Source organism: Methylosoma difficile (assembly GCF_054657615.1).
Genome location: NZ_BAAHYJ010000001.1, coordinates 798,102 through 854,224, shown reverse-complemented (window position 1 = coordinate 854,224; position 56,123 = coordinate 798,102). Strand labels below are relative to the sequence as shown.

Genomic DNA, 56,123 nt, shown 5'->3' with positions numbered 1-56,123 from the left:
AACAACTTCTGGCGAATAAATTTCAAACAAAAAGCGGGTAAAGGGCGACAACAGTTTGATAACGTCGTGCGGATTTTCAAACGGCAGGTACACGACAATTTTGTTGTGAATGACGTTTTCCGGCATTTGCGGCGTTTCGATAATGGGCGGCAAAATAGCTTGCCCGAAGTGATGCCAGTGCAAGCCGACACTCACATCGGCAGGGGCAAAATTGCGCATGATGAGCGCGGCAATAGGGTCGGCACCGGATTTGGGAATATCGTGGTTGAAGGCGTATTGGTGGCCTATGCCAAGTACCTTTTTGCCTTTTAGTTTGGCCGCCCAAGCGGTGACGGGTTCGAAGTCGGAAATGACCAAATCATAACTGGAAAAATCCAAGGTTTTGATGTCATTGATGAAAGCAATGGGCTTGGACTGGAGCGCGGTCTTAAAATAACTGACTTGTCCGTTTTTGGAGCTGAAGGTAAGGCCCGTGCGGACTTGGTAATCGCCAAAAACCTCCATGTCAAAATACTTTTCGGCAGGACGACCGGTAAATTGATAAGTGACATCAATGCCAGCGGCCTTAAGCTCTTTTGCCATGACCCTGGCTCGAGTAATATGTCCATTACCTGTCCCCTGCACTCCATAAAAAATTCTCATTAAATAATTTGCCCCAAACTAAACAGTGCAGTGCCGACACCCAAAACGACCCCAACCAACGTATCGGTTGGAAAATGAACCCCCAGCACAACGCGCGAAAATCCTACCAGCGCCGCCCAACAATAGGCAGGGATCATAACCATCGGGAAAAAATAACCCACTAAAGTCGCCATCATAAAGGCGGCGGAAGTATGGCCTGATGGGAAACTGAATTTATCAGACGGCGTAATCAGGCTGCGGAAATCTTTTAATGCCGCTTGCGGACGGTTACGCTTAAAGCCATTTTTGACGACAAAATAGATGGGTCTTTCCAACAAAAAGCCTAGGGCTATCGCCCTTAACAACAAGCTGTTGACACCTTCTGTGGCGACCAACCACAGGGAAAGGATAGCATAAAGTTCACCGTCACCGGTTTTGGACAAGTATTTGGCAATTTTTGCTAACGGATCGTGGAGCTTGGCATTGAACAGCCAAGTAAACATAAAGACATCGTATTTGTGGATAGAAAGCAGCAGTTTCATATTTCCCCTCATCAATAAAGCATTAGTCGCTCTGCACGAAAGCCTATCACTTCATTGACTTTTGGCAGAACCTTAAAACCGTCACGACCGGTTTCTTATTATTATTTGCTAGGCAAGGTTAAAACCCTTCTGTGACAAAGAAGTTAATTTTTGTTGACGATTCAATGACAAAAATAGCGCAATGTCAATTTATTGACACGTTAAAACACGCTTAGTATGAGCCGTTTGATTTATTTTGCCTGCTTATCATCTTGCCTTTGACCTTTTTTCGTCGCGCCAACTTCGTATCGCGTACCGTGCCTGATGATTTTTCTATACCCGCTCGCCAGCATAATCACTATGAAGAAAGTTGGATATGTCCGCATCTGTGCCAAAATTGCTATAGGCCAAAAGCAATTTTGCATAAGCCGCTTCAATCGACATATTCCAAATCATTTCCGCCCCTTCAGCCATTAAGGCTTTGGCCGTTTGGTAAAGGGCATCGGAATATAAGGAAGGGGCCAAATAAACCTTTATATTAAGCACCTTGCAACGCCGTAAAAAAGCCACTAGAGAATGCGTTTCACCCCATTGTTCGGAAACGCAAGCCGTTCCTGAATGATATAAGTCATGCAGCACAACAGTAACATTTTCCAAATTAAAATGCCCATAATCAAGACCCGGATACGGCCTTACCATCAGCAAGGTCTGGCAAAGTGCCATATTAATAGCCTCTGGTTTCGGCAAGGCAATTGGCGCGTTACTGAAGCCACTCGCCTTTTCCCCAATCACGCCGTCGGGCAAAAACTGCCCGTCGCTGAATTGGCAATAGGAATTGTTTTGTACGCTATAAAACTCGCCGCCCAATTGTAATGATGAGGTCAGCCTGCTGCCGTGATGAAGCTGGCAAACTTGCCCAGGATTACGGTACGGCACAAAAACACCGCCCCTGCCCTTTTGTAAAATATATTCCACCGCACAAATGAAATTATCCACGCCATTGGCGCGCGGGTCATGCAGGGGAAAATCACTGGAAACCAACAAGATCGGTACTGGGCAATCACGGAAACAAAAGCTTAATGCCGCTGCGCTATACGCTAAAGTATCCGTACCATGCGTGACGATAACGCCATCAAACAGCTCAGGATTGGCATTTTGAATTGCAGCAACCAGAATATCCCAAGCGGCAGGCGCCAGATTTTCGCTGAGGATTTGTAAAGGCTGGATCGTTTGGAAGTTAACCCTGTCATTATTGGGATATTTTTGCTTAAACCGTTCCAATAACTGATATTTTGCTGTTTCAGACGGACTAATCGTGCCTTCATTGGCTACCGAGCCTATCGTACCACCGGTAAAAACTAACAAGATGTTTGTCATAATGAACTACGTACCCGTGTAATAAAATAACCTATCTTACCCAGCCATTTAATAGAATGAAAATTTCCCTTATTGTCGCCATGGCAAACAACCGCGCGATTGGCCTTAACAACCAAATGCCTTGGCATTTGTCTGCCGATTTGAAAAACTTCAAGAAAGTCACGATGGGCCTGCCCATCATTATGGGACGCAAAACGTTCGAATCGATTGGCAGGCCGCTGCCGGGGCGGCTTAACATTGTCATTAGCCGAAACCCCGACTATCTGGCCCAAGGTTGCCAAGTGTTTACCAGCTTGGACGACGGCCTTGCCTATGCTAGCCAACATGCACAAGAAGCCTTTGTCATTGGTGGGGCAGCCCTTTACCAAGCAGCATTTCCCCTTGCAAGCCAGTTATATTTAACCGCAATAGGGCAAGATTTTCCCGGTGACACCTTTTTCCCTGAATTCAGCGGCAATGAATGGCAAGAAGCTGCCCGGGAAGACATCAACGATGACCCAAGCGTCCCTTTCAGCTACAGTTTTATCCAATTAAAACGACGCATACTGCCAGTGTAAATGCAGTAAAAACTAACCAAAAAGCCTTGAAACCAGTTAAAATGACGGGCTAACGGCAATCATCTCAAAAGCAACAGCTTGGTAGCATTATGGAAACGAAATATAGAACTGACGACTTAAGGATTTCTGAAATCAAGGAAGTCATTGCGCCTATTCAAGTTCATGAGGAAATTCCGCTCAGCGACGAGGCAGCAAACACCACACAACAGGCTAGGCATGAAGTCCATAAGATTTTAACGGGTGAAGACGACCGGTTATTGGTGGTGATCGGCCCTTGCTCCATTCACGATACCCAAGCCGCCAAAGAATATGCCGGATTGCTTAAAACCGCCAAAGAAGAACTAAAAGACGACTTGCTGATTATCATGCGCGTCTATTTTGAAAAACCCCGCACAACCGTTGGCTGGAAAGGTTTAATCAACGACCCTGACATCGACTCCAGCTTCAACATCAACAAAGGTTTGCGGATTGCCAGACAGCTGTTGCTCGACTTGAACAACATGGGCATGCCATCGGCAACGGAATATTTGGATTTGATTACGCCGCAATACGTCTCCGATTTAATATCTTGGGGCGCAATTGGCGCACGCACCACCGAAAGCCAAGGCCACCGCGAACTGGCTTCTGGCGTTTCCTGCCCTATCGGCTTCAAAAACTCCACTGATGGCACAATTAAAATCGCCATTGATGCCATTGGCGCCGCCATGAGTCCGCACCATTTCTTGTCGCTGACAAAAGCAGGCCAATCTGCGATTTTCTCCACGACCGGCAACGAAGATGTCCATATCATTTTGCGCGGCGGCAATGATCGGCCCAACTATGATGCCGTCAGTGTTGAACAAGTCGCCAACGGCTTGGAAAAAGCAGATCTGCGCCCCAACATCATGATTGACTTCAGCCACGCCAATAGCCTGAAACAATGCCATCGCCAACTTATTGTCGGCGATGATGTTGCAGGCCAAATCGCCAATGGCGACTACCGCATCATGGGGGCGATGATTGAAAGCCACCTTAAAGCCGGCAACCAAAAAGTAATTGAAGGACAGCCGCTGGTTTACGGACAAAGCATTACCGATGCCTGCTTGGCTTGGGAAGACACTTTGCCCCTGCTACAACAGCTTGCCCAAGCAGTAAAAAAACGCAGGGCCAACAAAAACGCAACAGGAGCTTGAAAAATGATGGTGTATGTCAACGGCGAAGCCCATGAATTAGCTGACAACAGCAAAGTGGCTGATCTCATCGCCGCGTTGAATTTGACAGGCAAACGCATTGCCGTCGAATTGAACAAAGAAATCTTGCCTTATGGCGACTATGCAAGCCAAAGTTTGCAAGCAGATGACCGCTTGGAAATTGTACATGCCATCGGCGGCGGGCAGAACCAAAGCGACGCTTTTGTTATTGCAGGCGTGTCTTACCATTCACGCCTTCTGGTCGGCACCGGCAAATATAAGGACCTGACAGAAACCCGCTTGGCAATAGAAGCCAGCGGCGCAGAAATCGTAACCGTTGCAATACGCCGCACCAATATTGGCCAAAACCCTGGCGAACCCAACCTGTTAGATGTTATCTCGCCCGACAAATACACCATTTTGCCGAACACCGCCGGCTGCTACAGCGCCGAAGAAGCGGTTAGAACCTGCCGCTTAGGCCGCGAGCTGCTCGGCGGGCACAAACTGGTGAAACTGGAAGTTTTAGCAGACCAACAAACGCTATTCCCTAACGTTGCCGAAACGTACATTGCTGCCGAATTATTGGTCAAAGAAGGTTTTGACGTCATGGTTTACACCAACGACGACCCGATTGCCGCCAAGCGTCTGGAAGAAATTGGCTGTATCGCAGTAATGCCGCTGGCGGCGCCGATCGGATCAGGCTTAGGCATCCGCAATCCGTACAATATTTTGACCATTGTCGAAAATGCCAAAGTACCGATTTTGGTTGATGCCGGTGTAGGCACCGCCTCTGATGCCGCCATCGCCATGGAATTGGGTTGTGATGGCGTGTTGATGAACACCGCAATCGCTGCAGCCAATAACCCTATACTGATGGCATCCGCCATGCGCAAAGGTATCGAAGCGGGTCGGGAAGCTTTCTTGGCTGGTCGAATGCCCAGAAAACGTTTTGCCTCAGCATCATCGCCTATCGACGGCTTGTTTTTTTAGACTCGCCAATCCACCCGCCTCTTTTTAAACTGCTTTTATTTTAGGGGTAACCCAAAAGTTATCCCTAAACAGAACCCTTTATGTCTCCCCTCGAAACTGAAATTCCACGCAAAATCCGTAGTTTTATCCGCCGCCAAGGCAGGCTGACCCAAGCACAACAATATGCATTAGATAACCATTGGCAAACCTACTGCCTTGATCCTACGCTTAACTATAATTTTGCCGATGTATTTGGGCGAACAGCTCCGCTGTGTGTGGAAATTGGTTTTGGCAACGGCGAAAGCCTGGCAAAAATGGCAGCCGCCAATCCAGAAACCGATTACATCGGCATAGAAGTGCATCGCCCAGGCGTTGGTCATTTAATGATGCTGCTAGACCAGCAAGAACTAAGCAATGTCAGAATTTATTGCCACGATGCCATAGAAATCTTGGAGCAAAAAATTGCCGATAACAGCCTAAGCGGCCTACATTTATTTTTCCCAGACCCCTGGCCAAAGAAAAAACATCACAAACGCAGGATTGTCCAAGCCAGTTTCTGCCTGCTATTGGTCAAAAAGCTAATCCCAGGCGGGTATTTCCATGCAGCCACGGATTGGCAGAATTACGCAGAGTGGATGTTAGCAGCATTGTCGGAAGAAGCGGGTTTGCTAAATAGCAGTAGCGATGCAAGCTATTGTGAACGCCCCGAATACCGCCCGCTCACAAAATTTGAGCAGCGCGGTATCCGTTTAGGCCATGGGGTATGGGATTTGATTTTTAGGAAACGATAAAGCCGCTTATTTATTGGATAAATAAGCTTCAAACTCCATCGCCTTAATGATCTGAGAAAGCTCTTCCTGCTGTTTTTGTAACGGCACTAATTCCGCTTCAACAGAAGCAATGTTCTCTGCCACCGTACCACTGGAATTGTTGATCTTTCTTAACATCACCAAGCGGCCTTCAATTTGCTTTTTATGGTCTTTGATTTGGTGCATTAGTGGCAACAACGCCCCATTACTCCAAGCCACAGCATCGTTATGGGCTCGCTTCAATATATCTTTGGCCTTTGAAATCAAGGTATTGTTAAGCTTGTTAATAACAATATGCTGTTCCGTCATAGTAATTTTTGCACTATTACGGAAGGCTTCACCCTCGTCAAAAACCTGCTCCAATTCCATTTGATATTGTTTAATGGAAAATAAATGCGGTTCAATTTCTTTAAAGCCGTATTCATCATTAAACTTTTTATGGATCGCTTTTACCAACCTTCTGGTTTCATTGGTAATGTCGATGGCATCTTGCAACAAATCGCGCATGTCATCAAACATCTTCCGCATACTTTGCTTCATGCCGTATGTAGTCAAGCTTTTTGCCATTTCTTGTCTGCCAATATAAACCACCATATCGACTTTTTCAGCAGAAAAGCATTCAATAAGCATTTTTGCCTGGACAATAAACACTCGGCGGCTAGATTGGAAGTTTTCGATGTTGCCCATGTAGGCATTTTGCCGATCGCGAGTTTCCGCCATCAGCTTGTTGGTCATATCTTGGTTATGGAAATCAACCTTTTTAAACTCTTCAAGCTGGGCTATTGCATTCGACAATGAAGAGCTGGCAATGCTGTGCGACTCGTTAACCAAAAAACCAATTTCACGCACAACGGTTTCCATCAAAATACCGCGCTTTTGGCTTAAAATATTCACCGCAAGATGGTTTTCTAACGTGGAAATGCGGCTTTTTTCAAGCAACTCCTTGTCGCCTTTAACTTTAGCAAGCAAACCTTGCTTAGCTGAAACAGGGAAAATGGCATTTTCGTCAATTTTTAAAATCTCAGCAGAAACCCTAATTTGCGATTTGATCGATGCATCGTATTCGTTGATACCACCTAAATCATCCCACATGGTATCAATCTTGTTCATGACCACGGCAAGGCCTTGCTTTTTGCCGGTGCGGGCACGACTGATATGGGTTAACCAAATTTCCATATCACTTTTAGTAACGCCCGTATCCGCAGCCAAGACAAAGATAATGGCTTGCACGCTTGGGATCATACTTAGCGTCAGTTCAGGCTCCGTACCCAGCGCATTCAAGCCAGGAGTATCGATGATAGATAAACCTTGCTCTAAAAGAGGATGCGAGAAACTGATTAAGGCGTGGCGCCAACAAGGAATGTCAACGGTTTCAGGATTGACGACACCCTGAGAAGCAGCCTCTTGCTCATTCCATAAACCAAGCTTGTCGGCAAGATCGCGTGGAACGGCTTTGGAAGCAACCAACTGCTTAAACGCTTCTTGCATTTGCGCAGGCGATTCTCTATCCAGTTTTATATGCTTCCAACGCTCTGGCTGTTGCTTTAGCTCTGCCAATGACGTTTCTTCCAAACGGGTTTCGATTGGCAATAAACGGATATAGCTGCCGCCTTCTTCATCATAGAAAAGCTCGGTAGGCGACATGGTTGTGCGCCCAGGAGACGAGGGCAACAAACGCAATCCGGTTTCGGCAAAAAACAGGGCATTAATCAGCTCTGTTTTACCACGCGAAAATTCCGCCACAAAAGCCAAGTTCACACGGTCATTTTGTAATCCGTTAAGGATGTTTAAAATGGTGTTGGTGCTGTGGGAATCGTTCATGCCATATCGATTTCGCCATTGCAGGTAACTTTCTATGGCTTCCATAAGACTTACACGCCATTGCGTGTATTCTTGCATTTGCTCTTTAAATTCCTGATTCCTCATAGCAAGCCTTTTAAAATTCGATTTAACTAAGTCGAGTATCGCGATTACATTTCAGTGTAATCAATTGTAGTCGATAAATTGATTACTGTTAGGTCAAAAATTGCTTTATTTTTACAATTTAAAAGATTTAACTTTAAACACCGTAGCGGTTCCGGTAGACCTGGACGGCATCTAATTGACTGCCTGCATGCGCCGCCAAATAATCAATAATATTTGCCAAGGTAATGATGGAAATTACCGGCATTGCCAAAGCTTGCTGCACTTCTTGGACCGCCGAAATCCCATTTGGCCCCTGCTCTTGACGGTCTAAGGCAATTAACACGCCGGCAGGCCGAGCATTAGCCATTTGGATGATGCCGACCGACTCCCTAACCGATGTCCCCGCTGTAATAACATCATCAACAATCAATACGTCACCCGCCAAAGCCGTACCGACGATAAGGCCGCCTTCGCCATGGTCTTTGGCTTCTTTGCGGTTAAAGGCATAAGGTATATCATTTTTTTGCTTGGCATAGGCGATGGCCACTGTACTCACCAGAGGTATGCCTTTATATGCAGGGCCGTAAAGCATATCGACTTTTAAACCTGACTGACACAGGGCTTGTGCGTAAAACTCGCCCAATTTGCCTAGGCGGGTACCGGTGTTAAATAAGCCTGTATTAAAAAAGTAAGGGCTGATGCGTCCTGATTTTAGCTCAAACTCACCGAACTTGAGCACCCCGCAATCAAGCGCGAAATGAATGAAGTCTTTTTGATAATCCAGCATGGCCTTGCCCTATGATTTTTTGGGAATCTATTGTAAGTCATTCGCCATTAAAAAAATGTTATTTTTCTGATGCCGTATGCGATTACGGCATAAATTTTTCTAAAATACTATCCAAAAACAGCCAGCCTTTTGCGCTGCAAGCATAACGCCCATTCTCCAACACCAACAGACCCTCGATTAAGCAGGCAGACAGGCCTGGCTCTAAAGCCGAGACCGGCAATCCCGTGCTGGCCTGAAAAGTCTCCGGCAAAAAACCTTCCCGCAAACGCAAATGGTTCATCAGAAACTCCAGTGGCAAATCTTCCGTCATAATCGCTTGGGTACTGATGATCGGTGGGCGCAAACTTAAGTATTGTTCAGGATTTTTGGCTTTGACGGTACGGGTAATTTGTCCTGAAGCTCCAGAAACCTTTCCATGCGCTCCCGCACCAATACCCAAATAGTCACCGAATTGCCAATAGTTCAAATTGTGCCGACATCGGAAGCCCGCTTGGCTGTACGCGGAAATTTCATATTGCCGGTAGCCCGCTTCGGCAAGCAATTGCTGGCAATGCTGCTGTACCGCGAAAATACTTTCATCGTCCGGCAATTTGGGGGGGAAACGGTGAAAATAAGTATTGGGCTCCAAAGTTAACTGGTAGAAGGAAATGTGCGCAGGCTTTAGGGCAATCGCCGTTTGCACATCTTTTGCACTGAGATCAAACGCAGCCTCTGGCAAGCCGAACATCAAATCCAAATTGAAATTATCAAACCCCACTTGATGGGCAATTTCGGCAGCACGTACCGCTTCTTTAGCGGAATGCACACGCCCCAGCTTGGCGAGCATTGCCTCATCAAAACTTTGGATACCAATTGATAAACGGTTGATTCCCAAAGCCCTAAATTCGGCAAACTTTTGGCTTTCAAACGTGCCGGGATTGGCTTCCAGCGTTATCTCCACGCTATCAACCCAAGCAATTTGTTGCCGGATACCCTCCAACAAACGGTCAAAGGCTTCAGACGAAAACAAACTGGGGGTCCCTCCGCCAATAAAAATACTATGGATTGGTCGCTCAATGGCATAAGTGCGAATATCCTCAGCCAAATCCGCCAACAAAGCGTCAACGTAACGCATTTCAGGCAGGCCGTCTTTGATGGCATGGGAGTTGAAATCACAATAAGGACACTTCTTAATGCACCACGGGATATGGATATATAAGCTTAAAGGCGGCAAAACAATTTCACAATTGGGGGTTGAAATAAATTCCAGTTTAACACTAAAGCCGAGCCAATAGCCCCGCCTAACCAACATCCAAACCATTACCGCTTACGGCATGGCTATTGAGTGTTAGAATAGCAGCATTATCTGCGCGCTTTTAACCGGATAAGGCTTGTGCATTGTTTACCACACAACTAACTATAAAGAGGACACTATGCGGAACCTGAAGTTTTTACCCGCGTTGATTGGAGCGACGGTTGTCATCGCCAGTATTCTATATGTGGCATTTTATTTCGTTTTCCTTGATCTGTTTGTCGACTTATGGTGGTTCCAATCACTCAAGCTTGAAGCGTATTTTTGGCTGAAACTGCTGTATAAGTTCTTCTTGTCCGGCGGCGTCACCTTAGCGTTCTTTACCATCTTCTTTTTCCACTTTTGGATTGCCTCAAGCTATTTGGGTCTGAACCCGCCCGAAGAAGTGCGCGAAAACCCAAATAAACTCAAACGCTTCCACCGGCTTGCCAACGTTTTTATAGAGGGCTCGGCAAAAATCTACACCCCAGTTTCCTTATTGCTGGCCATTTTTGTCGCACTACCCTTTTATAACCAATGGGAAACGTCACTGCTGTTTTTCTTCGGCGACAATTCAGGCGTTGCCGATTCGATATTCGGCAATGATGTCAGCTTTTACATGCTGTCTTACCCCACTTATTTGCTGATCCAAAAAGAGCTGCTCGGTACAGCCGCACTCATTTTCTGTATGGTGGCGTTTTTGTATTGGGTGGAACATACGGTGGTGCCGCATCAACGTAAAAACTTTCCGATCGGCGCAAAAATTCACCTGACGGTATTGATCGCCTTCGTATTTGGCTTTGTGGTTTGGGGCTTTATGTTACAGCGCTATACCTTGCTCTATACCAATAGCCACGAACCCATTTTTTACGGACCAGGTTTTGTCGAAATCCGCTATCAAGTCTTGTTGATTTGGCTGGCAATCGCGACATTTTTGGTGGCGTCAATCAGTGCCGTGTGCTTTGTCTTCTCGGAAATGCGCCATGCCAAAACACCCTTCTTGTTATCCGCAATGGCCTTTTTTGCCGTGCTGGGCTTAGAAGAAATCAACGCCATCCCTGAGTTGCTGCAACGCTACGTGGTTAACCCCAACCCGGTCAAAACCGAAAAACCATTTATCCAACACAACATCGAAGCCACACTGAACGCTTACAAGCTTAACAATGTGAAAACGGTGGACATGACGATTCGCTTAGATGCCGCGAAAGACATTGAGACCTGGGGTACGCAAAAACGTTTTGAAAACATTCCGGTTTGGGATCGTGAGTTTATTATCGACAGCTACCGGCAACTGCAAGAAATCCGCCCTTATTACAAATTCTTGACGGTAGATGAAGACCGCTATTTCGCGCTCAACCATCTGCGCCAAGTCAATATTTCCGCGCGCGAAGTGAATATCGCCAAAATGCCGCCGGAAGCGCAGAACTGGGAAAACAAACACTTACGCTACACGCATGGCTACGGCGCAGTGGTCACACCCGCCGCGCAAGATGCCGACAAACCACAAGCGTGGTATTTGCGCGATTTAAATATGTCTTCCGAAGCGGGTTTTAGCATCAATCATCCTGACATTTACTACGGACAGGAAGATTTGGATTACGCGATTGTACCCAACAAACTGGATATTGTCGGCATTGCCGGTTCTGACCCAAGCTTTAATGAAGCCTACCACGGCGAAGGCGGCATCCCCATTCCTTCTTATTTCCGTAAGGCTTTGCTGGCCATTTACTTAAATGACGAAAAAATCTTTTTCTCCAGCAACATTTCTACCGAAAGCAAGGTAAAAATCCGCCGCAACATTACCGACCGCATCACCCATGTAGTCCCGTTCCTGCATTTGGACAAAGACCCGTATTTGGTAATGACCAAAGATCGTTTTTATTGGCTGCAAGACGCTTACACCTTGTCCGACAAATACCCTGCAGCAAAGCCTTCGGAAGATAAATTCTTGGATGGCGAACACCGTTTCAACTACATCCGCAATTCGGTCAAAATTGTCGTAGACGCCTTTGACGGTGATGTCGATTTTTATGTCGCCGACAACTCGGACGTGCTAATTAACGCTTATAGTAAAGCTTATCCTAGCTTGTTTAAAAAAATCGACGACATGCCAACTGATATAAAAGAACATTTGCGTTATCCACGCGACTTGTACTATCAGCAGATGAAAATGTATGCAAAATACCATCAACAAAGCCCCGAATTGTTCTACGAACAAGCAGAAACTTGGCAATTTGCCAATGTTCGCGAACAGACCGTGATGCCTTATTACCAAACCATGGATTTTGGCAACTGTAATGACCAAGAAGAGTTTGTGCTTATCGACCCGATGACACCTATCAACCGTACCAACTTAAGCATGATCGGCGTTGCAGGCACATTAGATGGCAACCAATGTGGTGGAAGTTACCACCCGAATATCACCGTATATAAGTTTGGTAAAGACGTACAAGTCAATGGCCCAGCACAAATTGAAGCACTAACCCAGCAAGTACCAGAAATTTCTGCACAGTTTACATTATGGGGACAGCAAGGCTCAGTAGTGGAAATGGGCAGGATGATTATCTTGCCAATGGGCAGTGCGGTGCTTTATGTACAACCAATTTATCTCGCCGCTACCAAAAATAAAATGCCCGAGCTGACTCGCGTGATCGTTTCCATTGGCAACGAGACCGTGATGGACAAAACCCTAGCTTCAGCGTTTGACCGATTGAAAGAGAAGTTTATTAAGAATGAGTCTGCTAGCTTGTCAAATCAAGGTAAGACGGCTAACTAATAGGATAATCAGCTGCGAAGGGATCCGCATGGGAAGTTAACAGCTGTTTGGCGAGGGTTGGGGAATTAAGGCAGAGCTTGAAACCCCTACCAAGACAGCTGGAACAGCTTCTTGGCAGGAGAAGGGAAAAGCAATTCTTACAACATCGCTTTCAAATCAAGGAATGCTTTTTGAGCATTTCTTAATTCTTGTTCAGCTTCTTGTGTAGCACTGTCTTTCAAGTGGTTACGGGCTGATTTCAGTTTGTTGTTGGCTCTTGAACGTGCCATATCAACTTTATCGTTAGCATTGATTTCTTTGCTGGCATCCAAAGCATCTTTAACTAATTTAGAGACTTCTTCAGCGTCTGAGCCGTGAGTCAATGCATCAATAGCCACTTGGACTTTACCAGCAACCATGTCAATGGCTTGCGCAGGTGCGTAAACGATTCTGCCAGGATCCGTTTCTGCGAAAGAAACTGTTGATACTGCGCCCATAGAAGAAGCGAGTAATAAAGACAATAAGATTTTTTTCATAGTTTCACTAATCCTCTAGTGTTGTAATTTTTTAGTTAGCTTGGCAGCACAGCGATTTCATTTACATGTAATAACTATGTGTCGGACGGGGATTCTAACACATTTTGAAAGATTTAAACCTGTATGGATCTTTAAAATGCGCTGATCTGAGGATTGGATACAGCTTTTCCAAAAGCTTCGATCATGCCGTGCAAACATGATCGAACCCTAATCAAAATCTTATTTGTGGTTTGAGTCGTAAATCGCTTTCATTTCTTTGTAACCAGCCAAAGCTTCGCTCAGCTTAGCGCTAGCAGTCGCTTTGTCGCCGTCGTCAAAAGCGTCACGTGCAATTCTTAACTTATCGTTAGATTTTTGGCGTTGACGTTCTGTAATTTCATAACGGAACTCTTTTTGAATTTGGCGAGCTTCGTTAATAATTTTAACCATTTCTTCTTTGCTGGCACCTTTTTCTGCCATGCTAACGGCTTCTTCGATTTTAGCAACCGTAGTTTCAGCAGCCGCTCTTACTTTCGCTTCACCATCTGGCTCGGCAAAAGCAACGGATGAAATGGCTGTCATTGAGATAGCCATAGCCAATGAAATTACGGTTTTTTTAATTGCTTGCATTTTTTAATAACCTCAACGTTAATTATATGTTTGATTAGACAAAGGCCAACAAAAAAGCCGTGTCCAAAAGGAACACGGCTTTGCAGCATTACCTACTGTCTGGCTGGGATTCTAACATAGAACGCACATTAAAAAGCGACTATCACAGCGTATTTTTCGGTATTTTTCAGCTTTTTAACAACAAAGCACTCAATTGCCCCGTTATGCGGTCATTGCCAGCTGATCTTGCTGTGCGGATAGCATACCCCCCATCAGTCCAACCAAACTGGTACTGCTACGCGCATCTACCGCCATAACCTGATATTTAACACCCCGCTCTTGTAAGTAACATTGGTATTGCCCAATACTCGGCGAGGGTGTTGAGTCCATATGGGTAATACCGATGGCAACGCGCAACTTGGGTAAAAATGCTTTATACAAGTTGAGGTAGTAATCCAGCTCTGCAAAAGGCTCCGGATCGGAATTATCTATCAGCAATAGCATGCCCCAAGCGCTGTCACAAAGCATTTGCCCCATAAAATCGAAGCGTTTTTGCCCGGGCGTGCCATAAAGAAATATCTTTAAATCTTTATGTAAACGCATTTCACCGTAATCCATTGCCACAGTAGTGGTGGCTTTTTTGCGTGTAACATTATCACTAGGGCGGGTTTCGGTGCTGATTGGCGAAAAATCACTAAGCGTACAAATTGCGGTGGTTTTTCCTGACCCGACACTGCCCGCAATAACTATTTTTACCCGCCCTTTCAATGCCTTGCCAATGGGGTTAAATAAGGCCTCCAAATCTCTCCGTGATTGCAGATTTTTCTCAATCACTTGCTGCGCTTCTTCGCCTTCTTTGATCAAATTCAAAGCAGAGCAAGCGTTGTAAAAGCCAATAGTCTCATACAGAGAGCGCTCGGTTTTTTTAGCAACCTCGGAAATGCTTAAGGCATTTGCCACCATACAGTCCGCTAGTGGCTTAAGCTCTTTGCTGTAGTACTCCAAGCGCAAATATTCTGGCAACTGATTAAGCAAAACAGGCGTTGTTAATGATCGGTTTGGCAATAATCGACCCTGTGAGGCTATTAAAACCGAAAACCAAACCAGTTCGTTAATCGCATAACGTTTATATTTTTTGACTTGAATATCTTGAAAAAAATTATCCTCATCCAAACTTAGGTAACTGGATAGCCTGGACGTGAATTTCACATAACTGACTGTTTCAAGTATTTGTTGCTCACTGACATGTTGAACTTGCAGCTCGGTTTGCTTAGCCAAAGCCATTGGCAACAACTGTTGTATGTATCCTGAGATATAAAAGGAGTTTTCTTTAGGTAAAAGATAAAGATCAGGGCAACCAGCAAACTTACAAATACGCGCAACACCATCAGCCACTGCGCTTTCAATGAAACCACAAAGGTATTCGCTAGGATCAAAAAAAACTGGATAGCTGTTGGCTTCAATCTGCTCAAAGCGGGCTTGCACGCGGCTCAGCAAATTGGTCAAACTCAACATATTGATGGGTTGGCCTATTTTATTTAACGCCAAATGCCAGAGGCTGGCGGATAAGTCATGGCTACTGAGGGTAATCAATCTATCTTGAGGGATTTTTTGCTGCAGCAGAGCAAACTGCTGCTCATCTTTTTCGGAATCAATCCACATCATTATCAAATTTGCTTTGCCTGCGTCGCAAATTGCCCATTGCTCACCGACTGCACTAACAGCTAGGCTAACGGCATTCCTTATTGCCAGGGCGGTTTCATCAGATGCAGAAGAACCTCCTAAAATAGCTAAACGAAATGTACCCATGATCCTTCCCCTTAAGAATATAAAGCTTTATTCAAATAAAAAAATGCAGGCCAATATTATTAAGAGGCCTAGTCCGGCATGAACTGCACAGAACAATAGATCAGCACAACCGGCAATTACATTGATGACATAACAAGCTAAGCAACTTGTATGCCTGAATTAATCGCAATTGATTCCATCACAATACGGCGCCGCTTCTGAGCGAAGGCAGCTGCATAAAAAAATCTTATCCGTTGCTTCTGCAATAAATATTAAAGGTTGTATCACTGACGGACTGGCTTGATGAGAACCATCACACAATGGCGAAGCTTGGCTTAAACCACATCGGCACCAGGCATAGCTTTTGCCTGCTTCAACGTCTACAGGTTTTGATGTTTTTTTGGTATCGGTCATAAAATCACTTAAAAAGGAAATTCATATAAGTATCTGTCCATTGCTCGCCAAAACTACGGTTCATCAGTTTAAGCCCGGGCGCATGGATTCGATGGTGGTTTTTATAAGCCTGCAAAGCATGGCGATGTTGCCCTGTGAGTTTGCCATCAAAGGCTTCGGCGGCTACCAGCCAATTACTTAAGGACTCCAAAAACCTTAAATGTAAGTGGCTAATCATTTGCCGATAATGGTCATTTTCCGGACGAATAAAAAAATCCTGACCAGAGCGGCATTGCTCGAACCATTCAGGCGTATCTTGCGCCTGCTGTAATTGCGGATTCGCTTGATGCGCTTTTTGCAACCATCCGTCAATTTTTTCATGGCAAGCCATTGATGCCAAACACACAGCATCCAACATTGCAATAATCGGCTGGTTGCCAAAAATTACTTGCTCCATACAGTAAACCGGCAGCTGCCATTGCGGATTTGGAAAAAAAAACAAGGTCAGTACGTTGATTTTAGGTGCATAAATATGCACCCAACGCAGCTCTCCTTTATCAGCAACTGCCATAAATTGGGTATCCATCACCAATTCACCATCAAGTTCTGGTCGAGTGATTTGTGCATACTGCCTTGGCAAAACCAAAGGCGTACACCCTAATGGCCCTATTGCTGCCAAACTTTGCTCTATCAACACTCGAAAAGGCATTGCTTAATCCTGTAGTTGGCTAGCACACCAGCGCATTGCTGCTACGCTAGTATCCGTAAACTCGGCATTTTTATGTAAACGATGGGTACGGGCCATTGCCTGAGATACCGATAACTGAAAAAAAACATGCAACGCACAAGCAACAACGAGCGGAGAGCGGCTGATACCCCGATGGCAAAAAACCCAAGTCGGGGTACGTTGGTTAAGCATTTCAAGCAAAGCCTTAACGGCAGCAAGCAAAGCTAAACGGTCGCGTTCAGTACCCAATTTCAAATACTCGTCTATACTGATACCATCGCAATGACCGGTATCGGCAACAACCCTGCTTTCCGAATAAATATCTTTAAAAAACAACTGATTAATAACAATGTCATTAGGTATTTCTGAGCCATATAAGACATGGAGGTCAATGCCTGAAACGTTAATCAAGCACTGCACACCCTCGTTTTGACCTTGTTTTAACTCCGCCACCGACGGTAATGGCGAAATTTTTAAATGGCTTGAAATCCACGACCACAAAATGATTAAACCGACTGGAAACTTGGAAAATCGGCAAACAAGGCTTGCAATGCAGTAAACCGCTCTTTACTATCTGGCAACTGCCTTTGTGGATGATTGCATAAATGAATACCGCCCCAACGTTGTTCGTCCAAATAGGCTTCGGTTACTAAAAGCTCAGCCAAGGCAGCCAAGCTGGCATTAGGATAATCGGCGACATCCCAAACCAAAGAAAAACGGGTCATGAACCCATATGCTGAAACAAATTTAGCCGCATCGTTAATGTTGATCATCACCACGACATTTTCCACCGAACTGGCATCGGTGTTGACCAAAGCTAGCGCCGATAATAGTGCGTTTGCGGATGTTCCTGCTGGCGGCGCCAACACCATCGGAACAGGGATACCTTTATATTTTGCGCCTAAATGATGCAAGTGCTTATTTGGCTGTAATAAACTTAGCAATGTTTCCTGGTAGGCATTAAATGGATTAAGCATGGTGGCAAACGTTGGCTCGGTTGCAAGCTCAATAATAACGTCTGTTTTCGGCTTGATTAAACCCAAGTCAGCGAGTGAATAAACCGACCAAATATGCGAATAAAACAAACAATGCACAGGCCGTGCGTTTACAACAGGATAAGGTTTGCTGAAATAATCAGCCACGTTAAGGAATTTCATGACATTGCTCGATTTTTATAATGTTTAAAATAATTCTTTTTTCATCGTCTTTGACGGCCAACGCGACCAAGCTATGCTCATAAGAAACCGCGAACATCGTAATTTCTCCAGCAACAGCCAATACTTTTTGCGGCTTCGAATCGGTAGCGCACTTCATTAATGTCGACGTACCTGATAACCAAAACACAGCCCCATTTATACAAACCACTTGCCTAATATCGTCAGCTGACACTAAAAACTTTTCAGTTTTTCCTAGTTCAAACGACCATAACGAGTGATATTTAGCATTTTTTAAGTTTATGCAAACCACCAAAACTATTCCTTGGTAATAGCATAAGCCAACAACCGGGTCATCAAAACGCCAGACTTGTAGACTTTGACCAAACTGATCCCGCAAGACAACATTATTATTCGCGTTACCATCGCAAGTTAAAAATCTGTTGGACTCAACTAATTCAAGACAAGACTTGAACAAATATTCACCTAATCTGAAACAACTGGAATTTTTGCTATCTAAGCTTTCAAAAAAATAATAAAATGCATCGCTAAAAACTAAGCTGCAACTACCAACTCTCCACGCGTGCAGATTATTTAAAAACTCTTTTTGCAAATACTCTGAACCTGTTTGCAAATTTAACCGATTAATACGCGATGGTGTTGCGTAAGCCAATTCGACATTGTTCAATATCTGTACAGGATAATCCGTAAATAACCGATATATCGGTTGCGAATGCAACAATGTCGTATTGGCTACATCAATGTAATTTGGATAAACCAAAGCAATAAAATGCTGTCCTGCAATATCAAAGCAATGTAATGTTTTAACATTGGCATTAATCGGTACAGAGTTATGCCATTGTTGCTTACGACTATATTCAATCGGTATATCTGTTTTTAAAACTTTATCCAGAAACTCCAAGGTTAAAGCGGCTGTTTGCAAACGCCTTAAAGGATCTTTTACCAACAAATAGTCAATAAAGTCACGTAAAGCAGGCGACTCAATCATTGCTAACGAAGGTATTTCGGTTAGGTGTGCTTGATTTATTTCCTCAATAGACCCCTCATACAACGGCCGACCCATTGCCATTTCAAATGCCGAAACGCCTAAGCTATATAAATCGCTATTAAAATATAATCTCCCTCTTACTTGTATCCGTTCAGGTGCAATATAAGCAGGTGTACCAGCTGTGTTGCGATTTTCATTTGCTTCGCGCAGAAAACAGACGGAACCAAAATCAGCCAACACATACTCATACCCCCCTTCTGTATTTGGCCTTAATAAAATATTTTGTGGCTTAATGTCGCAATGGATGCAATTGCGATCATGCAAATAAACCAAAGCCCGCAAAACATCCTTAAGGCAGGCAAAAATAGTTGCTGATGCAAGTTTTTTGCCCCCTTCCAACAGGTTTGCCAAGCTACCGCCACTCAAATATTCATAAACAATACAAGCAACGCCATCAGTCCGATAAAAAGTATCGACACAACCCGCCAAATTGGCATGTTGCAAATCAAACGAGGCGGCAATCTCCCTTATATAAGCCCCCTTCGCTGAAGGTTTAAAGCATTTAATGGCGACTTTTTGCTTGCCAGTGTTGTCTTGAGCTAAATAAACACTACTACTGGCGCTTTCGTGAATAGCTTCTAAAATGGCATAACGATCTGGAAATAAGCAGCTATCAGGCAGCTCGCAATCTTTCCAATATGTCATTCGGTGTCATTTCATGCTTTTTCAACTCAGATAACTGTTCAATTCTGGCTTTGCTACTGATTAAAAACTCGCTGCTGTCGGCGCCGGTATGTTCGAAAGAAACTTGTACACAACCCAGCTCATGACCGCTTATGGCAGAAAATATACTTTGCAACATGCCCGCAATCATATAATCAACTGGCTTGCTAACAAATCTAAGAGTGGTCGCAAAAATACTGTTTCTTAAACGCGCGCGGATAATGCCATTCTGTTCGGCATCGTCCAGATAAAAGCGCATCTTGCCCCAACCGTGCCTAGCAAAATAGGCTTCAAGCACCCCTATGTAGCTCTCTACCGTCAAGCTACCTAAAGGTTTACCAATTTTAAATTGCAGCTCTTCCTCTAATGAAGCGCATACTCTTTTGCCCCAAATGACACCGCAGTTTTTTAAAATTAACGGCCAAGCATCGCCGGCCTCATACTTTAAAACATCATAAATGGCATGAATGATGTCTGTAGATAAATAAATCACACGCACATCAGTGTTGCTTTTAACCTTGCCGCCAGCCAAATCAAATTTTTGTTCAGTTTCGCTAAAAATCTGTTCTAACAGTTGGGCGCTGAGTTGTTGGGCAAAGTCGGAGGATTCGTTCTGGGTAGTCATGGTATTACTCTCATTCAGCAGCAAGAACATCTAAGGCCAATTGCAGATGCGCTTGCAACAAGTCGTAAGTTTTGGGAGTCAGCACTTCCTGATAGTTTTTCAGTAATCTGGCGTAAGTTTCATAAATTGCGCGGCGGTTGTTTGGCAACGTATCCGCCACTGCGGTAATTTCAGGATAAGGCAATGGCTTTACTTCGACTTGTGCAGGTTTCTCTTCACGAATAGGGTAAGAAAATGCCTGTAAAATAGTTTTAAACCACAACAACAGCTTATCGCTAAACCAGTCAGGATCATTCATTAGCATGCTATGGGTAGCATAAGCACTGACATAACTGACGTCACGCGTACACTTATCACGTGGCAGTTCGTGATATTTTGAAAAAGGGTAAAGTGTCAACACTTGCCGAACGGTAATAGCGACAACATTCGGCTCAGCAAGCATAATTTCTTTGGCAGCCGCAACCCTGTCGGCGTAAGCAGGAATCAGCTCGCTATAACGTTGGAATTCTGCGTCGGTTAAATGACGGCTTTCTGCGATACGGAAAAGCTCAGCGATATCTGGATTATCACGGAGTTTTACGTTAATCGACGCTTCAAGAGTGGTCATAAAGGGTTTCCTGTCTAAAAAATGGTAAAGGTTTTATTGTTTTACTTATCACCAGGGCAAGGCATTAAAATAATGCTTGGCTACTTGCATGACTGGTTTGTGTTCTTCAACACGCGTTCTTTGTGCCGCATTTAAAGCGGTTTGGGTGGCTAAACCGGCAATATCCGCTAGCGAAGACTGTACTTTGGGTCTATCAAACCGCCACGGCAAGGCTTGGAAAAATTTTTCCGCGTTCTTTTGCTCATCCACCAAAGCATTCTTAAGCGTTGTTGCCTGCCAAGGCAAATTGGCAAAAAATGCCGATACGGGAAGTTCATTTTCAACAGAATCCACATCTAAAGGAGCATCAGTGCTGACTATATCTGTGTGCTCGATACTGTATTCATCCTGAACCTCTTCAAATATCTCCTCATCCAACCACGCATAAGGATTGATGTCATTTGTAGATTCTTCTGGCTCAGTGGCTTGTTGGGTTTCAGTCCTTTTTAAATCCCAATAACTGGGCGCTTCAAATTCCCAAGGCAATCCAGCAAAATAATCACCTACCCCTTTTGCGATAATCTCAGTAACAAGAGGAGGTGTAGCGACCAATACGGAATCTTCAGCGTCATCTGAATCAGATGCAATCGATTCAATTACCTTTGATTGCAGCTCAACAATCTCTGGTAAAACCTCTTCTTCAATTTCAGTGGCTTGACTTTTTTCGCTTGCCCAAGGCAATACCGAAAAATACTCCAATGAAGATTTTTCCGAGACGGAAACCACATCAGGTTCAACAACAAGCAACGCACTCGCCATGACTGGCGTTGTGGCTGATGGCTCTGAAATAACAGGTGTTACAACTATTGTCTCAATAGGTGCTTTTTGTTCGGCAAGGTCTGCATAAGCAGGGCTTTCTGTTGCAGTACTTTTTTTATGCCAACGTAACTCAGAAAAGTAATACGCGGCGTTAAAGTCACTTACCTCAGTTACCAGCGGCTCATTAAATATCTGATCTTGCCCAACCACTACCGATGCCGGCTCAATATTGTCTTGAATTGGCGTAGAAACGGCTTCTGGCAGAAATGCTTCTTCGCCAACCTGGACAAATTCAGGGATTGATTCAGTAAGCGGCTCTGATTGCAGCACTTCGTCTACCACCTGAAGATACAACGCTTCAGGATCAGCAAACATATCAGCTGCGGACGATTCCACTTCCTGAATAAACTCCTCCACAACCGGTTCAACAACCACGGCACTGGCAACCTGCGGTGGCAACTGCGTTACCACTAAGGATTCAGTTCCGTTGCCGGCTGTATCTTCGCCTCTTAAAGCGCCATCAATAATTTTTAATGCCGCTTTAAAAAAGCCTAACTGCCGTTGTGTATAGGGATACGCCATTACATCCAACCTGTTTAGCCTAATTTTTCCAATACTTCTGTGGCTGTTGCGCCTTCTTTCGTCCAAAACTCAGCAGCATTCATTTGCTTTTGTGAGCCAACCAAGAATTTACAAACATCATTACCCATTGCGTAACATTGCAACTCGATACAGCCACGTTCTTCACGGTCATAAAACGAGAATACCCCTGCAAATAAACCTGCATACATGTGGCAAACAGGCTTTCCCGCCAAAGCCATTGATTGGGCAACCGCTGAGTTGCGCAACTCGACAATACTTAAGCCTTTGCTTTGTAAGGCTTCATTATGTTTATCACCTAAGGTTACACGCCAACCACCAAAACCTTGGATGGTTAAAGGCCACCACCAGCTTTCCAAGACAAACTTTTTGTTCATTTGCCAAATATCTTGCTTGCCGCCACCGTATTCGTGGCGCATTTTTTCGTTAAAGCGCTTCATATCTTGCATGGCCCATTGCTGGCCTGTTTCGTACATCAGCAAGCTAGCCGTATCGCCAATTTCTTCTTCAATGCCTAAATGCAAACCGTTGATAAATGACTCACTGACCTTAGCCGCACGCTCACCATCTTGTAAATAAATTGCACCGTTTTCAGGATCGGTTTTAAAAAACTCTTCGGGTACGTAATAGTTGTGATAGCCCCTAAAGCCACCATCCTCGACTTCAATTGTCATAGGTTTACCTTATGTATAGTTACGTGAAAAAAACGGCAAAGATTAAGCGTTTTTAAGCTGAACCTTGGCTATATCAAAATTTAAATGTTCCAATTTTTCGACACTAGACCGAATAATGATTTTATTGGCAGCAACCAAAACATCACCGGTGACAGGATGCAAAATAGGTACCTGGGTGCGCTGACCTATCAACTTTTCCAGCGACTCAAAAGAATCGATATACAAGCCTTCTGGCAGGGCGATCTCTACGTCGTCACCAATCACTTTAGCTTGGCAAGACAAACGGCTGTTTGCCCGCGCCCCAGTCAACACGGACAGGGTCATGGCTTCCCTCGGCGTGGTTTCTGTTAAGCTTTCGGGTTTTTTTGTGACATACACATGACAAGTGGCACATAAACCACGGCGACCACATAATTGCTTAACCTCTAAATGGCGCTGCAGCAACGCATCAATCAAATGCGTTTCCGGCTTAACCTCTACGGCAGAGTGTCCGTCGGCAGCAAATTGCACTTTTAAAGATGTCATGATTTTCCCTTCAATTAAGCATTATTCTTGTTCGACGTTTCAGTTCGGCTAAGCATAGACCGGCTTTGCCGATGTGTTTTTTGTTTTATTCAATTTTTCTGTTCTTTTTTACATTTTGGTAACATTTATGAAGCCACTTAATAAAATTCGAAAACCTTAGACCCGCTTAAAAGCAGCAGTAAGCTATTGCATAAAAAAAGAAATTATCTATTTTTTTGCGTAAACTGAGCGCAAAAAAAGCACCAACTGTTTCAAATAAAGAAACAAATAAACTTCAAATATGACTCATATCATATCAGAATCCCCTAATAAACCTTTCCTTTTTCTGATCGAATCAGTAGGTAATTGCGAATAATGTGAAATACCTCACATTATTTTCGGCTATTCTCTTTTTCAAACATTAACTCCCATCAACCTCTACACTTAAACATGAACAACCCAACAACATCTCAAGACACCATCATGGCGCGCCTAAAAACCGGAACGAACGATGCCCATCGGTTTTTAGAAAAATCATCTTGTTTTAAACGCTTGTTCGCCAGCGACTATCAAGTGGTTGAATATTCAAAACTATTAAGTTATTTCTATGGCTATTTCCAAGGCATGGAAAGCATTTTGTTTGCCGACTTGCCCGCACACTACCGCAGTGTTTTGGCTTACCGAGCCAAAACCCACTTACTGTCTGAAGACCTGAAAGCCTTTGCCATCGACGAAAGCGGCTTACCGGTATGCCATGATTTGCCAGAAATGCAATCGTTAGCCCAAAAGCTCGGCTGTTTATATGTTTTGGAAGGTTCGATGTTAGGCGGACAGGTGATTGCCCGTCATTTAAAAGGCCATTTTGGTGAAGGCTTACCCGCAACCGCGCTGAATTTTTATCAATGCTATGGGGCAAATTTAATGCAGGAATGGCAAGGCTTTGCCAGTTTTATGAACCGCTATTTTGAGACGGCTAGCGAGGAAGATTGTGTCGCGGCAATCCATGCCGCCAACGCCACGTTTATGGCGCTGCAAACCTGGGTGGATAAGCAAGCGGCTGCCGAGACCGTTTAATAGTCGTTGGGCAAACGCGCGCTTAATTCATCCCATTGGATGGCGATGTCCGGCAAAATGCCGACGCGCGTTTCGCCTTGCAGTTCGTAGATGTCCGGTTTGGCAAATTCGCCATCAATCAGACGGTAAACCGTCAGCACCTTGTCGGTAGGGTGAACCAGCCAATATTCGCGGACACCGTGGCGTTCGTAAACTTGGCGTTTTTTGATTTGGTCGTGTCCGGCTGTGGACGGCGACAGCACTTCCACCACCCAGTCGGGCGCGCCACGCACGCCGCGCCTGTCCAATTTGCTGCTGTCGCAAACCACCAACACGTCAGGCTGCACCACAGTGTCTATTTTGGCATCGTCTTCGTGGTGTTTGGGCAAGCGGACATCAACAGGCGCAATGAAGACGCGGCACGACTTGCCTTTTAAAAAATTGGCGACTTGCCGGTAAAGTTCCCCTGCCACATCTTGATGCGCCAAATCCGGCGCGGGCGACATGGCATAGGCATAGCCGTCGATCAGCTCGTAACGCACGTCGTCAGGCCACGACAAGTAATCGCCGTAACAATGGTAAAGGCTATCTTTTAACGCTAAGCCCATCGTTGTCACCTCGTTTATTGCGTGCAAATAATGCTTGTTTTTAATTGGGTTTTTTCAGTTTTACCTTGGCTTCATCCCAGAAAGCATCCAGTTCTTCCAGCTCGCAATCCATCAGGGCTTTGCCTGCCGCCGCCACTTGTTCTTCAATGTAGTTAAAGCGTTTGGTGAATTTTTGCGTTGCTTCTTTTAAGGCCAACTCAGGGTTGACTTTAAAGTGCCGCGCCAAATTGACCGCCACCAGCAACAAATCGCCGATTTCTTCTTGGATGTGCGCCTGATCGCCCGATTGCCAAGCTTCCCGCACTTCCTCGACTTCTTCCAAGACTTTGTCGAAGACAGGATCGACGCTTTTCCAATCAAAACCGTGCTGGGCGGCGCGGTCCAAGGTTTTTTCACAGGCCATCAAGGCTGGCAGGCTTTTGGCAATGCCCGCCAACACGCTGGTGTTTTCCGGTTCGGCGTTTTTGGCTTGGCGTTCCTCCGCTTTGGCCTTTTCCCACGCTTGGTGGCGTTCTTCGTCAGTGTTAAAAATGGCATCGGCAAACACGTGCGGGTGGCGGCGGATGAGTTTTTCGCTAATGCCCGCCGCGACCTGTTCAAAATTAAACAAGCCGTTTTCCTCGGCAATTTGGCTGTGGAACACCACCTGGAGCAACACATCGCCCAGCTCGGCACGCAAATCGTCGATGTCGTCGCGCTCAATGGCATCGACCACTTCGTAAGATTCTTCAATAAGATAAGGGATCAAGCTGCGGAAAGTTTGTTTGACATCCCACGCGCAACCGGTTTGCGGATGGCGCAGTTGCGCCATGATGTCGAGCAATTGCTGGGTCTGCTTGAGCATATGCGGAACCTGTCAGAAGGTGTAGCCAAAATTGTCATGGAAACGCTGGCGGAATTCCGCCATGCTGAACACATGGTTTTGCGTGCCGTGCTGTTCGATTTTAATCGCCCCCATTAACGACGCAATACGTCCGGTGGTCGGCCAATCTAAATCGTTCATCAGCCCGTACAACAAACCAGCGCGATAAGCATCGCCACAGCCGGTCGGGTCGCTGATGCTGGCGGTTTGGGCGGCGGGAATATCAGTGCACTCGCCTTGGCTGTAGATTTTTGAGCCTTGCCCGCCCAAAGTGATGATTAAGGCTTGTACGCGTTCCGCCAGTTGCTCTAAAGACAGGCCGGTACGTTCTTGCAGCAGTTCAGACTCATAATCGTTAAGGGTCACCCAGGTGGCCTGATCGACCAACTTCAGCAATTCTTCGCCGTTGAACATCGGCATGCCTTGGCCTGGATCGAAAATAAACGGGATGTCCAGCTCGGCAAACTGTTCGGCATGCAGCATCATGCCGTCTTTGCCATCGGGCGAGACGATGCCGATGCTGATGTCGCCATCGGTCGGTACACCTTGCAACTGCGAAAAGCTCATCGCACCAGGATGGAAGGCAGTGATTTGGTTACCGCCTTCATCCGTGGTGATGTAAGCCTGGCCTGTGTATTGATTGTCCAGCACGCGGATGTATTGGCTGGACAAATGCTGCTGGCTCAGCCATTGGCTGTAAGGCTCAAAATCATGCCCGACGGTCGCCATAATCAGCGGCTCTTCGCCCAACAGCTTCAGGTTATAGGCAATGTTGCCGGCACAACCGCCGTATTCGCGGCGCATCACCGGCACTAAAAAAGATACGTTCAGAATGTGTACTTTTTCAGGCAATATGTGGTTTTTAAAGTGGTCATGAAACACCATGATGGTGTCGTAGGCCATTGATCCGCAAATTAACGCGCTGCTCATAGTTGTCCTTTAAAGTAAAATTAATGCCCAGGTGAATGCCGCCCAAGCCAGCGACAGCGTCACGGCGGCGGAGCCAATATCTTTAGCGCGGCCTGACAATTCGTGATGCTCGAAACCAACACGGTCAACCACCGCTTCAACAGCAGAGTTGAGCAGTTCGACCAGCAATACCAGCACAAGGCTGCCGATCAGCAACAGCTGTTCAATGGCAGAATTACCCCACCACAATGCCAGTGGCGTACCCACCAAAAAGATCAAAATTTCTTGGCGGAATGCTTCTTCGTTTTCCCAGGTGGCTTTAAAGCCTGCAGCCGAGAAGAAAAACGCATTGACGATGCGCTTTAAACCCTTTGCATTTTGATTTGCCATGCGAATTATGTTTATAGATTGATTAGGTTCAACAGGCTTATTCGCCTATCATTTCACGATAGCCCGCGCTGTCCATGAGCACATCCAAGGCCGACAAATCATCGGCTTTGATGCAGAACAGCCAGCTTTGGTAAGGATTGTCGTTGACTTCTTCCAGCTTATCCAAAATGGCCTCGTTGACGGCGATAATTTCACCGCTGACGGGGCTGTACAAATCGGATGCCGTCTTCACCGACTCGACCACCGCGCATTGCTCTTGCGCCTGAACTTGCCGGCCTAGCGCGGGCAGCTCAATGAACATCAAATCGCCCAATTGCGCTTGGGCATGGTCGGTGATGCCGACTTTGACGATAGCATCCTCTTCCACAACAACCCACTCGTGGGAAGTGGCGTATTTTAAATTTTCCGGTATGGCGCTCATGGTGATCTCTCAAAAAACAGCACTGGCTGGATAGAAGTTAGCGACGGCTTGCCGTTTGACGGCACACGTCTGGCGGTTTCGGCGCAAGCAAGCTTAATTGAACATGGCCTTTTTTACCGCTAGAATGACCGGCAATATTAACAAACATTAGCAGCTCATGCCTAAGATACTGATCTACACCACGCAAATCTGCCCATATTGCATCATGGCAAAACGCTTGTTGGACAAAAAAGGCGCCAGCTATAGCGAGATTAATGTGGATGCCAAACCCGGCTTGCGTGAAGAGATGATGCAAAAAACCCAACGCCGTACCGTTCCGCAAATTTATATTGGCGATTACCATGTCGGCGGTTTTGATGACTTGTACGCCTTGGAACAACAAAAAAAACTGGATGCCCTGTTGGTCTGTTAACGCCGACCCATCAGTAAACAACTTATTTACTTAAAAATAAGCCCCACCACTTGCCAGATGCCTAAGCCATTATAAAATGGCAGGGTATTTAAATGCCCAATCCCCAATTAATGGAAACAACGCCCACACCTATAGTATCTCCCTGTGTCAGGCTTTGCTGCTTGGATAACAACGACATTTGCATGGGCTGCTTTAGGTCAATCAGTGAAATTACCGGCTGGGCGAGTGCCAACGAACAAACCCGCCGCACTTACCTTGCCAAGTCAGAACAGCGGCGTAAACTTTTTAAGAAAGATTAAGCCAAACAGATACGCTAATCAGCGAAAGCCCGCATTGAGCGCTTAACGACTAACCGAGACTTTTATGAAACAATTGCACAGAAACGATCTGTTTAGCTGGTCGGCGTTTAATGAAGAGCGCAATTTGGACTTTCATAGCGTCTTATGGGTGCGTGATGGCGGCAACGTCTTGATTGACCCGCTGCCCTTATCAGCACACGACTGGCAGCATCTGCACAGCTTAGGTGGAGCGGCGCATATTGTCGTGACCAACAGCGACCATTGCCGCGCCACCGCTGAAATTGCCCAAGCGACAGGCGCAAAATTATACGGGCCGGCAGCTGAAAAACAGCAGTTTCCGCTGGCTTGCGACATCTGGCTGCACGACCATGAAAGCATTGTGCCGGAGCTGGTTGCCTACCAGCTAGATGGTTCGAAAACGCCAGGCGAATTGGCTTTAGTCTTAAAAAGCACAACCTTAATCACCGGTGACCTGATCCGTTGCCATGTCGGTGGCGAATTATGCCTGCTGCCAGACGGTAAATTAACAGACCGCGACAAAGCCGTGCGTTCGATTAAGCGCATCGCCAGCCTACCTGCCATTGAATCCGTATTATCGGGTGACGGCTGGCCCATTTTTAGCCACGGCAAAGCAGCCTTACAAAAGCTTGCCTCATCGCTATAACTCAACAACGCCTTTTTTGTTTGAACCACTGAATCCATATCATAATGCTTAGGTTATCCGCCTTAAAATCCATACTGTTCTTTATTTTCTGCGGCTGTCTTTTAGCGGCTTATTGGGGTCTTTTTAACCGCTTCCTACCCAAGCCGCCCAGCCAGCTAGCGCGCAAAAACCACACATTAATCCTTTCCGACTTTACCCATAAAAGCGGGCAAATTTCGTTTAGCAAAGACGTCAAACCCATTTTGGACACCCGCTGCGTCGCCTGTCACGCCGGCGAAGACGCGCCCTGCCAATTGCAGCTGTCCTCATATGATGGACTGGCTAGAGGCTTATCCAAACAACCGGTTTATGATAATTACCGCCTGAACGCCGCCCCCCCCAGCCGGTTGTTTCTTGACGAGACCACAACCAAAGACTGGCGCAAACAAGGCTTCTACCCTGTGCTTAACGAACACGCGCCTTTTCCTGAAATCAACTTAAACCGCTCGGTGCTGGCAAAATCGCTGCATTTGAAGCACATCAACCCGCAACCGGTACAAGGCAAACTACCTGACGAGATCGCCCTCAATCATGACCGCAGCTTGCAATGCGCCAATTTAGAGGAGTTTAAAGATTTCCAAGCCAACCATGCCTTATGGGGCATGCCTTACGGCCTGCCTGCGCTGACCGAAAACGAATTGGAAACCTTGCTCAATTGGATACAAGACGGTGCCAAATCTGACTTTAAAAAAGAACTGTCTGCCAGCGCACAAGCGGACATTAAAAAATGGGAAGACTTCTTAAACGCCAATACGCCCAAACAACAACTGACCGCCCGTTATTTATACGAGCATTTATACAGTGGCGATCTGCACATAAAAGGCCAAGCCAACAACGAATTCTACAAACTGGTCAGATCAAAAACGCCGGGCGGACAAGCGATTGAAGAAATCCGTAGCGTACGGCCTTTTGACGCCCCAAACGCCAATCCTTTTTACTACCGCTTACGCCCGATTGTCAGTAGCATTGCCGATAAAGACCATTTCGTCTACGAGCTTAGCGACGAAAAAATGGTGCGATTGGAAACGCTGTTCTTAAAGCCCGAATACACCGTCAACCAATTGCCAGGTTATGACCAAGAATCAGCTGCCAATCCCTTCAAAACATTTGCCGAATTGCCCGCTATAGCGCGTTATCAATTCCTGCTTGACGACGCCGAATTCTTCTTTGCCGGTTTCGTCAAAGGCCCCGTTTCAATGGGCAACAGTGCCTTAACGGTTATCCGCGACCAATTCTGGGTAGCGTTCATCAAACCACAAAGCGAATTTAACGCCCAAACCACGCAATTTTTAGCCGACAACGGGCAATATTTGGGGTTGCCCGCTTCAAAGGGCGAAGTGATCGGTTTTGCCGAATGGCAAAAATTGGCTGACCTGCAAGAACAATACGTGACGAATAAAGACACTTTCGTCAACAACGTACTCTTAAACCAACAGCCAATAGACCTGAACTTTATTTGGAACGGCGACAGCCACAATGATAACGCCTTGCTCACCGTATTCCGCCACCATGACAACGCCAGCGTCACCAAAGGTTTGCTGGGCAAATCGCCCTTAACGGCCTGGGTAGTCGATTATCCCTTGTTCGAGCGCATCCACTACCTGATGGTAGCAGGCTTTAACATCTACGGCAGCGCCGCGCACCAAGCCACCACGCGCCTGTACATGGATTTGCTGCGCGTGGAAGCGGAAAATAATTTCCTAAAATTCGTTCCCGCCAACGCCCGTACCGCCATTTACGACAGCTGGTATCAAGGCATTGATTTTAAAATGTTCAGCGGCTTCCATGCGCCAACGTTCAGCACCAGCAAAGAACCCGCCATCAGCTATCAGACCAGCGACATCAAAAACGAGTTTTTTGAAAAAATCCAGCAACAGCTGGAACCTGACAAGCAGCACGCCGACACTATCAACCGCTGCCAACAAATACCTTGTTTAGCCGCTAACCGTTCACCCGAACAACAACAAACCGACACGCTGATGCAAGAACTGGCTAACTTAAGGGGCGACCAAATTAAAGCCTTGCCAGAAGTGTCTTTGCTGCGGATTAAAAACGCATCAGCGGACCAAGATAGCGTGTACACCCTCATCCGCAACAAAAAGTTACTGAACGTTTCTTATGTTTTTGCCGAAAAACTGCAACGGCAGCCAGAACAAGACACATTGACCGTTGTCCCTGGCTTTATGGGCAGCTATCCCAACCAGTTTTTTACCGTGTCCACCGAGCAGCTGGGCGACTTTATCAGCCAGCTTAAACTCAGCAAAAACAACCCCGATGCCGAACGTTTCTACAGCCAATTTGCCATCCGCCGCACCAACCCTGATTTTTGGCAACACTACGATTGGCTCAACAAAAAATATATTTCATTACAAACACTTAACTCAGGAATTTTAGATTTAAGCCGTTATGAAAATTTATAGAACATTGTTTTTTATTTAAAAACAAAATAGTTATTGCAATTTGGGGAACGTCTTCTATGCTTTGTCAATCGAACAGACACCATTATTCGAAAACGTTCAGGGAACTGTAGTGAAGATGAACATCATTGATTTAAGAACGAACCTGCGGCGTGCCGCAGAAGACCGGCGCAAAATCGAACGACGCAAAAATCCGCATCCGTTTGGTTCTGCTGAATGGCTTGCTTATTTAAGCGAGAACGACATTGAAGCACCAACCGAAGACGGGCGGGATTCGGAAAGGCGCGCAATAAAAAACCGCAAGGAATCCGACCAGCGAAGCTCGTCTGATGACATAAGCGAAGAACGGATCAAATTTGAAAAAAAATACGAACGTATTTTCTTAACGCCTGCCGAGCGCAAGCTACTGGAAGATATGTATTTAACAGATTTGGACTGATCTTAAATCAGGGAGGCCTATGCGTTTAAGGCTTCCCTTACCGCCTTTAGACGCTGTTCATCAATGCGCGCAATACGCTGATGTTGCATACATAAGGCCCCGCGAAAACCCAAATAGTCTGCTTGGAATCGCATCAGCCCAGCAATATCAATCAATCTTAACGACCCCGCCAATCCGCACAACAAGCCTAATTGCTTGGCTTTGCTGACAAACCGACCAATATCCTCAGACGACATCACCGACGTTAACGCACCTTTTTGCTTATCCATCGTATCCAACATCACGCCAGTGAATCCGTGTTCTTTCAGTTTTGCAATCACGGCAAAATCGGGCGGGTTGTCGGCAAACAAAACGGCAATCAGGCGGATACTCCGATCGTTATTCAACACGTCCAATTGTTTTAGCGTCGCCAGCCAATCCCCGCCTGGAAAAAAACCAATTTTTACATAATCGACACCCGTTGCCGCCATCGCCGTCACCGCTTGGGCAACCGTTTCCGGGTGCATGGGCAAATCGCCAATGGTGGCGCTCACCGGACAACGTCCATTAATGGCGGCAACAATTTGCCGTACTTCATCAACTGGCAACGCGCCTAACGCACCTTGCGCGGGTTGTTTCAGATCAATGATGTCAACCTGCGCGGTCAAAGCCAACAAGGCTTCAGCCAAACAATTGACGCTTGCCAACATGCCGCTCATGATGACCGTCCTTGATGCGCATCAATCACCACCATCAACCATTGCCAGGCTTCCAGTTCACGGGGACCGGCGGTTTTTTCGAAACCGATTTTTAAATAAGCGATTTCTGTCGCAATTTTTTCCGGCGGCAACCATTGTAAACGGCTGATTAAAATGGCGGCTTCCAGTACCGAAAATTGGGCGCGGTTAAAACCTTGGAACGGCGCGTGGTTGACGGTATACACAGCCTTACAGAACAATTTCGGGCGGGTGGCGTCATCTTCGACAGAGTCCAAAACCAGTTCCGTATGCGCCAAAGCACCCACCAACACACTGCCCTGGACTTTTTCAGCAGGCTGTACAGGCCAATCGCGCCGACCAGTTAAGCAACCCGCAAACACGCGCACGTCGTCGCAATAATTCAGCACCGCCGACCCCGTAGCCAATATATTGTCTAAGGTAGTCGACGGGCGGAACGGCAAAATAATAAAGCGGTCGCCGTCGATATGGATGCCCATTGGGGCAATATGGACAAGTCCTTCGGCATTTTGGCTGGTGACAATCGTTTCTTGGATCATGATTTATTTTTTTAAGGTGCTACCTGCCGGTTTAAAGGCGTGTAAGTCCACTTCTGAGTTATTTGTTGCAACCGCGCAACCCCAATTTAACGCTTGGTCTTGGGTAAAACGCTTGCCCAATTGCCAAGCGATTTGCGCACGCGCCAATTCCACCCCCAAGTAGAAGGCATGACCGCCGTCGTTTTCGACCTGTAATTGGGGGTATAAATCGAAGGGATCGGTAGCCGTGTGCAAGCCATCGCGGTTGAAAATATGCACGCCGTCGCGGCTGGTTTGGATGCGGTAACTGGGGTCGCGGATTTCGCCTGCCAATTCGCCAATTTCCGCCGCCGAATATGGGAACGGTGCCGCTTCATGCAAAGCCAGCAAGTCGGGGCTGATGTGTTTGGGCAAAGTGTTGTGGTTTTTAGCTGCCAACAAGATACGCCGCGCGACATCAGCTTCTTTAATGGCGCGGCAAGCGTGCTGGCTGACTTCGGTCGCCAAAATATGGTTGATGTTAAGCTCCGAACAAATGCCCAGCAACAACGCGTTCATGCCAGCGGTATCGGCATGGGTCAGTTCGGTGATATTGCCCACGCCCATCATCATTTCTACGTCGGGATGCTGCTGGCGCACTGTGTGATAGCGGACGATGGATTGGGTGAAGCCAAAGTGGATGGGATCAAGAATCGGGTCAACAATAAAATCTCGGCCTTTGGCCTGCATACCGGCAATAGCGCGGTCTAATGATGCCAAGTCTTCGTGTTTTTCAGGGATTAAAATCGGCGTGGCGGCGACTTCGTCGGCAATCCACAAACTGCTCTCATGCAGGCTGAGCAAAAAATCAGCACCGGCTTTGCCGCCGCGCAGCAAATCGTCATTTTCTAAAGAATCGACGCTGACTTTAAAGCCCTCGTGTTTTAACGCTTGGATCAGTTCTTCCAAATGCGGAAAATCCGTGCTGGGCAAGCAACCAACGTCGACGACATCGGCTCCGTTAGCGCGATAATAGTCGGCGCGCTGCAAACATTGTTCGATGCTTAAATACGGCGCATCGGTAATTTCGGCAAAAATTTTCACCTGATACTGGCTTAAATCGTAAGCTTGCGCGGCTTTGCCAAAAAAGCGCGGCAAATCTTTCAGCTCTTCCGGACCACGCGCCACCGGAATGCCCAATTGTTCCGACAAGGCCGCCACATCGCCACGGCAACGCCCCGGCAGTAAAATGCGGTCGGCACCAAACGTGTCGGACAAACGCCGCGCCACCATATCGGTGGTCATCAACGCTGCCACCTTCAAACCCAACTGGTGGACGGTATAGCTGAAATCCGGCTGCATTTTTTCCAAAATGGCGTTGAGCTGCTTTTCCGCCAGCTTGCCGGTCAGGAACAGGATATGTTCGCTCATGCCAGCCCGTTCAGTCTTGCCGTGACAGCGGCAACCAAGGCATCAACGCTATCGACAACATGGGTGTACTCAAAAGAACGCAATTGCTCGGTGCTGTGCAAATCGATTTTGCGCGGATAAACCATCACTTTACCGCCAGGCGCGGTGGTTTCCATTTCGGGAGCGATGTCGCACGGATAAACAATGCTGGGAACACGGCATTTACCCGCTTGCGAATAAAGATTGGTGACCAAGTTGTCGGCGATGCCCAACACACATTTGGCGACGGTGTTGGAAGTGGCAGGAGCCATCACAAAGGTATGGTAATAGCCTTTGTAAAAATGTCCGACTGGCGGCGATGAGGCGGTTTTGTCGCGGTAGACCGGCATTTTGGCGCGGATGTCATCCAGGCCAATGCCGTACATTTTCAGCACTTCTTCACCGGCTTGGCTGAGGTATAAATCCACGTCCTCAAGGGTGAGCAAGAATGCCAAGCATTCTTCTATATAATGACCGGAACCGGTAATGGCCCAGGCTAAACGGGGTTTTTTCATGATCCTCAACACACGTAACGTTACGCCGCATTATAACCGAATCTAACCACCGCAACGCACAGGAGCTTCAACCATGATCAATCCCGACGCAAAACCTTTGTTGATGGGCATTTTGAATGTCACGCCCGATAGTTTTTCGGACGGCGGGCGTTACAACTCGGTAAGCAGCGCCTTGCAGCAAGCGGAAAAAATGGTCGCTGAAGGCGCGGACATCCTCGATATTGGCGGTGAATCAACCCGCCCAGGTTCCGATCCCGTTGACCCTGCCGAGCAAATACGGCGGGTCATTCCGGTGATTACCGCCATTAGGAGCCACCTGCCAAAAACAGTGCAACTGAGCATTGACACCACCTCCAGTGAAGTGGCAGAAGCCGCTTTAGAAGCGGGCGTAAACATTATCAACGACGTTTCGGCAGGCAATGACGATGCCGCCATTTTGGCCTTAGCCGCACAAGCCGATGTGCCGGTTATTTTGATGCATTCGCTGGGCGCACCGAAAACCATGCAAGACAACCCACATTATGACGATGTTGTGCAAGAGGTGCTGGAAGCATTGCTGCTGCGCGTCAACACCGCCCAAGCCGTGGGCATCCAAGCCGACAAAATCATCATCGACCCCGGCATCGGCTTTGGCAAACGCAAGCAGGACAATTTGGCTTTGCTGGCGCATTTGGAACAACTGGTCGGCTTAGGCTATATGGTCTTGTTGGGTACCAGCCGCAAACGTTTTATGGGGTCCATTTGCCAAGTGGATAACCCTGCGCAACTGGTGACGGCTACAGCGGTAACAACTGCCTTGGGCGTGCTGTCAGGCGTGCGGATTTTTCGGGTACACGATGTGCTGGAAAATCGCCAAGCCCTTGAAGTTGCTTGGGCTATCAAATGCTCCAAATAGCCTAAATCTTGCGTTTTTCAAGCCAAATAAAAAAAATTATTTTATCGCTACTATTCCCTTTACATTGACAATATGTCTGCTATTTTTCAACACGCATAACAAATCTACCGGTTCGTATATTTTTGTGCCTTTACATTTTGTGGTGCCTTTGGCGATGAAATAAAAAATTACTCGTGTTTTTATTTCAAGCGATTGCCCACTAAGCATTGCTTGTGGCAAAGCAAGCCTAAAAAAATAATAAATAATGCGCAATGACGCATCAATAATAATAAAAACAGAGGAGTATAACGATGCAAGATTTATTTCGGCGTGTCGTCAGTAGAATGCTTGAACAGTACGCGACGGTACTTTTAGTACTGGGCGCGGTTGCTACCGTCACCTACATGGTACTCATCACCGACATCCGTAGCCAAGAAGGTAACGCGCGGTTGGTTAAAATGAGTACCGAGCAAGGCAAAATCATAGAGGAAATCAACAACGCCTTGCTGCAAAAAACCTTTATCGAAGATAAAAACGAAATACGTAAGCTGGATGCCAAAATCATCTCCAACCTGACCCAGCTTGACCAATCCCATTCTTCACTCCGTGAAGGCCAACGCTTCGTCAAAGAAGGCGACCGCTTGGTGCATGTTACCGGACAATTGTCAGACGAACTGCGGCTGATTTATTACGATAACACCAAGCCGTTAGATACCATGATTCGTGAGTATCTCAACATTGTCCGCGAGCTTTACCGCCTGCCCCCCAGCGAGTTGGACGTACAAAGCCCGTTGTTTTCCAAACTGCTGCTGACCTTATCGCCCCGTGTGGTGGAAGAACTTTCCAAAGTCAGTGCCGTCCATCAAAAGCAAAGCGAGTACATGTTAGGCCGCTTAGCCAACAAACAGCATATCTTCTTCGGCATTTCCTTAGCTACCTTGTTCTTGGTGGGTTCGTTGCTGCTACAACCGTTGGTGGACCGCTTAAAAGAAATCGCGTTAAAAATGCGCCAAGAAAAAGCCTTTGCCGACAACGTAATTAACACAACCCAAGCATTAATTATCGGCTTGGATGCTGACGCTAACGTGGTTTTGTTCAACCACCACGCCGAAGAAAACAGCGGCTGGTCAGAGCAAGACATCAAAGGTAAAGACTTTTTTGGGCAGTTTATCCCTGAAAATGAACAAGACGACCTGCGCTTGCTGTTTATCGAAATGATGTCCGGCAATCTGGAATACGCCGACCAAATCGAAACCCGCATGCAAGTCAGTACCGGCGATTACCTGAACATTATCTGGAATCCTACCGTCATTAAAGATTCCAAAACTGAATTGCCATTGATGTTCTTGGCAACCGGCATCGACATCACCGACCGCAAAGAAGCCGAAGAGCAAGTCCGTAGTGCCAACGCCGAATTGGCGCAATTGACCGACCGTCTGCAAGGCGAGGTCAACTTGGCGGCGACCTTGCAACGTTCTATCTTGCCGCAACCGGTGATTGAATTGCCCGGTATCCAAGGCTTGGCAAACCTGCTCACCTCCAGTGAGGTAGGCGGCGACTACTACGACTACTACAAAGTCGCAGGCCACCATAGCATTATGCTGATTGGTGACGTCAGCGGCCACGGGGTAGCGGCAGGTACGATGGTGGGTGCGGCCAAAGCCGGTGTTTATCCACTGATCCATGAAGGCATCACCAGCCCTAGCGAGATTTTGAACTCACTTAACGAAACCATGCGCGCCACCGCCCAGCAATCTTTGCTGATGACCATGGCCTGCTTAAGTTTGGATGCCCGCAACGGTAAATTGGTGTTTGCCAACGCCGGTCACGTATTGCCCTATTTGCTAAGAAACAACGCGAAAAAATGGGAAATGCTGGAAGCGTCCGGCTTACCGCTGGGCAAAAGCGCCGATTCCGATTACCAAGAAACCGCCATCGAAATCACCCTTGAAGTAGGCGACCGCTTGTTCCTGTACACCGACGGTTTGGTGGAAGAAGAATCACCCAGCGGCGAAGTGTTTGGTTACGACCGTTTGGAAGCCATCCTTAACGCCAATATCGACACCGAACACCCCGAAGTGCTGCGTAACACCATCATGGATGCGTTAAGAAGGCATTGCCGTGGCACCGCCTACACCGACGACGTGACCGTGATGATTATCAGCCACTCCGACCGTGTTATCCAGGCCGCTGCCAGCAACGAAGTCAGCGATATTATCCGTATCTCAGAAAACTTCTACCGCCAAGGCGAACATCCCATCCCACGCATTTCCAAAGAATACGTGGTGTTCTTGGCGGAAGACGGCTATGCCGATTTGCTGAAACGTTTCAGCCATGACGGTATCTGCCGCGTTTTGCCACGGCATGACGACTTCTGCAAAAAACTGGGCTGGAACCACCTGCTTAGCCAACACAACCAATCACCCGATGATGACTTGTATACGCTGATCCCAGGCAAAGCCGAATATCGGCAATTCCAGCTGACCCATACCGACGACAAAATCTTCATCATGGAAGAAATCCAATCTTGGTTGAACGACCAAGCCAGCTTGCCGAAAGACCAAGTGGAAGCTTTGATGATTATTCTCGACGAAATGACCGAAAACAGCTTGTACGCCGCACCCCGCGACGGTAAAGGCGTGGCTTATTATGCCAAAGGCGAATCGCGCGAATTGTCAGAACACGAAGAAGTCCGTATCGACATTGCTGTCGGACCTGACATCTTAGGGTTGATGATTACCGACAACTGGGGAACCTTAATGCCCGGCGTGTTCCTGCGCAGCATTGCCCAAGCCATGGAAGAAGGCGTTGAAGCAGGGGTCGGCGGCGTTGGTATTTACATGATGTGGCGTATGTCCGATTACCTGCAAATCCGTGTCCATCCACAAAAACGCACCCAAGTGACCACATTGTGGGACTTGAACGGCACTGTGGATATGTCGGTTGATTCCGGCTTCCAATTCCTCTATCACAGCGAATATGAAGCATCCTATCAAGCGAGGGCACTGGTATGAGCAACTCTTTTACAATCAAACCTGTTTCAGAACAGGACAACAACTACCGTTTCGACTTTATCGGTTCTATAGACGCCCATGCCACTACGGTGCTGGACACGCTCAGTTCAATTCCCGCGAAAGCCACCGTACTGCTCGACTTTAGCCAAGTCGAGCGGGTCAATTCGATGGGCTTGTCGCTGCTGCTGAAGCTGTTTGAAGAATGGGAACAGAAAAAAATCAAAGTCGAAGTGCAAAAACTGGACCGCATGGTCAACATGCTGTTCAAAATCACCGGCCTTGGACGCTTTGTCAAAACCGAAGGCCAAGCGGCAAGTACAGGCAGTGCGACAGGTATCAACCCTGAGCCGCCACGCCATGCCGAACACAAGGCTCAAGAGCCAACCGCCATCCACGACAAGCTTAACTTTGTCGCCAGCCTGCAATCAGGACAACAGCTGACCGGTTGGTATTTGCTGAACACCTACTTGCAACGGCGGATGAAAAAAGCCATCCATTTTGAACAAAACATCGACGCAAACGATGCCGCCAGCACCGACTTGCTGTTCGCCAAGCCGTTTGAAGCCTGTTCAATGATAAAGGAATACGGCTTTGTACCGGTGATGCGTCCCCTGTCAGAATGTGATGAAGTGGTGATTTTGACCCGTTCCGACGACAACCGCGCCTTGGGCGATTTCGAAGGCGTCACCGTCGGCACCGCCACGCAAGACAGCTTTGTCTATTTGCTGGGGCGGTTTTTATGCGACGAAAGCGGTTTGGATTCGGCAAAATTCAATTTTGATTTTGCCGGCAATGAAATCAAAACCTTGCAATCGCTGATCCGCAAAAAATGTGATTTGGTGTTTATGCTGAAAAAAACCTACGAAGGTTTATCTTCGTTCAGCCGCAACAACGTCCGCAAACTGGACGAAAGCCAAACCAATTTTGCCTGCCATTTGTTTTGCGTTGCCCCGCAACTGAAAGCAGAAGGCGATTTATTGGCAGAAATTTTGATGGAAATGGCCAACGACGAACAAGGCAAAAAAATCTTGCAGGATATTCAAATCGACGGCTGGGCAAAACCCGAAGAAGGCGAGCTGAAAATGCTGCAAATGGTTTACAACCAATACGTGGTTTAAGTAAACGGATTCCGGCAGGGATTGCCGGAATTCCCCCCTTACAGGGACGTAGCCTACAGACTTCAAGCAATCAAGTTTAAGGTATTGACCGCACCAGCGGTATACACCATAATCCAAACCCATAACGCCCCTGAGAGTACACGCCTCCCGCAATAGTGAGGCGTTGCCATCAGGGGCTTTTTTATTGGTATCGGGCAGCCAAAAACAGTGTTTTGGAACAAGGAATTGGCATTAGCGGGCATTGGTTATGGTGTAATGGACAACCATTAACCTAATCGTCTCAAATAACTCACTCAGTACCCGCTTAATATGAACCACAGCGATTAATTGTTAACCATTACCTGAGCCGCTAACTTTCTGGAGACAACATGAATTTTCATATCGAATACGAACTTGAAGATGATGGGCGTTGGCTGGCGGAAGTGCCAGAAATTCCTGGCGTACTCACCTACGGAGCAACGGCTAACGAAGCGATGGCGAAAGCCGAAGTGCTGGCACTTCGTGTACTTGCTGAGCGGATTGAATCAGGTGAAAGCCAAGCGATGGACATCAATATCGAACTTGTTGCCGCATGAGCCAATGGCCTTCAGTAAAAGCTAAGCGCGTTCTTGTCGCATTATTGGCGATTGGTTGGGAAATCAAACGCCAAACAGGTTCGCACCGGACATTATCCCGTGATGGCTGGCCTAATTTTGTGTTTGCTTTTCATGATGGCGAAGAAATCGGCCCGCGCATGTTGGCGCGAATTGCTAAGCATACGGGGTTGATGCCAGAAGATTTATAGCCCCCCCAGTTTTTTGCATTCATTTTTAAAAAACTGATAGTAATTTTTCAAAAAATTGGAAACAACTTTAATTAAATCAAATGACAGATAAAGAACTGTTTGCAGAAAAGCTCGAAACCTTTGTTGCTGATCTTAAAGATCACATCAGCACAAGCGATGGGCAATGGACAATTAAAGGCTTTATAGATATTTTTCAAAACGTGTACACAATTTCGTCAGATACCAAAATTGTGTCCAAAATTCTTGAAATTCATTTGTTTCCAAAAATTCTGCATTTTGCAAAAACCAATGGATACAAAGTTGTCTTGGCAGAACATCAAAACTATTATCCAGACATATCATTCGTCAAAGCCGATGATGAATCGGTTAGATTCGCCGTAGATTTTAAAACCACTTACCGAAACCCAAAGAAACCACATTTATGTAACGGCTTTACTTTGGGGTCGCATGGCAAATACTTTGAGCATCGTACCAGCACCAAAAATATCCAATTTCCTTACGGTTCGTACTCAGGTCATTTTTGTCTAGGCATTATTTATGACAGAACTGAAGGCGCAACAATTGACGAAACCCAATCGCGTCGAATTGACGAGCTTTGTTCAATTGCATCAGTAGTTAAAAACTTTCAATTTTTTGTTACTGAAAAGTGGAAAATCGCTAGTGATAAAGGCGGTAGTGGCAATACGGCAAATATTGGCAGCATCAACAATATCTCCGACATCATTACAGGTCGCGGCATGTTTTCAAAATTAGGCGAACACTGGTTTGATGAGTATTGGATGAATTACAAAAAAAATCACGGTTCAAGACGGAAAAGGCGATACCAGAAAAATATCAACGCTTAGGGAATTTGTAGAATATAAAAATGGCGATGTATCTTTGGTTGTGGATAAGCGTAACGGCGAAGCATGAGCATCAAAGTCAATGTTCCTCCCATCAAATCCCAAGGCATAAAAACCAAGCTCGTGCCGTGGATAAAAAGCATTATCCCTGCCGATTTTGATGGCATTTGGATTGAGCCGTTTATGGGTACGGGTGCAGTGGCGTTTAATGTCGCACCGGAACGGGCATTGTTATGCGACAGCAACCCGCATTTGATTAATTTCTACACAGGCATTGCGTCTGGCTCCATCACGCCGGAAAAAGTGAAAGCGTTTCTGGAACACGAAGGCGGGCAATTATTGGCGCAAGGTGAGGCACATTATTATTTTATTCGTGAACGCTTCAACGCCGAACATGCGCCGCTGGATTTTTTGTTCCTCAACCGCGCCGGATTTAATGGCATGATCCGTTTCAACCGCAAAGGTGGTTTTAATATTCCGTTTTGCCGCAAGCCGCAACGTTTTGCTCAAAGCTATGTCACAAAAATTACCAATCAAGTGGCGTGGGTCAGCAAGCTGATTAAGGCCAAACAGTTCACGTTTAAATGCCAAGATTTTAATGCCACGCTTGCCGAGGCTTCGCTGTCGGACTTAATTTATTGCGATCCACCTTATATTGATCGGCATGTTGATTATTACAATGGCTGGAATGATGCCCAAGAGCGAGAATTGTTTGCTAAATTGTCGGCTTTTTCTGGCAAGTTTATTTTATCGACATGGCATCATAATGATTACCGCGAAAACGATTATATAAAGGCGTTGTGGTCACAACATCAGGTTTTGACGCGCGAACACTTTTATCATGTGGGCGGCAAGGAAGCGAACAGAAGCCCGATGATGGAAGCGTTGGTTACAAATTTTAATGCGCTGCCCGAAACAGACGGACACGCGCCGATGCAATATTCACTTTTTGCTACGCCGACAATACAAAGCCTTAACAATGAGCTTTTTATTCCATCAACAAACATCAGCAATAACGCCGCGATAGGCTAAAAAATCAATGATCCCAGAACTAGGCCACTTTTCCCTTATCCTCGCCCTGTGCATGGCGTTTGTCCTTGGTACGTTGCCGATTATCGGCGCATTCCGCAATATTTCCGGCTGGATTGCCGTCGCCAAACCCGCCGCTTTCGGGCAGTTGTTGTTTATCGCCATTGCCTATGGCTGCCTCACTTACAGCAGCTTAGTCCATGATTTTTCCGTGGCTTACATCGCCAGAAATTCCAACACCGCGTTGCCGACTTTATATTTGGTATCCGGCGTTTGGGGCGCACATGAAGGCTCGTTGCTGTTGTGGGCGTTGGTGTTGTCGTGCTGGACGGGTTTGGTCGCGCAGTTTAGCAAAGCCATTCCTGAAACCACCGTGGCGCGGGTGTTGGGCGTGATGGGTTTGGTGTCGATTGGCTTTTTGCTGTTTTTGTTGCTCACCTCTAACCCGTTCGAACGCTTGTTCCCCGCCCCGCCAGAAGGCCGCGATTTAAACCCCTTGCTACAAGACCCTGGCCTCGCCATCCATCCGCCGATGTTGTACATGGGCTATGTCGGTTTTTCTGTCGCCTTCGCTTTCGCCATCGCCGCATTATTGGAAGGGCGATTGGATGCCGCTTGGGCACGTTGGTCGCGTCCGTGGACGAATATGGCGTGGATGTTCCTGACCATCGGCATTGCGCTGGGCAGTTGGTGGGCGTATTACGAACTCGGTTGGGGCGGCTGGTGGTTTTGGGATCCGGTCGAAAACGCCTCGTTCATGCCGTGGCTAGTCGGCACGGCTTTGATGCACTCGCTGGCGGCGACGGAAAAGCGCGGCGTATTTAAAACTTGGACCGTGTTATTGGCGATTTTTGCGTTTTCGCTGAGCTTACTCGGCACGTTCCTCGTCCGTTCCGGCGTGTTAACTTCCGTCCACGCCTTCGCCAGCGACCCGACGCGCGGCTTGTTCGTGCTGATCTTTTTGGCGATTGTCGTTGGTGGTTCGTTGCTGTTGTACGCCATCCGTGCGCCATCTGTAAAAAGTAGCGCGACTTTTGAAATGGTTTCCAAAGAATCGGTGATTTTGCTGAACAACGTGTTGCTGGTGGTTACCGCAGCCAGTATTTTGCTCGGTACTTTGTACCCGCTCATCATCGACGCGCTGGGTTTAGGCAAAATCTCCGTCGGCCCGCCGTATTTCAACGCCGTGTTCATCCCGTTGATGGCACCACTCGCGGTTGCCGTTGGCTTTGGCGTATTGTTGCGCTGGAAAAAAGACAGCATCGGCGCACTGGCGGCACGGGTGCGCTGGTTAGTCGGCGGCTGTGTCGCGGGCGGTTTGGTTTTGCCGTTGCTGATGCCGTTTTATTCTTGGGGCGCGGTGTTGGGTTTGACCTTGGCCTTGTGGACGGTTGCCATCAGCGTGTTGGCGTTTATTGATCGTTTGGGTGTTAAAGGTTTTTCTTTACAACGACTTGCCAGCATCCCATCCGGCTTTTACGGCATGACTTTAGCGCATTTGGGCATTGCCGTATTCGTCACTGGCATCACCTTAACCAGCGTTTACAGCGTCGAAAAAGACGTACGCATGGCACCGAACGAAAAGCTGGATATGTCCGGCTATATTTTTGAATTCCACGGCGTAAAAGAAACCCAAGGCGCGAACTACGTCGCCCAACAAGCCTTTTTAACCGTCAGCCACAACGGCGAACAAATCGCCCAACTCGAACCGCAAAAACGCGTCTACCAAGTACAAACCATGCCCATGACCGAAGCGGCGATTGACGCAGGCTTGTTCCGCGATTTATTCGTCGCCATCGGCGAACCGCTAGGTGATGAAGGTGCTTGGAGTTTGCGGATTTACTATAAATCCTTCATCCGCTGGATTTGGTTAGGGGCGTTGTTTATGGCAGCAGGGGGATTGTGTGCGGCTTGTGATCGGCGTTATCGAACCAGCAAAACACAATAAGCATCTGCCCGCCTTGCTTGTCGGCAACGCCATTTAAAAGCAAACAGATGAACTCCGCTGCAAAGCGCGTTACTATAGCCCTGCCATTGTTTTGTATTGCGGAGTATTACGTTGAGCCTTGATAATCTTAGCCTTATTAATCGCTCTGCCGGAGTCTGCCCATGAATCAGCCAGCGCCTAAGCGGCCTGCCCGCAAAACCGTTAGCGGCGAGCCGTCGGCAACCCCAGCGAAGCCGCCCCGAAGCAAACCCAAGCCGCTCAGTGAAGGCGGCGATCCTGTCAAAAAACCACGTAAACCCCGCACAACTGCCAGTAAAAAAAGCCCGCCTCCAAAAACCACAGCCGCCAAAGCCTCCATCCGCCACAAAATCATGTTGGCAAGTTTAGAGACTTTCGGGCTTGCCGTTTCGGCGGTGTTTGCCATTGTGGTGTTATTGGGTTATTCGGCTGGGCGTTTTTCTGGCACGAATTTAGTCGATAGCTTGCTGCCGTTTGCCTTGGGTATTTTGGTTTTGGTGGTGGTGAGTGCGTTGGCGTTGATTGCGTGGTGGAAACTGCGGAAGTGGTTGCAGGCTTTTTCGCATGTGATTGCACCGGTTTTATCGGTCAGCCTGGCGTTAACGATAGGCTGGCTGGCAATGCACGATAACTTCACGTATGCCTTCGGGCAATTTAGAACGCTGGTGGGCGGCAAGCATGAAGCGGAGCGGGTCACGCTTACGCATCAGGTGTTTGCGGCATACCGGCGACAAAATCCACTGAATTTGCAAACGCTGCTTAACCGGTCGCAAATGTATAACAGCGCCATTGCCGAAGCCGCCAAAACCTTTGCGGTCGATGCCAATTTATTGCAAGGCATTGCCGCGACAGAATCGTCTTTTATGCCGCGCGACAGTAACGACGGCGGACATGGCTTGTTCCAAATTACGCTGGTGCCGAAAGCGGTATTGGCGCAAGTGGCAAAAACACTTGCCGTAAACAAACCCGACTTCAATAACCATCGCCACAATGCTTATATTGCCGCCGCCACTTTTAAGTATTATCTGGCGCAGATGAACAATGATTTGTTTTTGGGTTTGTTGGCTTACAACATCGGCCCGACCAACGGCGGTTTGCGCTTTATTATGCAGCAATACGGTGTCACCGATTTTGTTACTATCCAGCCGTACTTACAGCAATTGCCGCGTGATTATCCGATCCGAGTGCTGACTTATGCCTTAGCGTTTAGATTGTGGCAGCAAGAAGGCAAATTGCTGGCTTATGAAGAAGGCAAAAATGCGCTGAAGATTCAGCGCATCGGTATTCCTGGTTTGTAAACAGGACCAACTAAACATTCAAAGCGCATCTTCCGCAGCGCCCCTACCCCACGCCTAGCGAAGCAAAGCAGCCGCCAACTCGCGGCCCATCTGCGTCAATGCTTGGCTAAACCCAGCCGTAACAGCCTGATATGAACCATCCTGCAAAGGCTTGTTTATCAGACTATGCCCGCTACTCAGCATGACGTGCGAGTTTTCATCCAACACCACCCAATTGGCTTCCACGGTGATTGATTGGCCCAAACTGGCATCAAATCGGGTGATGTCGATGACAATGTGTTGGTCAACGTTGCCAAACGCACTCCAAGGATAGGTTCTGATGACATCGTTGGGCAGTTGTCCGGCGATATTTTGTTGCAACACACTGACGATATTGTCTTTTAGCGGCGCAGCCCAGTGCTGGAATTCGGCGATTTGCACATTATTGCTGCCGTTACGGGTAACGATTTGCTTACGTTCGACCAAGCTTGGGATGGTCACCGGGCCAATCCCGATGGTACGCGGCTTAACATTTCCCTGAGCCGTCATGGGTGCGACATGGCCCGCTTCCAACACATAAAACGTGGGTGATGGCGTTTCCGCGCAAGCGACCAACAAGGCCGCCGCCAGTATGACAAATCGGTTCATCGGCTTTGCTCCTCATGTTTGCCGCGCAATAAAGCGTCTGGGTGTTGTTCCAAGAAATCCGTCAATTGTTTGACCGAGCTGGCGGCGTGGGTCAACTCTTGTATCAGTTTATCCAATTCGTAATGGCGGGTTGATCCCGGTTCCAGCGTACCCAAGACTTTTTGTGCCGTTCCTAAAGTTTTGTCTGCTGTGCTTAAGGTGGTGTTGGCGGAATCGAGCATTTGGGTTGCCGATTTGGACGTGCCTTGCAGGGTTTGCAAAGTTTTGTTGGCTTCCTGTGTTAATTCTGCCAGCGGCAATTTGGCAATTTTAGCCATAATGATTTGTGTGGATTGGGTGAACTCATCCAAGGTGCTGGGCGTGGTCGGGAATTCAGGCAAGCCGGTATTGTTGATATTTTGGGTGGGCGGGAATTCGCCTTTCGGGTGGAAAGCCAAATCCACCAGCAATTGCCCCGTCAATAAACTGCCAGTTTGCAGTTGCGCCCTTAAGCCTTGGTCGATCAGCCGCTGCAAAATGGCCGCATCGGAAACATTAGGCAGGTTATTGCTTTCTTTAATACGATCCATCTCCAGCTCGACAACGACGGGCGTACGGATGTCGACGGTTTTTTCGTCAATCTCAAGGCCGATGCCCACAACCTTGCCGATGGTGATACCGCGCATTTGTACCGGCGCGCCTTCGGTCAATCCACGTAGTGAGCCGGTGAAGAACATGGCGTATTTCAGCGGGTTGTTGTAGACCTCTTGGGTGGACTGGTCGTAAGTTTCGTAAAGTTTAAAAGGGCTATTTTCCGGTTTTATGTCGCTGACCGTGTCATGTTCGGCAGCGCGGAAAGCAATACCGCCGCTCAGCAAAGAAATTAAAGGGCCCGTACGCACTTTAAAACCATTCGCACCTGCCGACAAATCAACGCCGCTGTCTATCCAAAAACGGGTGTTTTTGCGGACAAATTGGTCATAAGGCGCATTGATGAAGACGGTCAGTTGGATGGCATTGGCTTGGTCGTTGAGTTTATGGCTCAGCACTTCGCCCACATTAATGCCATGAAAATTGATCGGCGTTCCGGCGCGCATGGAACCTAAATCGTTAGCTTCAAGAATAAATTGCCGGCCTTCGGCGTTGGACTTCAATAAAGGGGCGGACGGCAAGCCGACAAAATGCCACTGTTCGTGGCCTTCGCCCGGCTTGATGGCAATATACGCGCCCGACAACAACGTACCCAAACCCGATACGCCACCCAACCCCACTTGCGGTTTGACCACCCAAAAGCGGGTACTTTCTTTTAGGTAGCTTTCGGCGCTGCGGTTAAGTCTTGCGCTGACTTGGATGGTTTTTAAATCATCATTAATGCTGATGGCGGTGACTTTACCAATTTCCACATCCAAATATTTGATTTTGGTTTTGTCCACTTCCAAGCCTTCGGCAGTGGGGAAATTGATGGTGATTTCTGGGCCTTTTTCCGATACCGATTTATAAATCAGCCAAGCACTGACGATTAAGGCAATCACAGGCAACAACCAAACCAATGAAAATTCAGCTTTTTTGTTCAGGTTGATGTCTTCCGCGTCGAAAGGATCTTCAATTGGATTGTCGTTAAATTCGCTCATGGTTTGTTTTGGTTATCCCAAATAAGACGTGGATCAAAGCTTTTGGCTGCCAACATGGTCAGCACGACCACCGCACCAAAAGCCGTGGCGGCAGGCCCTGCCAATACTTGCGAAATGCCGCCCAAATCGACTAGCGACACTAAAATGGAAATCATAAAAATATCTAACATCGACCACCGTCCGACAAAACAGATGATGCGGTATATTTGCGTCCAACGCTTGGCATCGCGCCGCCAGCCAAAGCGAACATAAACCAGCAGCACGCTGATACCAATCAGTTTAAGCAACGGCACCAAAATGCTGGCAACTAGCACCAGCAAGGCAATCGGCACCATGTCGCTGTTTATCAACGCGATAATGCCACCAATGATGGTGTGCGGCTCGCCGACGCCCAGATTGGTCACCGTCATAATCGGGAAAATATTAGCGGGGATATACAAAAAATAGGCACTGAGCAAATACGCTAACGTGCGTTGTTGGCTACGCGGAATGCGCTCATGCAGAGGGCTGCCACAAACGCTGCAACTGATTGGCAAAGCCTGCAAAGGGCTGAGGCCGCCGCAATCATGGCAACGCACCAAACCTTGTGCCAAGGCGGTGTTAAGCTTTATTTTTTTGCCCATTCAATTGTGCGATTCGTTGCCAAAATAAGTGTTCGTCCAAGCTACTCGCCAGCATCACGTTAACCAAAAGCAAGGCGGAAAAAGCATACAAACCAAAGCCAAACTGCAATTCCGCCATCGATGCCAGCTTAACACACGCAACAATGATGCCTAAACAGTAAACCTCAAGCATTGCCCATTCTTCCAAGTGCCGTAACCAGCGCAGCCAATGCGGCAAATACCGATGCGGACGGTTAAAATGCAAATGCGCGCTAATCAATAACGCCAACAAGGTGTTGGTCAGCGGAAACAGGATGCTGGAAAGAAACACCAGTACCGCCACTAGCCACATACCTTCGTTAAACAAAGTGGCGACACCTGACCATAACGTACCGTCATGGGTGTTGCCCAAAACCTTAATACCGACTAAAGGTAATAAATTAGCTGGGAAAATCAATACCAATCCGGCTATCGACAAAGCCAAAGTCCGCTCAACACTGTCTTTGCCAGGGCGTTGCAACAAATAGCCGCAGCGCGGGCAGTGGGCTTTGTCACCGATTTCAGGCTGGGATGGATTCAGCAGCAGATCGCATTCGGGGCAAGCAGTGAAATCAGTCAGGGACATGGCGGTTATACGCTAAACCGTTGCGAAAAATAAGACAGTCACGCTTATCCGGAAATGACTTGCGCTTGCCGGAATTCGCGCATATCGGCATTATCGACGCGGTCATAAAGGGTTTCCACGCTTAAGCTCAAATCAATCGAAGCTAAGGTGAAGGTATCGCCCAAATAAAAATATTCCGGCAACCAATGTTTGTCACGGCGCATGATTTGCACCGAGACAAAATCCGGCTCAATCAGCACATATTCTTGCAACGAAGGTAAGTTGATATAACGCAGCAGCTTGGTGCTGGTATCGGTTTTGCGGGTTGACTTGGACAGCACCTCAATAATCAAAACGGGAGTATTGGAAAACAAGGCATCGCCCGACATTTCGCTGCAATCGACCAGCACATCAGGATAGACATAATCTTTGCCAACACGGACTTTCATGTCCGCCATAAACGGCGTACAGGGTTTGCCTTCCAAATGATTACCTATCTTGCGAAAAATATTGCCAGCCAAACAATTGTGGTTAAAGCCTGCGCCTGCCATCGCATAAATATGACCAGCAATGTATTCGCGTTTGGTTTCGGACAGCTGCTCGGACTGCAAATAGTCTTCTTCGCTGAGCAATGGGAACTCTTGTTGTGCTATTAACACCATCACCGCACTCCAGTTGAAAATTTTATGCTTGATTATAGGCGCTTAACCGTTTGACGAGTAGTAGCAAACGCTATAAGCCATTGGTAAATAAATGATAAGCCACCTCGCCTGCCTGTTTGCTTTTCAACAATTGCCAAGTTTCAGGAAAACCATCCAACTTAAGGCTGGCTTCGGTTTCCACGTAGATTTTCGCATCAGGCGCCAGCCAATCCTTATCGTGCAGCCAGTGGCAAGTCTGTGCTGCCAAGCCCATCGCAAAGGGCGGGTCGAGGAACACCACATCAAAGCTTTCGGCATCGCCTGCTAAAAACCGGAACACATCAGCTTGCACCAATTTGATTTGCTGTGCGTCCAAAGCCACTGCATTGCCCTTTAGCGCGCGGCAAGCCAAGGGGTTTTGCTCAACTTGCACGACACGCTTGGCCCCGCGCGAAGCTGCCTCAAACCCCAAGGCGCCGCTGCCTGCGTACAAATCCAAACAGCGGCTGCCTATGATGTCGGTTTGCAGCCAGTTGAACAAAGTTTCGCGCACCCGTGCGGGCGTTGGCCTTAAACCTGGCGCATCGACAAAAGCCAGCTGTCGGCTACGCCAGTTGCCACCGATGATGCGGAGCTTATTTTGCACTTTTCCCCACCGTGACGGTTTGCAAGAGCGCAGGGTTAACGCGGCGTTTCAAGGTTTCGGTAATGGAGGCGACGGTCACTTGCTCTATTTTTTGCTGGAAAGTATCCAGATAATCCAGCGGCAAGTCATAAAACGCAATCATGCCGACATAGTTCGCCAATTTTTTATTGGTATCAATACGCATGGCAAAACCGCCGGTGATGTTTTTCTTGGCGGCGACCAATTCCGCTTCCGTCGGGCCTTTGGTAATAAACTCGCCCAAGGTTTGGTTAAGCACCTCCAACGCTTGCGGCGTTTGGTCGTTGCGGGTTTGCAGGCTGACGATGAACGGGCCGGGTTTCAGCATGGGAATAAACGCACTGGAGGCGCTGTACGCCAAACCGCGTTTTTCGCGCACTTCTTCAAACAGTTTGGACACCAAACCGCTGCCACCCAAAATATGGTTGCCAACGTATAAATTGAAGTAATCGGCATCTTTGCGGTAGGTGCCGGGCATACCCACTAAAACATGGGTTTGTGTAGACGGGAAGTCAATATGCTGCTGCGAACCCGCTGTGGGCGCAAGCACATCCGGCAAGGCCGCTGGTTTTTGTCCAACCGGCAAGCCCGACAACAGTTTTTCGGCGGTTTGTTCGGCTTGGGTTTTGTCGACATCGCCAACGATAACGACAATGGCGTTCGCCGCCACGTAGTATTTTTTATAAAACTCGCGCAGATCGTTGACCTTAAGCGCGGCAACGGTTTTCAAATCGCCATCGCCGGAATGCCCATAAGGATGGTTGCCGTACAACGCTTTGTAAAACGCGATGCTGGCGACTTCGGCGGGCGATTCTTCGGCCTGTTTTAAGCCTGCCAAGGTACGGTTTTTCTCGCGCTGGAAATCGGCGGCGTTAAAGCTGGGTTTGGACAAAATGACTTGCATTGTTTCGACGGCTTTATCGAACAACGGTTTATCGGTCAATGTCCGCAACGAAACGGTTGCCATATCCATCGAGCTGCCTGCGCCGAACACCGCGCCGACGCTTTCAAAACGCTGGGCAATTTGGTCGGCATTCCATTTGCCTGCACCGGTGTCGAGCATGTTGGCGGTCAGGCCCGATAAGCCAAAAGCTTTGCCATCACGCGCGCTGCCAGCATCGAACACCACTTGAATATCCGCCATCGGCAAACCTTCGGTACGCACGTAATAGACGCGGCTGCCTTGCGGGGTTTGCCATTGGTCAATTTTTGCCGCTGCCGATAAGGTTTGCGTGCCAATCAATAAAACAAAAGCTAACAATAGGGGGCGCATTATTTTGCTCCTTTAACAGCGGCTTGCTGGGCTTGAAGAGGTTGCGGATCGAGATAGGCGATGCTCAGGTGGTCGTCAATCAGGTATTTACGCGCCACTTCGCGGACTTGTTCGGCAGTCACTTGGTTGACTTTGGCGACGTATTCATCGGCTTTTTGCCAACCTAAACCCACGGTTTCCAACATGCCCAATTGCATGGCCTGATAAAAACCGGAATCGCGTTCGTACACAGCACTTGCCAACACTTGCGCTTTAATGCGCTGCAATTCTTCGGCGCTGACCAGCTGGTCTTGCAGCTTGCTGATTTCCGCTTTTAAGGCTTTTTCCAAATCCTGCACACTTTTGCCTTCGGCGGGCGTGGCTTCCAGTTCAAACAAACTCGGCAAGCGCGTGGCGATGCTATAGCCCGCTCCCGCCGCCACGGCAATCTGCTTGCCGCGCACCAAGCCCGAACTGAGCCGCGCGCTGCTGCCGCCATCGAGTACGCCTGCCAGCACTTCCAATGCATAGGCGTCGCTTTCGGCATTCGGTGTGGTCAACGACGGCACTTTGTAACCCATCACCAGCGACGGCAATTTCGCCGGCACTTTAACCGTCATTTTCCGCACGCCGATTTGTTCTATTTCGGCTTGTGGTTTTAAGGGTTTGATGTCGCTAGGCTTAAGGGCGGCAAAATATTTTTCTGCCAGATCGAACACCGCTTGCGCTTGCACGTCGCCCACCACAACTAAGGTGGCGTTGTTCGGCGCATACCAACGTTGATACCACGCCTGCAAATCTTCAACCGTGTAGTTGGCAATGTCTGCTGGCCAACCGATGACCGGATGCTTGTACGGGCTGTTGCTGTAAGCCATCGCGTTAAAATGCTCGCCCATTTTGGCTTGCGGGTTATCGTCGGTTCGCATACGGCGTTCTTCGGTGACGACTTGCAATTCTTTTTTCAGTTCTTCCGGCAACAAATGCAGATAGCGCATACGGTCGGCTTCCAGCTCAAAACTCACCGCCAATCTGGAGGCTTCCATGGTTTGGAAATACGCGGTGTAATCTTGTCCGGTGAAGGCATTTTCTTCGCCGCCATTTTCGGCAATGATGCGTGAAAATTCGCCGGCGGGGTGTTTGTCGGTGCCTTTAAACATCATGTGTTCCAGCATGTGCGAGATGCCGGTGATGCCGCCTGGCTCGTAGCTGGAACCGACTTTGTACCAGACTTGCGAAACCGCCACGGGCGAGCGGTGGTCTTCTTTGACCAAGACTTTCAAGCCATTGCCCAACACATGTTCAGACACTTTGCTGTCCGCTTGCGCGGCGATGATCGGCAATGCCAAGAGCGTTGCAGAGATTAATTGCTTTTTCATAACTCCCTCTTAAGTTGAAATGATCCGCGCATCGGACTGTATTAAGGCTGAATTGTTCATCCGATGACCCACCGCATGCGCATGGATTTGCACATTGGCGAACGCTTATAGAATGCTAAAATGAATCTGCGCCAAGCTTGTAAAGGCGCAATTATACTGGATTAAACGCAACCCAAACTTTTACCGGCATGAAAAGCAAACTTATTTATCTACTGACGGCTTACCAATGCGTTGAATCTATTCTCAACTACACGCTCGGCTATGAGCTGGCGGATTTTTTAGACGATAGCAAAACGCAAGATGCCGTTATCCGTAACCTGGATGTGTTGGGGCAAATTTTGGATGATTTAGGGCTTGAGACATTGCAGATCAACCACCCGACCGTCGATTGGGCAAGGTTTAGGCAAGTAAAAAACTTGGTTTCTTACCGGACGTTAGGACAGGACAACAAGGTTAAAATCTGGGAAATTTCGCGCCGCCAGCAAATCGTTCCCATTAAAATGGCTTTGGAAGACTTGCTGGCGGCAATCGATAACGGCTAAATCAGCTGTCAAACAAGTATTCGTCCGCTAACCACTGGGTACCGGTTTCACCATCCCAGTAGCGGGTATGCGACAAAATTTCGTTAAGCAAAGCCGCATTCGGCGTGGTGATTTTGGCTATAAAAGCCTCCAAACTGGCACCTTCTTCCGTAAATTCAAAACCGTCATGGTCAAACAAAAACACCTTGCCGGCATCCTCACCTGAAGCAGGCATCAGGTAATAATTGCCCGACTGCGGCACTTCGCCGATGACGATGTAATCGTCCAGCCAATTAGGCAAAAAGTCTTCTGCCTCCTCTTCATCCAAACCATCCAACCAAGCCTCAAAACAGGGTTTTAGTTCTACCCATTCATCCGGCTCGGCAATGTAAAAAGCAAAATTATCGCCAACCGTGTCGCAATATAAACTCAGGCTGCCATAGCGGCTGTAAAACGCTGCCACTTCGGGCAGTTCCGGGAATTGCGCGCGCAGGCTGGTTATAACCTCTGGCTCGGCAGGCGGGGTGGTTTTATGTGCCAGCATTGCCGTGTAACGCACCGGACCAGGTTTAGGCCAACCGTTATCTATGCAAACAAAGCGTTGGTTTTTACGTGCCAGAAAGCTTTCTAATTGACTGAAGTCCATACGGGCACCGGTTACATAACAATACAAAAATGGAACGGTTGTTCGGCTTCGATGGCTTTGTCCAGCTCAACCAGCGTGTCTTCCAACTCCCAAATCAAGTCATCTTTATCCCAACGGCCTGTTTTAATGGCGTCAGGATCATCTTGCACCGCCGCCAATATCGCCGTCACCGAAGCATGGGCTTCTTCGGGCGCAAACCAATCGGCTTGGTCGTTGCTCCAAGGTTCGCCATCCATTTCTTCATCTTCGTCCTCATCCTCTTCGCTCATGTTCATTTCGAAATCGGTGTAATCATAAAAGGCTGACAATGGTTTAACCCCCAATTTTGCCGCCAAAATATCCAGTTCTTCCGTTAACGCCAGCATTGCCGAATGGTCGTCTTCGTTACAATCGATTTCACTGCCGTTTCTGATATTTATCCAAATAGTATCGCTCATGATTGATTCCTCTTTTGATGGTTACTCGGAACAGTAATGCCTTTAGCTTAAGTTGAAGATAAATATAACTGTACCTGTAAGTATTTCAATCATTAAATGTTCACTGTATCATGCCAGAGAACACTTAAAAGCTGGTTGCATCATGTCGAATTTGTCTTCTTTACCTTGGAAAAGTTACCTCACCCTCTGCAAGCCCAATGTGGTCGCGGAAATGCTGTTTACCGCCATTGTCGGCATGTTGCTGGCTGTGTCCGGAATGCCGCCGATTGGCTTGGTCATCTACAGCACGATTGGCATTGCCTTGGCGGCCTCTTCCGCCGCCGCCATCAACCATTTTATCGACCGTAAAGCCGACGCGGTCATGGCGCGCACCGAAAAACGCCCGATGCCAACCGGCAACCTGAACGCCAAAGAAGTGTTGGGCTTTGCCTTTGTGCTGGGCGTTACCGCCATGCTGGTATTGGTCTTGTTAGTGAACACCCTGACCGCCGTGCTGACGTTTTTATCGCTGTTTGGTTACGCCATTATTTACACCGTTTACCTCAAACGCGCCTCGCCGCAAAACATCGTCATCGGCGGTGCCTTTGGCGCGACACCACCGTTGCTGGGCTGGTGCGCGATGACCAACGAAGTGCATCCTTACGCCTTGTTGTTGATGCTGATTATTTTCGTCTGGACGCCACCGCATTTTTGGGCCTTAGCCATTGCCCGCCGCGAAGAGTACGCCAAAGTCAAAATCCCCATGCTACCGGTCACCCACGGTGCGGAATTTACCCGCTTGCAGATTTTGCTGTACACCGTCCTGCTGTTGATTGTCACTGTCCTGCCCTATTTGACCGGCATGAGCGGTCTGATCTACCTCGGCTTGGCATTGCCTTTGGATATTGCCTTCATTTACTTTGCCGTACAAATGATGCGTCTGAAAGACAACAAAACCGCCATGAAAACCTTTGGCTACTCCATCGTCTACATCACCGTGCTGTTTGCCGCGCTGTTGATCGACCATTACGTCATGCTGAGATTATGAAGCTTTCCCATCACGAACAGACGCCTTATCAGGAA

The 56,123-nt window shown here is 47.6% G+C and carries 61 protein-coding genes (2 of these 61 cut by a window edge); 23 read left to right on the top strand and 38 right to left on the bottom strand.

Going from position 1 to position 56,123, the window contains the following annotated elements; translation table 11 throughout:
- From ACYQ1O_RS04195 to ACYQ1O_RS04185, 3 genes are all read right to left on the bottom strand, one after another.
- Positions 1–642: the 5' portion of an MJ1255/VC2487 family glycosyltransferase gene (locus ACYQ1O_RS04195; protein ID WP_459990379.1), read on the bottom strand. It extends 408 nt beyond the left edge of the window; 642 of the gene's 1,050 nt are visible here — the first part of the coding sequence; it begins with the start codon at positions 640–642; the stop codon falls past the left edge of the window.
- Positions 642–1,163, bottom strand: a complete 522-nt coding sequence (locus ACYQ1O_RS04190; protein WP_459990378.1) for a phosphatase PAP2 family protein — start codon at positions 1,161–1,163, stop codon at positions 642–644. The genes ACYQ1O_RS04195 and ACYQ1O_RS04190 overlap by 1 nt, the downstream gene beginning before the upstream one ends.
- 312 nt (positions 1,164–1,475) lie before the next feature.
- Complete coding sequence (locus tag ACYQ1O_RS04185; protein ID WP_459990377.1) at positions 1,476–2,519, bottom strand: asparaginase; 1,044 nt, start codon at positions 2,517–2,519, stop codon at positions 1,476–1,478.
- Between the two features lie 56 nt (positions 2,520–2,575).
- On the opposite strand from ACYQ1O_RS04185, the gene ACYQ1O_RS04180 reads away from it, so the two are divergent.
- The 4 genes from ACYQ1O_RS04180 (at position 2,576) to trmB (ending at position 6,005) form a co-directional block, all read left to right on the top strand.
- The gene (locus ACYQ1O_RS04180) at positions 2,576–3,076 is read left to right on the top strand and encodes a dihydrofolate reductase (RefSeq protein ID WP_459990376.1); all 501 of its coding nucleotides are present in this window, start codon (positions 2,576–2,578) and stop codon (positions 3,074–3,076) included.
- A gap of 89 nt (positions 3,077–3,165) precedes the next feature.
- On the top strand, positions 3,166–4,248 hold the full coding sequence (gene aroG / locus ACYQ1O_RS04175; RefSeq protein WP_459990375.1) for a 3-deoxy-7-phosphoheptulonate synthase AroG: 1,083 nt from the start codon (positions 3,166–3,168) through the stop codon (positions 4,246–4,248).
- 3 nt (positions 4,249–4,251) lie between these two features.
- Positions 4,252–5,235: a sulfur carrier protein ThiS gene (gene thiS / locus ACYQ1O_RS04170; RefSeq protein WP_459990374.1), complete on the top strand. Its 984-nt coding sequence runs from the start codon at positions 4,252–4,254 to the stop codon at positions 5,233–5,235.
- A gap of 80 nt (positions 5,236–5,315) precedes the next feature.
- Positions 5,316–6,005 carry a tRNA (guanosine(46)-N7)-methyltransferase TrmB gene (trmB, locus tag ACYQ1O_RS04165; RefSeq protein WP_459990373.1) on the top strand — a complete coding sequence of 230 codons (690 nt, stop codon included), beginning with the start codon at positions 5,316–5,318 and terminating at the stop codon, positions 6,003–6,005.
- Positions 6,006–6,011: 6 nt separating this feature from the next.
- Here trmB and ACYQ1O_RS04160 read toward each other — a convergent pair whose 3' ends face one another.
- The 3 genes from ACYQ1O_RS04160 to hemW all read right to left on the bottom strand — a co-directional run bounded on the left by ACYQ1O_RS04160 (position 6,012) and on the right by hemW (position 9,928).
- Positions 6,012–7,949 (bottom strand): dynamin family protein, encoded by a 1,938-nt coding sequence (locus tag ACYQ1O_RS04160; protein WP_459990372.1) that lies wholly within the window; start codon positions 7,947–7,949, stop codon positions 6,012–6,014.
- 133 nt (positions 7,950–8,082) lie between these two features.
- Complete coding sequence (gene pyrE / locus ACYQ1O_RS04155; RefSeq protein ID WP_459990371.1) at positions 8,083–8,715, bottom strand: orotate phosphoribosyltransferase; 633 nt, start codon at positions 8,713–8,715, stop codon at positions 8,083–8,085.
- Positions 8,716–8,797: 82 nt separating this feature from the next.
- Positions 8,798–9,928, bottom strand: coding sequence for a radical SAM family heme chaperone HemW (gene hemW / locus ACYQ1O_RS04150; protein WP_459990634.1), 1,131 nt, complete (start codon positions 9,926–9,928; stop codon positions 8,798–8,800).
- A gap of 199 nt (positions 9,929–10,127) precedes the next feature.
- On the opposite strand from hemW, the gene ACYQ1O_RS04145 reads away from it, so the two are divergent.
- On the top strand, positions 10,128–12,761 hold the full coding sequence (locus ACYQ1O_RS04145) for a UPF0182 family protein (protein WP_459990370.1): 2,634 nt from the start codon (positions 10,128–10,130) through the stop codon (positions 12,759–12,761).
- Between the two features lie 137 nt (positions 12,762–12,898).
- Here the strand turns inward: ACYQ1O_RS04145 and ACYQ1O_RS04140 are convergent, their stop codons facing one another.
- The 13 genes from ACYQ1O_RS04140 to ACYQ1O_RS04080 all read right to left on the bottom strand — a co-directional run bounded on the left by ACYQ1O_RS04140 (position 12,899) and on the right by ACYQ1O_RS04080 (position 23,487).
- Positions 12,899–13,276, bottom strand: a complete 378-nt coding sequence (locus ACYQ1O_RS04140) for a hypothetical protein (RefSeq protein WP_459990369.1) — start codon at positions 13,274–13,276, stop codon at positions 12,899–12,901.
- Between the two features lie 219 nt (positions 13,277–13,495).
- Positions 13,496–13,885, bottom strand: a complete 390-nt coding sequence (locus ACYQ1O_RS04135) for a hypothetical protein (RefSeq protein WP_459990368.1) — start codon at positions 13,883–13,885, stop codon at positions 13,496–13,498.
- Between the two features lie 201 nt (positions 13,886–14,086).
- Entirely contained in the window at positions 14,087–15,673 is a 1,587-nt protein-coding gene (locus ACYQ1O_RS04130; RefSeq protein ID WP_459990367.1) for a GTP-binding protein, read from the bottom strand.
- A gap of 159 nt (positions 15,674–15,832) precedes the next feature.
- Positions 15,833–16,066, bottom strand: coding sequence for a CDGSH iron-sulfur domain-containing protein (locus ACYQ1O_RS04125; protein WP_459990366.1), 234 nt, complete (start codon positions 16,064–16,066; stop codon positions 15,833–15,835).
- A 4-nt stretch (positions 16,067–16,070) separates the two neighbouring features.
- Positions 16,071–16,754, bottom strand: a complete 684-nt coding sequence (locus ACYQ1O_RS04120; RefSeq protein ID WP_459990365.1) for a hypothetical protein — start codon at positions 16,752–16,754, stop codon at positions 16,071–16,073.
- A gap of 3 nt (positions 16,755–16,757) precedes the next feature.
- Positions 16,758–17,225 (bottom strand): hypothetical protein, encoded by a 468-nt coding sequence (locus ACYQ1O_RS04115; RefSeq protein ID WP_459990364.1) that lies wholly within the window; start codon positions 17,223–17,225, stop codon positions 16,758–16,760.
- Positions 17,226–17,278: 53 nt separating this feature from the next.
- A complete protein-coding gene (locus ACYQ1O_RS04110; protein WP_459990363.1) occupies positions 17,279–17,929 on the bottom strand; it encodes a hypothetical protein in 651 nt (216 codons plus the stop codon).
- Positions 17,916–19,640 carry a serine/threonine protein kinase gene (locus ACYQ1O_RS04105; RefSeq protein WP_459990362.1) on the bottom strand — a complete coding sequence of 575 codons (1,725 nt, stop codon included), beginning with the start codon at positions 19,638–19,640 and terminating at the stop codon, positions 17,916–17,918. The genes ACYQ1O_RS04110 and ACYQ1O_RS04105 overlap by 14 nt, the downstream gene beginning before the upstream one ends.
- Positions 19,609–20,283 (bottom strand): hypothetical protein, encoded by a 675-nt coding sequence (locus ACYQ1O_RS04100; protein ID WP_459990361.1) that lies wholly within the window; start codon positions 20,281–20,283, stop codon positions 19,609–19,611. Before ACYQ1O_RS04100 ends, ACYQ1O_RS04105 begins: the two co-directional genes overlap by 32 nt.
- Positions 20,284–20,293: 10 nt before the next feature.
- The gene (locus tag ACYQ1O_RS04095) at positions 20,294–20,890 is read right to left on the bottom strand and encodes a globin family protein (RefSeq protein ID WP_459990360.1); all 597 of its coding nucleotides are present in this window, start codon (positions 20,888–20,890) and stop codon (positions 20,294–20,296) included.
- Between the two features lie 48 nt (positions 20,891–20,938).
- Positions 20,939–22,270 carry a hypothetical protein gene (locus ACYQ1O_RS04090; RefSeq protein ID WP_459990359.1) on the bottom strand — a complete coding sequence of 444 codons (1,332 nt, stop codon included), beginning with the start codon at positions 22,268–22,270 and terminating at the stop codon, positions 20,939–20,941.
- Between the two features lie 14 nt (positions 22,271–22,284).
- Complete coding sequence (locus ACYQ1O_RS04085; RefSeq protein WP_459990358.1) at positions 22,285–22,962, bottom strand: V4R domain-containing protein; 678 nt, start codon at positions 22,960–22,962, stop codon at positions 22,285–22,287.
- Between the two features lie 42 nt (positions 22,963–23,004).
- Positions 23,005–23,487 carry a 2Fe-2S iron-sulfur cluster-binding protein gene (locus tag ACYQ1O_RS04080; RefSeq protein WP_459990357.1) on the bottom strand — a complete coding sequence of 161 codons (483 nt, stop codon included), beginning with the start codon at positions 23,485–23,487 and terminating at the stop codon, positions 23,005–23,007.
- Between the two features lie 429 nt (positions 23,488–23,916).
- On the opposite strand from ACYQ1O_RS04080, the gene ACYQ1O_RS04075 reads away from it, so the two are divergent.
- Positions 23,917–24,540 carry a biliverdin-producing heme oxygenase gene (locus ACYQ1O_RS04075; RefSeq protein ID WP_459990356.1) on the top strand — a complete coding sequence of 208 codons (624 nt, stop codon included), beginning with the start codon at positions 23,917–23,919 and terminating at the stop codon, positions 24,538–24,540.
- Here the strand turns inward: ACYQ1O_RS04075 and ACYQ1O_RS04070 are convergent.
- From ACYQ1O_RS04070 to gcvH, 5 genes are read right to left on the bottom strand one after another with little or no spacing between them, the layout of a single operon-like run.
- Positions 24,537–25,127: a Uma2 family endonuclease gene (locus tag ACYQ1O_RS04070; RefSeq protein WP_459990355.1), complete on the bottom strand. Its 591-nt coding sequence runs from the start codon at positions 25,125–25,127 to the stop codon at positions 24,537–24,539. The genes ACYQ1O_RS04075 and ACYQ1O_RS04070 overlap by 4 nt on opposite strands.
- Before the next feature lie 40 nt (positions 25,128–25,167).
- Positions 25,168–25,971, bottom strand: coding sequence for a nucleoside triphosphate pyrophosphohydrolase (mazG, locus tag ACYQ1O_RS04065; RefSeq protein ID WP_459990354.1), 804 nt, complete (start codon positions 25,969–25,971; stop codon positions 25,168–25,170).
- A 12-nt stretch (positions 25,972–25,983) separates the two neighbouring features.
- The gene (locus ACYQ1O_RS04060) at positions 25,984–26,892 is read right to left on the bottom strand and encodes a carbohydrate kinase family protein (RefSeq protein ID WP_459990633.1); all 909 of its coding nucleotides are present in this window, start codon (positions 26,890–26,892) and stop codon (positions 25,984–25,986) included.
- Positions 26,893–26,928: 36 nt separating this feature from the next.
- Positions 26,929–27,288: a diacylglycerol kinase gene (locus ACYQ1O_RS04055; RefSeq protein ID WP_459990353.1), complete on the bottom strand. Its 360-nt coding sequence runs from the start codon at positions 27,286–27,288 to the stop codon at positions 26,929–26,931.
- Positions 27,289–27,325: 37 nt separating this feature from the next.
- On the bottom strand, positions 27,326–27,709 hold the full coding sequence (gcvH, locus tag ACYQ1O_RS04050; RefSeq protein WP_459990352.1) for a glycine cleavage system protein GcvH: 384 nt from the start codon (positions 27,707–27,709) through the stop codon (positions 27,326–27,328).
- A gap of 157 nt (positions 27,710–27,866) precedes the next feature.
- Between gcvH and grxC the strand changes: the two genes are divergently transcribed.
- From grxC to ACYQ1O_RS04025, 5 genes are all read left to right on the top strand, one after another.
- A complete protein-coding gene (gene grxC / locus ACYQ1O_RS04045) occupies positions 27,867–28,121 on the top strand; it encodes a glutaredoxin 3 (RefSeq protein ID WP_459990351.1) in 255 nt (84 codons plus the stop codon).
- Positions 28,122–28,213: 92 nt separating this feature from the next.
- A complete protein-coding gene (locus ACYQ1O_RS04040) occupies positions 28,214–28,420 on the top strand; it encodes a DUF1289 domain-containing protein (protein ID WP_459990350.1) in 207 nt (68 codons plus the stop codon).
- Between the two features lie 64 nt (positions 28,421–28,484).
- Positions 28,485–29,084 (top strand): MBL fold metallo-hydrolase, encoded by a 600-nt coding sequence (locus tag ACYQ1O_RS04035; protein WP_459990349.1) that lies wholly within the window; start codon positions 28,485–28,487, stop codon positions 29,082–29,084.
- A 44-nt stretch (positions 29,085–29,128) separates the two neighbouring features.
- On the top strand, positions 29,129–31,543 hold the full coding sequence (locus ACYQ1O_RS04030; protein WP_459990348.1) for a fatty acid cis/trans isomerase: 2,415 nt from the start codon (positions 29,129–29,131) through the stop codon (positions 31,541–31,543).
- A 115-nt stretch (positions 31,544–31,658) separates the two neighbouring features.
- Positions 31,659–31,979: a hypothetical protein gene (locus ACYQ1O_RS04025; RefSeq protein ID WP_459990347.1), complete on the top strand. Its 321-nt coding sequence runs from the start codon at positions 31,659–31,661 to the stop codon at positions 31,977–31,979.
- A gap of 17 nt (positions 31,980–31,996) precedes the next feature.
- Here the strand turns inward: ACYQ1O_RS04025 and ACYQ1O_RS04020 are convergent, their stop codons facing one another.
- Genes ACYQ1O_RS04020 through ACYQ1O_RS04005 form a run of 4 tightly spaced genes read right to left on the bottom strand, consistent with a single transcriptional unit; the run spans position 31,997 to position 35,156 of the window.
- The gene (locus ACYQ1O_RS04020) at positions 31,997–32,677 is read right to left on the bottom strand and encodes a (5-formylfuran-3-yl)methyl phosphate synthase (protein ID WP_459990346.1); all 681 of its coding nucleotides are present in this window, start codon (positions 32,675–32,677) and stop codon (positions 31,997–31,999) included.
- The gene (locus ACYQ1O_RS04015) at positions 32,674–33,234 is read right to left on the bottom strand and encodes a DUF447 domain-containing protein (protein ID WP_459990345.1); all 561 of its coding nucleotides are present in this window, start codon (positions 33,232–33,234) and stop codon (positions 32,674–32,676) included. The genes ACYQ1O_RS04020 and ACYQ1O_RS04015 overlap by 4 nt, the downstream gene beginning before the upstream one ends.
- Positions 33,235–33,237: 3 nt before the next feature.
- On the bottom strand, positions 33,238–34,623 hold the full coding sequence (locus tag ACYQ1O_RS04010) for a DUF6513 domain-containing protein (protein ID WP_459990344.1): 1,386 nt from the start codon (positions 34,621–34,623) through the stop codon (positions 33,238–33,240).
- A complete protein-coding gene (locus tag ACYQ1O_RS04005) occupies positions 34,620–35,156 on the bottom strand; it encodes a flavoprotein (protein ID WP_459990343.1) in 537 nt (178 codons plus the stop codon). Before ACYQ1O_RS04005 ends, ACYQ1O_RS04010 begins: the two co-directional genes overlap by 4 nt.
- A 73-nt stretch (positions 35,157–35,229) precedes the next feature.
- On the opposite strand from ACYQ1O_RS04005, the gene folP reads away from it, so the two are divergent.
- From folP to ACYQ1O_RS03960, 9 genes are all read left to right on the top strand, one after another.
- Positions 35,230–36,051, top strand: a complete 822-nt coding sequence (folP, locus tag ACYQ1O_RS04000) for a dihydropteroate synthase (protein WP_459990342.1) — start codon at positions 35,230–35,232, stop codon at positions 36,049–36,051.
- Positions 36,052–36,341: 290 nt separating this feature from the next.
- Positions 36,342–39,044, top strand: coding sequence for a SpoIIE family protein phosphatase (locus ACYQ1O_RS03995; RefSeq protein ID WP_459990341.1), 2,703 nt, complete (start codon positions 36,342–36,344; stop codon positions 39,042–39,044).
- Positions 39,041–40,162, top strand: a complete 1,122-nt coding sequence (locus ACYQ1O_RS03990; protein ID WP_459990340.1) for a PhnD/SsuA/transferrin family substrate-binding protein — start codon at positions 39,041–39,043, stop codon at positions 40,160–40,162. The genes ACYQ1O_RS03995 and ACYQ1O_RS03990 overlap by 4 nt, the downstream gene beginning before the upstream one ends.
- A gap of 368 nt (positions 40,163–40,530) precedes the next feature.
- Entirely contained in the window at positions 40,531–40,737 is a 207-nt protein-coding gene (locus tag ACYQ1O_RS03985; RefSeq protein WP_459990339.1) for a type II toxin-antitoxin system HicB family antitoxin, read from the top strand.
- Positions 40,734–40,946: a type II toxin-antitoxin system HicA family toxin gene (locus ACYQ1O_RS03980; RefSeq protein ID WP_459990338.1), complete on the top strand. Its 213-nt coding sequence runs from the start codon at positions 40,734–40,736 to the stop codon at positions 40,944–40,946. The genes ACYQ1O_RS03985 and ACYQ1O_RS03980 overlap by 4 nt, the downstream gene beginning before the upstream one ends.
- A gap of 80 nt (positions 40,947–41,026) precedes the next feature.
- Positions 41,027–41,791, top strand: a complete 765-nt coding sequence (locus ACYQ1O_RS03975) for a type II restriction endonuclease (protein WP_459990337.1) — start codon at positions 41,027–41,029, stop codon at positions 41,789–41,791.
- Between the two features lie 63 nt (positions 41,792–41,854).
- Positions 41,855–42,820 carry a DNA adenine methylase gene (locus ACYQ1O_RS03970; protein ID WP_459990336.1) on the top strand — a complete coding sequence of 322 codons (966 nt, stop codon included), beginning with the start codon at positions 41,855–41,857 and terminating at the stop codon, positions 42,818–42,820.
- A gap of 7 nt (positions 42,821–42,827) precedes the next feature.
- A complete protein-coding gene (locus tag ACYQ1O_RS03965) occupies positions 42,828–44,765 on the top strand; it encodes a heme lyase CcmF/NrfE family subunit (protein ID WP_459990335.1) in 1,938 nt (645 codons plus the stop codon).
- A gap of 161 nt (positions 44,766–44,926) precedes the next feature.
- Positions 44,927–46,081 (top strand): transglycosylase SLT domain-containing protein, encoded by a 1,155-nt coding sequence (locus ACYQ1O_RS03960; RefSeq protein ID WP_459990334.1) that lies wholly within the window; start codon positions 44,927–44,929, stop codon positions 46,079–46,081.
- 54 nt (positions 46,082–46,135) lie between these two features.
- Here ACYQ1O_RS03960 and ACYQ1O_RS03955 read toward each other — a convergent pair whose 3' ends face one another.
- The 8 genes from ACYQ1O_RS03955 to ACYQ1O_RS03920 form a co-directional block, all read right to left on the bottom strand.
- Positions 46,136–46,708: a PqiC family protein gene (locus ACYQ1O_RS03955; protein WP_459990333.1), complete on the bottom strand. Its 573-nt coding sequence runs from the start codon at positions 46,706–46,708 to the stop codon at positions 46,136–46,138.
- Positions 46,705–48,318, bottom strand: a complete 1,614-nt coding sequence (locus tag ACYQ1O_RS03950; RefSeq protein ID WP_459990332.1) for a PqiB family protein — start codon at positions 48,316–48,318, stop codon at positions 46,705–46,707. The genes ACYQ1O_RS03955 and ACYQ1O_RS03950 overlap by 4 nt, the downstream gene beginning before the upstream one ends.
- Positions 48,315–48,941 (bottom strand): paraquat-inducible protein A, encoded by a 627-nt coding sequence (locus tag ACYQ1O_RS03945; protein WP_459990331.1) that lies wholly within the window; start codon positions 48,939–48,941, stop codon positions 48,315–48,317. Before ACYQ1O_RS03945 ends, ACYQ1O_RS03950 begins: the two co-directional genes overlap by 4 nt.
- The gene (locus ACYQ1O_RS03940; RefSeq protein ID WP_459990330.1) at positions 48,919–49,545 is read right to left on the bottom strand and encodes a paraquat-inducible protein A; all 627 of its coding nucleotides are present in this window, start codon (positions 49,543–49,545) and stop codon (positions 48,919–48,921) included. Before ACYQ1O_RS03940 ends, ACYQ1O_RS03945 begins: the two co-directional genes overlap by 23 nt.
- Before the next feature lie 44 nt (positions 49,546–49,589).
- The gene (locus ACYQ1O_RS03935) at positions 49,590–50,186 is read right to left on the bottom strand and encodes a Uma2 family endonuclease (RefSeq protein WP_459990329.1); all 597 of its coding nucleotides are present in this window, start codon (positions 50,184–50,186) and stop codon (positions 49,590–49,592) included.
- A gap of 70 nt (positions 50,187–50,256) precedes the next feature.
- Positions 50,257–50,811 (bottom strand): 16S rRNA (guanine(966)-N(2))-methyltransferase RsmD, encoded by a 555-nt coding sequence (gene rsmD, locus ACYQ1O_RS03930; RefSeq protein ID WP_459990328.1) that lies wholly within the window; start codon positions 50,809–50,811, stop codon positions 50,257–50,259.
- On the bottom strand, positions 50,801–52,102 hold the full coding sequence (locus ACYQ1O_RS03925) for a M16 family metallopeptidase (protein ID WP_459990327.1): 1,302 nt from the start codon (positions 52,100–52,102) through the stop codon (positions 50,801–50,803). Before ACYQ1O_RS03925 ends, rsmD begins: the two co-directional genes overlap by 11 nt.
- Positions 52,102–53,457 (bottom strand): M16 family metallopeptidase, encoded by a 1,356-nt coding sequence (locus ACYQ1O_RS03920; RefSeq protein WP_459990326.1) that lies wholly within the window; start codon positions 53,455–53,457, stop codon positions 52,102–52,104. Before ACYQ1O_RS03920 ends, ACYQ1O_RS03925 begins: the two co-directional genes overlap by 1 nt.
- A gap of 188 nt (positions 53,458–53,645) precedes the next feature.
- On the opposite strand from ACYQ1O_RS03920, the gene ACYQ1O_RS03915 reads away from it, so the two are divergent.
- Positions 53,646–53,999: a HepT-like ribonuclease domain-containing protein gene (locus tag ACYQ1O_RS03915; protein WP_459990325.1), complete on the top strand. Its 354-nt coding sequence runs from the start codon at positions 53,646–53,648 to the stop codon at positions 53,997–53,999.
- Between the two features lies 1 nt (position 54,000).
- Here ACYQ1O_RS03915 and ACYQ1O_RS03910 read toward each other — a convergent pair whose 3' ends face one another.
- Positions 54,001–54,624, bottom strand: coding sequence for an SMI1/KNR4 family protein (locus ACYQ1O_RS03910; RefSeq protein WP_459990324.1), 624 nt, complete (start codon positions 54,622–54,624; stop codon positions 54,001–54,003).
- Between the two features lie 11 nt (positions 54,625–54,635).
- Positions 54,636–55,061 (bottom strand): hypothetical protein, encoded by a 426-nt coding sequence (locus ACYQ1O_RS03905; RefSeq protein WP_459990323.1) that lies wholly within the window; start codon positions 55,059–55,061, stop codon positions 54,636–54,638.
- A gap of 139 nt (positions 55,062–55,200) precedes the next feature.
- Here ACYQ1O_RS03905 and cyoE point away from each other — a divergent pair, with 139 nt between their 5' ends.
- Together cyoE and ACYQ1O_RS03895 are read left to right on the top strand one after the other, a co-directional pair.
- Positions 55,201–56,088, top strand: a complete 888-nt coding sequence (gene cyoE / locus ACYQ1O_RS03900; RefSeq protein ID WP_459990632.1) for a heme o synthase — start codon at positions 55,201–55,203, stop codon at positions 56,086–56,088.
- A protein-coding gene (locus ACYQ1O_RS03895; protein WP_459990322.1) for a glycosyl transferase family protein crosses the window boundary here: on the top strand, positions 56,085–56,123 show its start. The gene runs 978 nt beyond the window's last position; only the first 39 of its 1,017 coding nucleotides appear in the window; the start codon lies at positions 56,085–56,087; its stop codon lies off the right edge, out of view. The genes cyoE and ACYQ1O_RS03895 overlap by 4 nt, the downstream gene beginning before the upstream one ends.

Bases quoted from the DNA above. Each gene is read 5' to 3' on its own strand.
- ACYQ1O_RS04145 (WP_459990370.1), top strand. From the start codon at position 10,128: ATGCGGAACCTGAAGTTTTTACCCGCGTTGATTGGAGCGACGGTTGTC.
- ACYQ1O_RS03905 (WP_459990323.1), bottom strand. From the start codon at position 55,061: ATGAGCGATACTATTTGGATAAATATCAGAAACGGCAGTGAAATCGAT.
- ACYQ1O_RS03995 (WP_459990341.1), top strand. From the start codon at position 36,342: ATGCAAGATTTATTTCGGCGTGTCGTCAGTAGAATGCTTGAACAGTAC.
- ACYQ1O_RS04060 (WP_459990633.1), bottom strand. From the start codon at position 26,892: ATGGCCTACGACACCATCATGGTGTTTCATGACCACTTTAAAAACCAC.
- ACYQ1O_RS03985 (WP_459990339.1), top strand. From the start codon at position 40,531: ATGAATTTTCATATCGAATACGAACTTGAAGATGATGGGCGTTGGCTG.
- ACYQ1O_RS04030 (WP_459990348.1), top strand. From the start codon at position 29,129: ATGCTTAGGTTATCCGCCTTAAAATCCATACTGTTCTTTATTTTCTGC.
- ACYQ1O_RS04095 (WP_459990360.1), bottom strand. From the start codon at position 20,890: ATGACCACTCTTGAAGCGTCGATTAACGTAAAACTCCGTGATAATCCA.
- ACYQ1O_RS04055 (WP_459990353.1), bottom strand. From the start codon at position 27,288: ATGGCAAATCAAAATGCAAAGGGTTTAAAGCGCATCGTCAATGCGTTT.
- aroG (WP_459990375.1), top strand. From the start codon at position 3,166: ATGGAAACGAAATATAGAACTGACGACTTAAGGATTTCTGAAATCAAG.
- ACYQ1O_RS04120 (WP_459990365.1), bottom strand. From the start codon at position 16,754: ATGCCTTTTCGAGTGTTGATAGAGCAAAGTTTGGCAGCAATAGGGCCA.
- ACYQ1O_RS04180 (WP_459990376.1), top strand. From the start codon at position 2,576: ATGAAAATTTCCCTTATTGTCGCCATGGCAAACAACCGCGCGATTGGC.
- ACYQ1O_RS03960 (WP_459990334.1), top strand. From the start codon at position 44,927: ATGAATCAGCCAGCGCCTAAGCGGCCTGCCCGCAAAACCGTTAGCGGC.
- ACYQ1O_RS03910 (WP_459990324.1), bottom strand. From the start codon at position 54,624: ATGGACTTCAGTCAATTAGAAAGCTTTCTGGCACGTAAAAACCAACGC.
- ACYQ1O_RS03980 (WP_459990338.1), top strand. From the start codon at position 40,734: ATGAGCCAATGGCCTTCAGTAAAAGCTAAGCGCGTTCTTGTCGCATTA.
- ACYQ1O_RS04070 (WP_459990355.1), bottom strand. From the start codon at position 25,127: ATGGGCTTAGCGTTAAAAGATAGCCTTTACCATTGTTACGGCGATTAC.
- mazG (WP_459990354.1), bottom strand. From the start codon at position 25,971: ATGCTCAAGCAGACCCAGCAATTGCTCGACATCATGGCGCAACTGCGC.
- ACYQ1O_RS03990 (WP_459990340.1), top strand. From the start codon at position 39,041: ATGAGCAACTCTTTTACAATCAAACCTGTTTCAGAACAGGACAACAAC.
- ACYQ1O_RS04125 (WP_459990366.1), bottom strand. From the start codon at position 16,066: ATGACCGATACCAAAAAAACATCAAAACCTGTAGACGTTGAAGCAGGC.
- grxC (WP_459990351.1), top strand. From the start codon at position 27,867: ATGCCTAAGATACTGATCTACACCACGCAAATCTGCCCATATTGCATC.
- ACYQ1O_RS03945 (WP_459990331.1), bottom strand. From the start codon at position 48,941: ATGGGCAAAAAAATAAAGCTTAACACCGCCTTGGCACAAGGTTTGGTG.
- ACYQ1O_RS03920 (WP_459990326.1), bottom strand. From the start codon at position 53,457: ATGAAAAAGCAATTAATCTCTGCAACGCTCTTGGCATTGCCGATCATC.
- ACYQ1O_RS03940 (WP_459990330.1), bottom strand. From the start codon at position 49,545: ATGTCCCTGACTGATTTCACTGCTTGCCCCGAATGCGATCTGCTGCTG.
- ACYQ1O_RS03975 (WP_459990337.1), top strand. From the start codon at position 41,027: ATGACAGATAAAGAACTGTTTGCAGAAAAGCTCGAAACCTTTGTTGCT.
- folP (WP_459990342.1), top strand. From the start codon at position 35,230: ATGATCAATCCCGACGCAAAACCTTTGTTGATGGGCATTTTGAATGTC.
- ACYQ1O_RS04105 (WP_459990362.1), bottom strand. From the start codon at position 19,640: ATGACATATTGGAAAGATTGCGAGCTGCCTGATAGCTGCTTATTTCCA.
- ACYQ1O_RS04075 (WP_459990356.1), top strand. From the start codon at position 23,917: ATGAACAACCCAACAACATCTCAAGACACCATCATGGCGCGCCTAAAA.
- ACYQ1O_RS04020 (WP_459990346.1), bottom strand. From the start codon at position 32,677: ATGAGCGGCATGTTGGCAAGCGTCAATTGTTTGGCTGAAGCCTTGTTG.
- ACYQ1O_RS03965 (WP_459990335.1), top strand. From the start codon at position 42,828: ATGATCCCAGAACTAGGCCACTTTTCCCTTATCCTCGCCCTGTGCATG.
- ACYQ1O_RS04100 (WP_459990361.1), bottom strand. From the start codon at position 20,283: ATGACTACCCAGAACGAATCCTCCGACTTTGCCCAACAACTCAGCGCC.
- ACYQ1O_RS04110 (WP_459990363.1), bottom strand. From the start codon at position 17,929: ATGAAATTCCTTAACGTGGCTGATTATTTCAGCAAACCTTATCCTGTT.
- ACYQ1O_RS04085 (WP_459990358.1), bottom strand. From the start codon at position 22,962: ATGACAATTGAAGTCGAGGATGGTGGCTTTAGGGGCTATCACAACTAT.
- ACYQ1O_RS04135 (WP_459990368.1), bottom strand. From the start codon at position 13,885: ATGCAAGCAATTAAAAAAACCGTAATTTCATTGGCTATGGCTATCTCA.
- ACYQ1O_RS03915 (WP_459990325.1), top strand. From the start codon at position 53,646: ATGAAAAGCAAACTTATTTATCTACTGACGGCTTACCAATGCGTTGAA.
- trmB (WP_459990373.1), top strand. From the start codon at position 5,316: ATGTCTCCCCTCGAAACTGAAATTCCACGCAAAATCCGTAGTTTTATC.
- gcvH (WP_459990352.1), bottom strand. From the start codon at position 27,709: ATGAGCGCCATACCGGAAAATTTAAAATACGCCACTTCCCACGAGTGG.
- ACYQ1O_RS04130 (WP_459990367.1), bottom strand. From the start codon at position 15,673: ATGGGTACATTTCGTTTAGCTATTTTAGGAGGTTCTTCTGCATCTGAT.
- ACYQ1O_RS04005 (WP_459990343.1), bottom strand. From the start codon at position 35,156: ATGAAAAAACCCCGTTTAGCCTGGGCCATTACCGGTTCCGGTCATTAT.
- ACYQ1O_RS04010 (WP_459990344.1), bottom strand. From the start codon at position 34,623: ATGAGCGAACATATCCTGTTCCTGACCGGCAAGCTGGCGGAAAAGCAG.
- ACYQ1O_RS04190 (WP_459990378.1), bottom strand. From the start codon at position 1,163: ATGAAACTGCTGCTTTCTATCCACAAATACGATGTCTTTATGTTTACT.
- ACYQ1O_RS04140 (WP_459990369.1), bottom strand. From the start codon at position 13,276: ATGAAAAAAATCTTATTGTCTTTATTACTCGCTTCTTCTATGGGCGCA.
- ACYQ1O_RS04160 (WP_459990372.1), bottom strand. From the start codon at position 7,949: ATGAGGAATCAGGAATTTAAAGAGCAAATGCAAGAATACACGCAATGG.
- ACYQ1O_RS04090 (WP_459990359.1), bottom strand. From the start codon at position 22,270: ATGGCGTATCCCTATACACAACGGCAGTTAGGCTTTTTTAAAGCGGCA.
- ACYQ1O_RS03955 (WP_459990333.1), bottom strand. From the start codon at position 46,708: ATGAACCGATTTGTCATACTGGCGGCGGCCTTGTTGGTCGCTTGCGCG.
- pyrE (WP_459990371.1), bottom strand. From the start codon at position 8,715: ATGCTGGATTATCAAAAAGACTTCATTCATTTCGCGCTTGATTGCGGG.
- ACYQ1O_RS03925 (WP_459990327.1), bottom strand. From the start codon at position 52,102: ATGCGCCCCCTATTGTTAGCTTTTGTTTTATTGATTGGCACGCAAACC.
- ACYQ1O_RS04040 (WP_459990350.1), top strand. From the start codon at position 28,214: ATGCCCAATCCCCAATTAATGGAAACAACGCCCACACCTATAGTATCT.
- ACYQ1O_RS03970 (WP_459990336.1), top strand. From the start codon at position 41,855: ATGAGCATCAAAGTCAATGTTCCTCCCATCAAATCCCAAGGCATAAAA.
- ACYQ1O_RS04080 (WP_459990357.1), bottom strand. From the start codon at position 23,487: ATGACATCTTTAAAAGTGCAATTTGCTGCCGACGGACACTCTGCCGTA.
- ACYQ1O_RS04015 (WP_459990345.1), bottom strand. From the start codon at position 33,234: ATGATCCAAGAAACGATTGTCACCAGCCAAAATGCCGAAGGACTTGTC.
- ACYQ1O_RS04185 (WP_459990377.1), bottom strand. From the start codon at position 2,519: ATGACAAACATCTTGTTAGTTTTTACCGGTGGTACGATAGGCTCGGTA.
- thiS (WP_459990374.1), top strand. From the start codon at position 4,252: ATGATGGTGTATGTCAACGGCGAAGCCCATGAATTAGCTGACAACAGC.
- ACYQ1O_RS04035 (WP_459990349.1), top strand. From the start codon at position 28,485: ATGAAACAATTGCACAGAAACGATCTGTTTAGCTGGTCGGCGTTTAAT.
- ACYQ1O_RS03950 (WP_459990332.1), bottom strand. From the start codon at position 48,318: ATGAGCGAATTTAACGACAATCCAATTGAAGATCCTTTCGACGCGGAA.
- ACYQ1O_RS03935 (WP_459990329.1), bottom strand. From the start codon at position 50,186: ATGGTGTTAATAGCACAACAAGAGTTCCCATTGCTCAGCGAAGAAGAC.
- ACYQ1O_RS04025 (WP_459990347.1), top strand. From the start codon at position 31,659: ATGAACATCATTGATTTAAGAACGAACCTGCGGCGTGCCGCAGAAGAC.